Raw genomic sequence first — 57671 nt, 5'->3', positions numbered from 1 at the left:
AAACTAAGGTCAATTCAAAACAAAAAATCAAACCTGGAGAAGCTGTAGTTTTACAAGCAGTGAACGATTACGGCAGCGTCGTGGAATTCAAAACAGCCATTAATAAATAGAAAAAAAAGGAATAAAGAATGGGCTTACGTAAAAGGATCTTAACCATACCCGGCTGCGTAATTTTATATGGTTCGTTATTTTCAGCCATGCTTCATGCAGACAGCACTAGCCGATATGAATTTGATAATGCCATCTTAATGGGCAATGCTTCACTTAACGATTTGCAGTCCTTTAATGCCGCAGGCTTATTGCCCGGGACATATATCGTAGATATTTATATTAATGATAACTGGCGTGGACGTCGTGAACTATTATTCAAAAAAGATAATCACGGCGATTTAGTTAGCTGTTATTCAGAAGCATTTCTCAAAGGCGTGGGCATTAACCCAGAAAAAATGAATCAAACGCTGGCAGCTCACCCTTCACGCTGCGGCAGCATTGCCGATTGGGACACCAGCGGGAAAGCAACGGAGAGACTCAACACCAGCCAGCTTGAGCTGCGCATCACCATCCCGCAGGCTTATGTTGATAATATCGAAAACAATTATGTCCAACCTGAACTCTGGCAACCAGGGGCACCGGCGATTAATTTCAGCTATAACGCCGATTACTACAGCACCCAGCAACGTGGTAACGATCGTTCAAGTACGGACAGCGCCTGGGTGGGAATGGATATCCGAAGCTCTGCTGGAGGGTGGCTAATTGAACATTTTGGTAGCCAAAATTGGGACAGCAAAATAGGTAGCCATTACGCCAATAATCGCACGACGCTAAAACGGCCCATCACTCGTTGGAAATCCATGTTAAGCGCTGGCAAGTTCTATACTGACAGCCAGATGTTCGACAGTATGGCTATTCTCGGAGTGGGATTGGCTTCTGAGGATTTAATGCGCCCGGATAGCACGCTGAACTGGGCGCCGATTATTCGCGGCGTAGCTGAGACCAACGCCCGTATTACCGTCACCCAGGATGGTCAAACCATTCATCAGTCCTCGGTTCCGGCTGGGCCATTCTCGATTGATTCCGTGTTGCCCGCGAATACTGGCGGCGAGTTGCTGGTCACGATTCAGGAATCAGACGGGCGTATCCGCCGCTTTACCGTTCCATACTCTTCGGTACCACAGCTACTAAAACCCGGCATTTCGCGCTATGGCATCACTCTCGGCACCGTCGATGAAGATAATTATGATGAAGATCCGTTTTTAGCCCAGGCCTACTGGCAGTATGGCCTGAACAACTATTTAACGTTGTATACCGGGGCCTCTGGATTCGAGCGCTATCAGTCAGCCCTCATCGGTAGCGGTCTGAACACCCAACTCGGCGCATTCGCCCTTGATATCACCCAATCGCGCCTGAAGCTTGAGGACAATCGTCAACAAGGACAACAGTATCGTCTGACATGGAATAGCACCCTACCCTGGTCGGCAACCGCGCTCTGGCTGGAAGCAAAATACAGTTCACATCACTTTTACGGTCAACGCGATGCGCTGGATGCCCTGGATGCACAGGCATTCGTCAGCCAATATTTCTCGTCACGCGAGAAGCAGTCGTTTAGCGCCAGTATTAATCAGCCGTTATCCGATACCTGGGGCTCATTCTATTTATCCGGCTCTCTTAAGAAGTTCTGGGATCAGCAGGATAATTATCGCCAGTATGCCGTGGGATACACCAATGCCTGGGGCAACCTGACCTGGAGTATATCCGCCCAGCGTTTCTGGAATGAGGATCAACAGGGTTCGGTCACCAAAGATGACCAAATCATGCTCTCATTCAGCTATTTCCTGCCCCGGGATAACGCCGGTTTTACGCAGATCTCCTCTGATAGCTACAGCAATAACGGCAAAGCCAACAATACACGCCTCGGCTTCACGACCTCGACTGATGAGGAAAACAATATCGTTTGGGGAGCCAATACCAGCTATCTCCGCGGCGGTAGTGTGGAATGGGGAGCAAACGGCATGGTGCGTACGCCTTATACCTCGCTGAACGGGACGTGGAGTCAGAGTAACTCATGGCACCAGGTAAGCGGTGGAATGAGTGGCATGCTGGTTGGGCACGCGGGGGGAATAACCTTTTCACCAGAGCGCTCAGATACCGTCGCGCTGGTCTATGCGCCTGATGCGCATGGCGCTCATCTTGAAGGTGTACCTGGAACCCGCTTCGATAAAAATGGCTACGCCATTCTGCCTTGGCTTCGTCCGTGGCGCGTGAATGACGTTACTATCGATCCAAAAGGTTCAACTGAAGGTCTGAACTTTACTAAAACCCAGGCCAAGATTGCGCCTTACGAAGGTAATGTCATTCCAGTCACCTTTGAAACGACGCTCAGAAAACAGAACATTATTTATCCCCGCCTGCAGGGTCAGCAGAGAATGCCATTCGGTGCCATCATCCGCGACAATGCCAATAATCATGTCGGCTACGTCGGACAAGGCGGTGCGCTTTATATTGATGAAACCACCTCACCAGAAGTGTTCGTTTCACTGGAAACAGGGAAATGCACGATCGTGTTAAAAAACCAGGAGGCCACATGTCGGTAATACGTACCGCTTTAATTCTGGGCTGCGCCTTGAGCATTCATCAGACAGCCAGTGCTGCATGTACCCTGACCACACAAAAGTTTATTTTGTCGCCGGAAATCGTTAACGATAAGCAATCAATCCAGTCAGGGGGAGTTATTCAGACGCGCACGCTTTCGCTACAGAATATTCAGGCGTCAGGCTGTACTGACAACCAGCCTTTTTCCGCACAGATTATTGGCGATCGGTCCGCAATGAAACAACCCGGTATTATACGCAGCAATGTGAGTGGGATTGGCATTAAAGTCACCCTGGAAACCTCAACCGGACAAACGATCCAGTGGCCATCAACTTTCAGAGCGACGGCAGATGAATTCAGGAACAGCAAAATAAAGATTGAGTTGATCAAACTGGATGATCAGCTTGCGGCAGGAGCCGCTGCGGGTTCCATCAACCTGCAAATCAGAAGTGAGGCTCAATCGTTGCCCGTGGTGGATATCATTGTGCCGGCAAAATATATCACGATGCTCAACCGGTCATGCGCAATCAAAGGCAACCGCTCGATCAACGTCAAACTGCCCGATATAGCACTTGAGCAATTCAGAGGCTATGGAAGCACTGCGGGAAGAAAACCATTTACTATCGACCTTCTCTGTAAAAGTGATTTTACGACGCCTTCCCGGGTTATTCTAAGCTGGAGCGACACAGAGAATGGTCACCGCAGTATTATCGGTGTACTTAAGAATATCCACCCCAAAGGTGCTGCTGGCATCGGCATTCAGGTGTTAGATCAACAACAACAGCCTGTTAAATTCAATACACCTTCATATATCAATGTAGCACCTCAAGATAAAGGTAATCATTCCATCCCGTTTTATGCTCAGTATTTTCAAACAGCTAACAATGTCAGTCCCGGCATTGTACGTTCAGTTTTGTATTTCAATGCTGAGTACCAATAATTAATCCTAATTTAGGCGTACTGCGAGGTCTTTGCTCCACGCAAGTGGAGCTTTTTTACATTACGTATCTATCGGAATGTAATGATCACAGGTAATTATTTTGTTTTTAAGATCCTCTTGGTTATAATGGAATATTTCAATATCATAACCTGCCTTTCTTTTTAATTTACTCTCCGGCAACATTTTAAAATAAATATATCTTGAATAGAGTGGATAGTCCTCTTTCTTGAATCTGAATGAAAAACAGGCATACGTTCCCGAAGGACACTCATAACGATTATAGGCATTGGGCGAATGATGACTTTTATTACCAATGATGCTTTTAACTTTCAACCGCATCATTGAGTTTGGATTAGACGAGAAATCAGTTAATGCCCACACATTTTGTTTTGAACTGGTAAGTTGCTCAAATATTAGATTTAATCGATGCAGATGTGAGTCACTGGCAGGCGGGATTGGTGTGTCATAATTGTACTGAAATCCATGCACGGTATCAGCAGGTAAGGTACGTAGTTGCAATTCGCCGACAACAATACCACTGCGCAGTACAAACGACATTAACGGCGAAAGATCCCAACTGGGATTTTTACGGTATTCTGTGGGGGTATAACCTGTTAGTTTTTTAAATTCACGGCAGAAAGATTGCTGAGAATCGAATCCCACCCGCACTGAAATATCGATAATATCCATATGAGTAAGGCGTAACAAGCTTGCTGCTTTGGTTATCCGTCGCCTACGAATATAAAGCCCCACAGGCATATTTATTCGCTGCTTTAAAATATTCTGTATATGCCTGCGGCTGTATCCGGAAAACTGTGAAATGTCATCAATACCAATGCCTGAAACAAAATTATCTTCTATATAATACAATACATCATTTATAGTCTTTGACTTCAATGGCCCTCTCCTACCCCAATAAATAACGTAATAACAAAAAGCATCAATGCGTTTAACAATCAGGTAAAGAAATAGGCATGTATCGGGGCTATTATGTTTTATATCGTAGCGGAAGGTATCTCGTCAAATACCTTTTAATAAATATACAAGTCATTAAATCATCGACCAAAAAATTCTTAACACAAATATTATAAACACTGCATTAGTTTAAGAAACAATATTTATCGAAGAAACTATACTCAATGAAACAATTATCACTAACTGATCGGCTTTCCGATCAGATTAATGCCAGCAACAGAGATTAGCGGTGATGCTGCCAACTTACTGATTTAGTGTATGATGGTGTTTTTGAGGTGCTCCAGTGGCTTCTGTTTCTATCAGCTGTCCCTCCTGTTCAGCTACTGACGGGGTGGTGCGTAACGGCAAAAGCACTGCCGGACATCAGCGCTATCTCTGCTCTCACTGCCGTAAAACATGGCAACTGCAGTTCACTTACACCGCTTCTCAACCCGGTACGCACCAGAAAATCATTGATATGGCCATGAATGGCGTTGGATGCCGGGCAACCGCCCGCATTATGGGCGTTGGCCTCAACACGATTTTACGTCACTTAAAAAACTCAGGCCGCAGTCGGTAACCTCGCGCATACAGCCGGGCAGTGACGTCATCGTCTGCGCGGAAATGGACGAACAGTGGGGCTACGTCGGTGCTAAATCACGTCAGCGCTGGCTGTTTTACGCGTATGACAGGATACGGAGGACGGTTGTGGCGCACGTCTTCGGTGAACGCACTCTGGCCACACTGGAGCGTCTTCTGAGCCTGCTGTCGGCCTTTGAGGTCGTGGTATGGATGACGGATGGCTGGCCGCTGTATGAATCCCGCCTGAAGGGAAAGCTGCACGTAATCAGCAAGCGTTACACTCAGCGCATTGAGCGACATAACCTGAATCTGAGACAACATCTGGCAAGGCTGGGACGGAAGTCACTGTCGTTCTCAAAATCGGTGGAGCTGCATGACAAGGTCATCGGGCATTATCTGAACATAAAACACTATCAGTAAGTTGGAGTCATTACCGAGATTAGCTATTATTTATGCGTATGACTATCGAATAATATTCCTGCGATTGAACACCTCACGGGGAAATGCCCAACGTGTCACACCGCGCCTTCACGGCGTCATGCAGCAGACGGACAGCCGTTGAAAGCTGCTTACGATGTGGGCAAATCATATTCAGCGGGGCTTTCTCGCCCAGGTAATCAGGCATCAGTAGCTGCAATCGTCCATCACGCACATCCTCGCTGACATCCAGCCACGACTTGTACGCGATGCCTTCTCCGGCAATCGCCAGCCGTCGGATTACTTCAGCATCGTCGCTCATAATGGTGCCGTTAACCTGCACACTGCTAACCTCGCCGTTATGCGTAAACGTCCAGCGATCGTGCAGGCGTCCGCGTAAAACGAAGGTCATGGCGTTGAGCTGTGTTAAATCATCCGGAGTTTGCGGCGCGCCGTTTTGCACAACCCATTCCGGTGATGCCACCAGCACGCGTCGGTTACCCGATGCGACAGGCAGCGCAATGTAAGATGCGTCTTCGGTGTTGCCATAGCGAAACGCTACATCGACGGGGTCTTTAAAGACATCCGTCACCTGGTCGGAGAAAAAAATCCGCAGGCGCAGCGCGGGATAGCGGCGTCGAAACGACTGAAAGACCGGCAGCAGTAGGTTCCGACCGAGATCGGAAGGTACGGCGATTTGCAGCGTGCCTGAAACTTCATCTTCCGGGGTCTGAATTTTTTGCAGTCCGGCATGCATCACGTCCAGCATCTGGCGGGCATAAGGTAGCCAGACCTCACCTTCCGGCGTCAGGCGCAGACTGCGCGTGGAGCGGGCGAACAAGCGGATAGCCAGCGTAGACTCCAGGCGCTTAATAGCAGAACTGACCTGAGCAGGCTGAACGCCGACTTCGCGTGCGGCATCGCTAAAACTATTTAGCGCCGCGGCGCGGACAAACAACGTGAGATCTTCAAGCCGGAACATTTTCACTCCCCGAGTATAAGTCCTGTCGCCGAAGGGCTATTTTTCCCGTTCTGCTACCGGTTTACCATCGAATTATTCAACAGATAGAAGGTTTATTAACCGGAGAGATTATGAAAGCCATCGCTATTACCCGCGCCGCAACCGACGGCAGTAACATTGAATTTTTACAAGAGATTGACCTGCCCATGCCCGTCGCCTCCGGGCACGATCTGCTGGTTGAAGTGAAGGCCATTTCCGTCAATCCCGTTGACACCAAGGTCCGCGAAGGTTTTAACGCTGATGTGCCCCGCGTGCTGGGTTGGGACGCCGTTGGCGTAGTGAAGTCCGTGGGTGAAGCAGTCACCCTGTTCGCTCCTGGCGATGAAGTCTGGTATGCCGGTGCGCTGGGTCGTGCTGGCAGTAACAGTGAATTTCAGCTGGTTGATGAACGTATTACCGCGCTGAAGCCGCAATCGCTGGACAATGCTTCTGCCGCGGCACTGCCGCTGACCGCCATCACCGCCTGGGAAATGCTGTTCGACCGTCTGGGCGTTGAGGAAAATGGCAATGAAAATGATGTGTTATTGATTGTTGGCGCTGCTGGCGGCGTCGGTTCTATCCTGACGCAACTGGCCAGTAAGCTGACCAAAATGACTGTCATCGGTACCGCTTCACGTCCACAGAGCCAGAAATGGGTACGTGAAGCAGGCGCTCATCATGTGATTGACCACAGCAAGCCGCTGATGGAAGAGCTGGCTCGGATAGGCATTAAAGAGGTGACGCACGTTGCCAGCCTGAACAATACCGAGCAGCACTACCCGCAAATTATTGCCGCCCTGGCGCCGCAGGGCAAACTGGCGCTGATTGACGATCCGCAAACCCTCGATGCACGTCCACTGAAGGCCAAAAGCATTTCGCTGCACTGGGAATTTATGTTTACCCGTTCGATGTTTACCACCCACGACATCATTGCGCAGCATCAGCTATTAACCCGCGTGGCACAGTTGATCGATGACAACACCATTCGCACCACACTGGGTGAGCATTTTGGCGCAATCAACGCGGCGAATTTGCAAAAAGCGCACGCGCAAATTGAAACCGGTCGTTCAGTCGGCAAGATTGTGCTGGAGGGGTTTTAACATGTCTGATTCAGAGGTGATTTCAATTATTGCGGTACTGAAAGCCAGACCGGGGAAAATCGACGCACTGAAACAGGCGCTGCAGGCTCTGCTGCTGCCCACGCGCCAGGAGCCGGGCAATATTGAGTATGCCCTGTTCCAGTTGCGCGACACACCGGATGTCTTCTACGTTCGTGAATCCTGGCGCGGTCAGGCCGGTCTGGACGAGCATATCGCCCTGCCCCATTTCCAGGCGTTTATTCTGCAAATGAACGAGCTGCTGGCCGAACCGCTACGACTGGATTATCTGACGCCGATTGCGCCGTAAGATGACTGCCGAAGCCCCCTGCGATGTAGGGGGCTGTGCCCGTCATGTCTCACTCGCTTCGCTATCTCTGCTATGATGCCTGCACACAAATAAAACAAAACAACATGCAGAGGGAAAGATGAGTTCCACCAGAAGAGGGATGATGAACGTCCTGATTGCCGCCGTATTATGGGGAAGTTCAGGCGTTTGCGCGCAGTACATCATGGAACAAAGCCAGATGTCGTCGCAGTTTCTGACCATGACGCGCCTGATTTTCGCGGGGCTAATTCTGCTGATGCTCTCTTTCGTTCACGGCGACAACGTATTCTCCATTATCAAAAACCGCAAGGACGCCATCAGCCTGCTGATTTTTTCCGTGGTCGGGGCACTCACCGTACAGCTAACCTTCCTGCTGACCATCGAAAAATCCAACGCCGCCACCGCGACGGTGCTGCAATTTTTGTCACCGACCATTATCGTGGCGTGGTTCTCCGTGGTGCGCAAAGCGCGGCCGGGGGTTTTAGTGCTGACGGCGATCTTCACCTCGCTCATCGGTACTTTCTTACTGGTCACCCACGGTAACCCGACGTCGTTATCTATCTCAGCTGCCGCGCTGTTTTGGGGAATAGCCTCGGCGTTTGCTGCCGCGTTCTATACCACCTACCCCTCAACGCTCATCGCGCGCTACGGAACATTACCGGTCGTCGGCTGGAGTATGTTAATCGGTGGAATGATCCTACTGCCGTTCTATGCCGGGCAGGGAACTCATTTCGTGGTGAATGGCAGTTTAATTCTGGCGTTTTTCTATCTGGTGGTCATCGGCACGTCACTCACGTTTAGCCTGTACCTGAAAGGCGCGCAGATGATTGGCGGACCGAAAGCGAGCATTTTAAGCTGCGCGGAACCGTTGAGCAGTGCGTTGCTGTCCCTGCTGCTGTTAGGCATCACCTTTACCCTTCCAGACTGGCTGGGTACGCTTTTGATCCTCTCATCGGTAGTGCTTATCTCAATGGACTCACGTCGCCGCGCCAGAGCGGTTTAACCCCAACTGGCGCGACAACGGGTGACGATTACCAGCCCGGAACTGCGCCGCCGTTAAAGATAGTTTCTGCCGCCTTCGCCACTTCCGGTGACTGATAAGATTGCAGGAATTCTTTCACATTCTCGGCATCTTTATTGTCTTCTCTCGCCACGAGAATGTTCACGTACGGTGAATTTTTGTCTTCGATAAATACGCTGTCATGTACCGGAGAAAGCCCGGTTTGCTGGATGTAGGTGGTACTGATAATCGCCACATCCACTTTTTGATCGTCCAGCACGCGCGGTAGCTGCGCCCCTTCCAGTTCCATAATTTTCAGATGTCGCGGATTATCCGTAATATCCAGCGCCGTTGGCAGCAGGCCGGTATCCGCTTTCAGAGTGATTAACTTCTCTTTTTGTAGCAGCAACAGCGCCCGCCCAAGGTTGGTCGGATCGTTAGGTATCGCAATCGTCGCACCGTCTTTTAGTTCAGCAACGGTTTTGATTTTCTTCGAATAACCCGCCATCGGGAACACAAAGGTATTGCCCACCGCTACTAGCTTATAGCCGTGCGCTTTATTATCTTGTTCAAGGAACGGACGATGCTGGAAGACGTTGGCATCCAGCTCACCATGATTAGTGGCATCGTTGGGCAGCAGAGAACCGCTAAACCCCACCAATTCCACCTCCAGGCCATATTTTTCTTTAGCGACTTTCTTCGCGACTTCCGCCACATCCTGCTCTGCGCCGTTAATCACGCCCACTTTAATATGCTTTGCATCATTGTTCTGCTGATCGCATCCTGCCAGCAATAATCCCGCCAGTAATAACGCCGCCCCAGCCCCGAAATAAGGTATTTTCAGTTTCACGTTTTATCCTTTTGCAATAACCGCCTGATGAGTAATGAAATGACTATAGCGGGAAGGCCGCTGCGGTTTATAAAACGAAAAAGCATCAGCAAGAAGAAAAAAGCATAATGCGAAAAGGAAAATGAGTCGGAATGTGCCGTTAGGTCATCAAAGGAAAGCCCAGTAATAATTAGCACCAGTTCACGATCAATCCCCTTTTCAAGCATGGCTTGGGCTATCCGCAACGCTTCTTCCTGTTTGCCTTCAAGTCATCCCTTTTGCAGTCCTTCCGGTCATCAAAACGTTTTCGACAAATAATGGCGCGCGGAACCGGTTTCTGGAAAGTTATCGAGGGTCATTTGCAACTGATAGCCGTTTTTCTGATAAAACGGCAGCGCCTGGAAACTCATCGTGTCCACCAGCGCATGCAGGCATCCTCTCTCACGCGCCGTCTGTTCAGCGGCCTGCATCAACTTTGTGCCGTAACCGCCTTTACGCAGCGAGTCATGCATCCACAGGAAATCAATGCACAGCCATTCGCCTTTGATTTTACCGATCAGCCCGCCCAGTATTTTATTGTGCTCATCGCGCCAGTACACCGCCAGGTCGCCAAAATTGGTGGTCCTCAGGAACTGGCGATTGTAGGCGCGCAATCCAACAAGCAGAGCATTTTGATCGTCTTCAGTAATGGTATCTGTAATCTGTATTTGCATCCTATCCTCCTGAAAAACTAAAACTTCTGGCTGATTTTCTTTTTAGAAATTAACACAGGCTGATGAGTGAGGCGCATGCCGTCTACACTTACTCTTGAGATGATGCGCATCGACAACAAGGATTATTATCATGAAACAAGCCGTTTTTCCGCTTATTGCCATTCTTTTCATGCTGCCGGGTTTGGCGCAGGCCGATTCGGCTTATGGCTCTCTACAGTCCGTTCATGAAAAAAACACCGTATTGAAGGATTTACGCAAGATTTGTACCCCGCAGGGGTCGCCATCGGATGAGGTGTGGGAAAAAACGATTATGGCTGATACGCGTAATCAGCAACACATCCGCGAAGCCATTCTGGCAATACAAAGAAACAATCAGAACAACTACTGGGAAGCGCTGGGCAAAGTTGAATGCCCGGATTTGTAACTATCGCATTGAAAAACGAGTGCTGTAACCGGTTTCTGTTTTGCAAAATCGCCTATTGTGTAGGGAAATGAAACACATCAAGGAGCAAGATAATGCGATACCGTTTTCCCGAAAACTTTTGGTGGGGCAGTGCCTGCTCGGCGCTGCAAACCGAAGGGGATAGTCTGAACGGCGGCAAAAGCCAGACGACATGGGACGTGTGGTTCGACCGCCAGCCTGGGCGTTTCCATCAGGGGGTTGGCCCGGCGAACACCTCGACCTTTTATCAGCACTGGAAACAGGACATCGCACTGCTCAAACAGCTGAAGCACAACAGCTTCCGCACTTCAATCAGTTGGTCACGACTGATCCCGGACGGTACTGGCGACGTCAACCCGCAGGCAGTTGATTTCTATAACAACGTCATCGATGAGCTGCTGGCGCAAGGCATTACGCCATTTATCACCCTGTTCCACTTCGATATGCCGATGGTGATGCAGGAGAAAGGTGGCTGGGAAAACCGTGATGTGGTTGAGGCGTTTGGTCGCTACGCACAAACCTGTTTTACCTTGTTCGGCAATCGGGTGAAGCACTGGTTCACCTTTAACGAACCGATTGTCCCGGTAGAAGGCGGCTATCTGTATGACTTCCATTACCCTAATGTGGTGGATTTCAAACGCGCGGCCACCGTGGCGTATCACACCGTACTGGCGCATTCCACAGCAGTGCGCGCATATCACGCCGGTAGTTATGACGGTGAAATCGGTGTGATCCTGAATTTAACGCCCTCTTATCCGCGCTCACAACACCCAGCGGATGTAAAAGCTGCGCACCATGCGGATCTGCTGTTTAACCGCAGCTTCCTTGACCCGGTGCTAAAAGGTGAATATCCGGCGGATCTGATAGAGCTGCTAAAAGAGTACGATCAACTCCCAGCATGTCAGCCAGGCGACAGTCAGCTCATCGCCGATGGCAAAATCGACCTGCTCGGTATTAATTATTATCAGCCGCGCCGCGTGAAATGTCGTGATACTGCCGTCAATCCTGACGCGCCGTTTATGCCGGAGTGGCTGTTTGATTATTACGAAATGCCGGGGCGTAAAATGAACCCTTACCGTGGCTGGGAAATTTACGAGCCAGGTATTTACGATATTATTACTAATCTGCGTGATAACTACGGCAACCCGCGCTGTTTTATTTCTGAAAACGGCATGGGAGTCGAAAATGAGCAACGTTTTATTCAGCAGGACCAAATCAACGACAGCTACCGTATTGAATTTGTTTCTGCGCATCTTAAATGGCTACATAAAGGCATTAGCGAAGGGTGTAATTGTCTTGGCTACCATATGTGGACCTTTATTGATAACTGGTCCTGGCTCAACGGATATAAAAACCGCTACGGTTTTGTCCAGTTAGATTTAGATACGCAAAAACGTACGGTGAAGAAAAGCGGCGAATGGTTTGCCCATACCGCCGAAAACAATGGTTTTGATTGATTCAGTCGTCAGATAACGATGTTGCCTGAAAGCTGCGCGCCATCAGGCAACAATCTCACTGTATTCTGACCTTCATCGTGACCAGAAGCGCCGTCAGCAGCATCAGGCTGCCGGAAAGCATCAGGGGCGAAAGCAGTCCGAGGTTATCGAGCGCATAGCCTCCCACCGCTGCCCCGCAGGTATTGGCAAGCTGGATCACGGCGACCTGGACGGATCCAGCTTTTTCTGCCTGATCGGCAAGCGATCGGGTGATCCACGTCGACCAGCCGACCGGAACCAACGCAAACGCCAGGCCCCAGATAATCGCAATACCTGCCGCCACAACTTTGTCGCTACCCCACAGGATCAGGACCAGCGCGCTAAGCGCCAGCACCAGCGGCGCACCGGCTAAGGCCAGTTTGACCGAGCGCTTCAGAACTACCGAGGAGAGCGACGTCCCGACAAAGCTGGCGATACCAAAACTCAGCAGCACCAACGTCAGGCCATCAACTTCAAAGCCTGCCAGATTCATATAGATCGGGCGAATATAGGTAAAGAAGGCGAACTGTCCGGCAAAGGACATAAAGATGGCAATCATCCCGGCCATCACCCCCGGGCGCTGCAGCAGGATGAACATATTTTGTTTCTGATGCGAAGGTTCACCTGGCAACGACGGCAGCGCTCTCACCACCCAAATCGTGCACAGCACGCCCATTACCGCCGCCGCATTAAACACGTTGCGCCAGCCGATAATACCGCCCAAAAAACTCCCCAGCGGCGCGGCAATCACCAGCGCGACAGAGACCGCGCCAAAAATCACCGACAGCGCTTTCGGTACCGTACGGGCGGGAACCAGACGCATGGTCAGCGACGCCGACATCGCCCAGAATCCGCCAAGCGCCAGACCGAGACAGGCGCGGCCAATGAGCAGCAGTGAAAAAGAGTTGGCAAAGGAAACCAACAGGCAGGAGAGCGTCAGCAGCACCGAAAACACGATCACCACGTAGCGACGATCGGTCGCCTGGATAATTTGCGTCACAAACAGGCTGGCGAACATGGCAACAAATGCCGTCACAGTCACCGATTGTCCGGCAACACCTTCAGAAATCCCCAGATCCTGCGCCATCGGCGTTAACAGGCTAACGGGCAGAAACTCAACGGTTATCAGGCAGGCAACGCAGAACGCCACGGCGAATACCGCCGACCAGTTCGGTCGGGCATTTGCCTCAGCGCGGGATTTTTGTTCAACAGCTTCACTCATTTTGTTACCTGCGTGGGGTTATTGCAGAAAAGTTACGCAGTGTAACATTAAATTTGTGACGTATTTAACGTTTTGGCAACTACTTTCATCTAACACAAAATCCAGGCCACACGGATTTTTAAAGATGAAACGCGACTCTTTTACCTGTCGGTAACTTAACATCAATGCTCAGTTCGCCACCTAACGCCGTGACATAACGCTTAAGCGTCGACAGACGAGGATCGTTATCCGCCTGTTCCATTTTTGCGATTGTTGGCTGCTTAACGCCCATTGCCGAGGCAAGTTCCGCCTGAGAGAGATTCAGTTCTTCCCGTAACATATTTAACGCAATCACCTGACGTAGCACTTCTACTTTTTCAGCAATGCGCTCTTGGCTTTCCGGGCTTTGTTTCGCCATCAATTCTTTAAGCGTCGCCATAATTTTCCTTACTTATTAAGGTGATTTCGGTACTCAGCGTCAGCAAGCCTGATCATCTCTTTATAGAATTTCTTCTCGTTTAACCCTGTTTTGTCGCCAGCGCATAACACGATGCCATGGCGAGAAGGATCAAACACGAAGAACGCCCGAATCGGGTTGCCCTGATGCTGCACTCGCAACTCTTTCATATTTGAAAAAGCAGAAGCATTTACCGTATCAGCAAACGGCCTGCCTAACTGAGGACCATACTCGGATAAAATCATCATCGCTGCGAGCATATCTTCCTTGAGCGCCTCGGTCTGTACGTCAAACCATTTATCGAAAACATCCGTTGTTTCCACTTCCCACATCAACGATCCCTCATAGCTAATAAGCTATAGGTAAATTATAGCCCATTAGCTATTAAATCAATTTATATTTGCACAATTAATTCGCCAACAGGCATGACTGTCAGTGTAGCCAGTGCACGCCATCTTCGGGCTGGAAAAAGGCGTTATAGCGCATCTGAAACGCATTAAACTCCTGCATATCCGGCTCTATCTCGCGCAGAAAACCGAGCGCCAGACGCACCTGTGCGTCAGTAATCGGCGTGGCCAATCGGGCTTTTTGCAGCCAACGGTGCCATTGCAGCAGATTCGACTCACTGCCGTCGACAATAACGATTTGCCAGATCAACAACACCTGGGCAGCATTTTGCAGATGCGATTCATCTGGGCGGTGGAGGTACTGTAAAAAAGCCTCACCCTGTACTTTTCCCATCTGATCGATCATCGACTCTACCGGCACAACATCAATATTCAGTCGCTCGCTCAGACGGCGAATTGCCCGTCGAGATCCGGATGTCAACACCCGAAAACCCACTACAAAAACAACGACCAATGTGGCCAGCATTATCCAAATCATGCGCACATCCATTACCAGACAGGATGCCCATCATAACGGCAAATTCCTCTCTGTCGACGACTGAACGTATCAACACGATTCAGGATGGATCCGCGACATAAAAAAGCCCGCCATTCAGGCGGGCAAAAGTTACCAATGCACACTTAACTTAAGCGACTTTCAATTGTTGAATTTTTTTCTCGCGGCGAATTTTACGTTCTTCAAACACGGCCACGATGGCCATCAGACAGATACAACCGATGGCGGCGGTATCCAGCGCGGCGAACGTGCCCGCCCAGCCGGTCAGACCGAAAATCGGCGTGCCGTCGGCAATCATCCCCAGACCCAGCTTGGCGAAGCTGTCACCAATCAGATATGCGAAGGTGCCTTTAATCCCATCGGCTGCGCCGATCGCTTTTTTCGGTACGAATCCGACGGCTGCAACGCCGATTAACAGCTGAGGACCAAACACCAGGAAGCCCAGCGCAAACAGCGAAGCCAGATAGACATACTGGTTGCTGGCGTGCTGATAAACGCCCAGAGTTGCGATAATCAACGCCAGCGCCACGCAGGCTACCAGCGCACGACGACCGTTAGCCAGGTCAGAGAGCCAACCCCACAATAGCGTGCCGACCAACGCGCCCACTTCAAACAGGGTAAAGCCCTGAATCGCCACCTCTTTGGAGAGCTTCAGCTCCTGGAAAGCGTAGACAGTGGACCACTGGTCGATACCGATGCGCACCACGTACAGGAAAATGTTGGAGAAGCACAGCAGCCAGATCACTTTGTTTTTCAGCACGTACTCAACAAAGATCTGCCATTTGGTCATCTCATTTTCTTCAGTCTCTTTGTCCTCTTCGCTTATCTCCTCGCCGAACAGCTCTTCAGCTTTACCGAGGCCATAAGACTCCGGGGAGTCGCTGCCGTAGCGCAGGCCGATAAAGCCGACAATCAGGGCGATAATCGACGGGAAGATAAACATACCAATGACGTGACCGTCGAACAGATAGTTGGCGCCAAACAGCGCCACGCCAGCTGCACCCGCACCACCGAGGTTATGGGAGATATTCCACATACCGAGGTAAGAACCCCGCTTGCGACGCGGCGTCCATTTGGTGATGGTGGAATAGCTACACGAGCCGCCGGTACTCTGGAAAAAACCGCTCAGCGCGTAGAAGGCGATCATCAGGAACAGGCTGGTTGAACCCGCCCCCATGCTGGCGCTGAAGCCGAGCATACAGATGGCGGAGAGGATCAGCATAAACGGCAGGAACTGCTTGGTATTTTTGCCGTCTGCGTAGTAGGAAACCAGCGTTTTACCCACGCCGTAGGTGATGGAGAAGCCCAGGCCAATCATTCCCAGCTGCGTCATGCTCAGCCCGTAGGTGGAGATCATGTCGTTCTGCGCGATGTTGAAGTTTTTGCGGATCAGATACATGGTCAGGTAGCCAATAAAGACCACCAGATAGGACTGCATGAACGGTTTGAACCACATTTTACGCCGCACATCGAGCGGCAGATCCAGGGTCGGCTTGCGTACCTGGTTTAGAAAGGCCAGCATTTGACACTCCCGAGCTAATTTTTATACCTGCGAATGGCAGGCATTGTAAAAATCAGCCGGGAGACGCGCCTGAGACAGCGTCCAGGTGAAACCGGGAAAATTTCTTAGTTTTGCCCTACTCGGGGCAAAAAGGTGAGGTGCATCACGCTTCGTTGAGTTCGCGTGGAGCCTGGGCGTTCAAAAACGGCAGCAGCAGCAGCGCGGAAATCCCCGCCGCAATGGCGATCACCACAAAGAATCCGGTCCAGTGCCAGACCTCCATCACCTTCGCCAGCGGCCAGCCGGAAAGCGATGCCCCCAGATAGGCAAACAGCCCGACAAATCCGGTTGCCGCGCCCGCTGCCTCTTTGTGCGAGCACTCCGCCGCCGCCATGCCGATCAGCATTTGCGGGCCGAAGACGAAGAATCCGGTGGTGAAGAAGCACGCCGCCTGCATCACGTAACTGGCGAACGGCATCAGCCACAACGAGCCCACGGAGAGCAAAATTCCGGCAGCGAAAATCAGGTTCATTGGACCGCGGTTGCCGTTAAACAGTTTGTCCGAGCCCCAGCCTGCGACCAGCGCGCCGATAAATCCGCCCAATTCGAACATGGTCACGGCGGTATTGGCGGTCACCAGATCCACGCCGAGCGTCTCCGACATATACAGATTGCCCCAGTCGTTGATGGCGGCGCGGACGACGTACACCAGCACGTAACACAGCGACAGCAACCAGATATAGGGATTCAGCAATACATAGCGGGTGAGGATCTCTTTACGGCTCAGCCCTGCGCCTTCCTGCTGCTGGGCGATTTCCAGCTCATCATGGCGCCAGTCGCCAATCGGCGGCAGACCAATCGCCTGCGGCCTGTCGCGCAGCCGCCAGCAGAGAAAAACCCCCACCACAATCGCCAGCAGCCCGGCGATCATCATCCCGGCACGCCAGCCGTAGTGCAGCGCCGTCGCCGCCATCACGATAGGGATTAGCGCCCCGCCAACATTGTGCGCAGTATTCCACAGCGCCCACCAGCCGCCGCGTTCGGTACGCGAATACCACGCAGTCAATAAACGCGCGCAGACCGGCGACCCCCAGCCCTGGAAAAAGGCGTTCAGCGCCCAGAGCACCGCAAAAGCCCAGAGCGAGGTGGAGAAGCCAAACAGAATGTTCACCACGCCGGTGGCGATAAGCCCAAACCCCATAAAATAACGGGCGTTGGAACGGTCACTGACGATACCGGAAACAAACTTCGACAGGCCGTAGGTGATGTAAAACAGCGTCGCCAGCAGACCAATGTCGCTGCGGGTCAGCACGCCGCTGGTGAGGATATCCGGTACGGCGGCGTTGAAGCTCTTGCGTGTGAAATAGAACAGCGCGTAGCCGAGCCAGATAGTGGTCAGAATATGCCGCCGCCAGTAGCGGTAGAGGGCATCCACTTCACGCTTATCGGTGATGAGCGGCGCGCTGACTGGGGATTTTAAAAACGAAAACATGACCGCTCCTTACACATAACGCTGGGGTAACGACACGCTGACCCGCGTGCCGTGCGTACAGGAAATCGAGAGCGATCCCCCGAGGGCGGTAATACGTTCACGCATCCCGGTGAGGCCAAATCCCTGCTGATTCGACCCCGGCGGCAGGCCGCTGCCGTCGTCCTCAATCACCAGCATCAGCCGTTCATCCTGCTGCCAGCCCTGAAGCGTCACCGCGCTGGCGTTGGCGTGCTTAACGATGTTGTTCAGCCCTTCCTGACAGACGCGAAACAGCGTCACCCGCTGACTTTCGCTGAGTGCAAATTCGTCAATTCGCCAGTCAAGGTGGCTGACGATGCCACGGCTTTCCAGCTCCATTTCACGCATCAATGAGCGGATCGCTTGTTCCAGCGTGAGATCATCCAACTGGCGCGGACGCAGACGACCCAACAGACGACGCACCGAATCGTACACGCCAAGAGAAAGTTGTTCGATATGCGCCCCGCTGCGCTTCACCCCTGCGTTTTCCGGCGCCAGCCGCTGGACAATGCCCGCCTGGGTGCGAATGGCGGTGATGGTCTGACCGATATCATCGTGCAGTTCGCGCGCCACATCCCGGCGCACGCTCTCTTCGGTCTCCAGCAGGCGTTCCGCCAGACGGTGGTTGCGCGCTAATTCGTTTTGCAGCGACTGGTTAAGCTCGCGCAGACGCTGGATCCCCGCGCCGAGCAGCAGCCCGGTCAGGCTTTGCACCAGCAGGGAGAGCAACAGGTCGACGGGATGATCGTGCCAGGTCTGGCTGGCAATCAGCGCAATGGCGTTCATTAACGTGGCAATCAGCGCCCCCTGCCAGCCGTAGTGCCAGGCGAGCGCAATGATCGGCAGCGCGAGGCAAAACGGCGTGAAGCGTGACAGTTCATCGGGCAGGCCAAGCTGCAACCACAGGCTGACGCTAAACAGCAGCAGATACCAGACCAGATGCCGCCCGCGCCAGTTCACCGGCTGAGACACCACCGCCGGACCCAGCGGCAACCAGGTGGTGCTGGTAAGATAGTGCCAGAAAACCAGACAGATCGGAGCCAGCGTTAATCCACCGGTGAGCGTCAGCAGTAGGGCATTCCACGCCTCTTCGCCTTGCCCAAGCCAGGGCAGCGATTGCAGCAACGCCGCCGCCGTCAGCGCCGCGCCCTGCAACAGCAGCGTGCGCCAGTCGCGCTGATGGCGGTAGCGCGAAATCAGCATCACCGGGAGTAACGTGAGGAAGCTCCCGATCATCAAAAGTGGCAAGTGAGCCAGCGCCACTTCCTGCGCCAGCCAGAAAAGAAGCAGCCATTCCGCACCCAGCAGCACCGGCCAGTAGCCGCGTGGACATTGCAGCATCAGCCCCAGACGCAGGCCAAACGGAAACAGCAGTACCGCCAGCTCCGGGCGCTCAACCAGGTGCAGGCTGATACTCCACAAGCAGAACCACGCGGCAGAGAAGATAAAGAAGCAGGCAACAACGGTGATTAACCGGGAACAGAGCGTGTTCATTGCCAGCCGTCAAACATCCGGCGGGCCAGTTCGACATCGTTGCTAACGCCCAGTTTTTCCATCAGGTTAGCGCGATGCACGTGCACCGTTTTCGGCGACAGGCCCAGTTCGGCGGCAATCTCTTTGACCGCCATGCCTTGCGCCAGTTTCTCCGCCACCTGACGTTCGCGTTTGGTCAACGGATCCTGACGACCAGCCGCCAGTTTGACGGCGATATCCGGCGTCAAATAGCAGCCGCCGGTCGCCACGGTATGCACCGCCGCGATCAGCTCATCAGGGCTACAGCGTTTAGAAAGGAAACCACGCGCGCCCGCGTTGAGCGCCTGCTCCACCAGCGCCGGGCTGTCGTGGACGGAGAGCATGATAATCGCCATCCCTTTTGGCAACTGGCTTAACAGTTCAAGACCGGAGATATCAGGCATCGAGATATCACAGATACATACCTGCACGCCACGTCCCGGTAATCCCGCCAGCGCCTCACTGCCTGAGCCGAACTCAGCCACAACCTGCAAATCAGGTTCCAGCCCCAGCAACTGGGCAAAGCCGGAGCGGACGATAGTGTGGTCGTCGATAAGGGCAACGGTGATCATGGGTTCTGTCCTGGGGGATAAAAAACGTGCTTACCTTAACGATATACACTTTATCCTTCAAGCAGCCTCTGCGTTGGCTTGGTCTGCTCACCCCAGTCACTGACTTGAGTAAGCTTCTGAGGTGAGCAGACTTGCCGCCTTATGCAGCTTGAAGGATTTTGTGTTCCGACGCGCTGCTGTTTAAGCCTTGAGCGATCAGGCGATGCCAGTTGTGACGGTAAATGTGCGGGTGTGCTGCGGTTCTAGCTGAATCAACGTGCCTTTTCGCTGCGCCGCCAGGAAGCCTTCAGGGCGACAGGTCGCAGGTAGGGCAAAGGCTGCCACCTGCTGATCGCCGTTATAGAGGATCCAACGGGTGACATAATTCAGCTCCGCGCTGGAGAAACGCGTCACGAACGTGGTGCCATCAGGTGCGATCATGCGAAATTCAGGCTTATCCGTGTATCGGTCCAGTTGGTCAGCGAAGAAAACGATTTCCGGATCGTAAAAATCGGGCTCGTTGAGGCGCCCCAGCGAGGTCTCGCCCTGAATGATCCGCTGATTAAACGCCAGCCACTGCTCGGTAGGCTTAACATGCGCGGGTACCGACTCACGCAGCTTCATGGCTTCATCCGGGATATTCTGGCTGAAGGTCGCTTCCGGTACGTAGGCATAGTTCATATGGCACATATACTGTAAAGGCATTGCCACTGAGGCGAGGTTGGTGACCGCCATCTGAATATCAAACAGCGCACTCGCTTTGCGCATAATCACCGCAGGATGCGCCTGATAATGATGACCGAATCCCATCACATACTCGTAGCGTCCGCTCACGCGCAAATTCTCTCCCTCCAGCTCCAGCCAGGCCTCATCCATCGCGGCACAGGCCATTTCGCCATGCAACGGGTGAGAATCTTCCGGCGAAGGGCAGCCATTAGCCAATATACCCGAGTGGAAAGCAAAGCAGCCGTAAGTCGCTACCACTTCCGCAGCCGGTTTCGGCTGACTGAACATGTTGCGCATGGTCAGTTCATGCCCGTCAAACTGAGCATCCCAGATCATCTGCCCCATCCAGGGCAGAATAACCAGATGTCCACGACTGTTTTCTACCTTCAGCCCTTCCACACCGCTGGCGTAACGAAATGCGGTAACCGTGAAGTCGCTATTCTTCAGTAAGATTCGCGGATGCTCTGCAAAGAGTTCCCGCCACAGCGTGATACGTGTTGTCATGATCGCTCTCCTCAGGAAACAGTCGCTTCAGCCAGGTTATTGCGCACTTTGCTTTCACGCCAGAAGTAGATACCGACGTACACGAAGCACAACATGGAGACCAGGAACGAGAGTTGTAGCGAGTGGAACATATCGGCCACATAGCCCTGAATTGCCGGAACCACCGCTGCACCAACAATCGCCATGACAATGACTGCTCCCGCCATTTCAGTATGTTCGTTATCCACGGTATCCAGCGTACCGGCATAGATTGTCGCCCAGCAGGGTCCAAACAGGACGCTCACCAGTACGGCAACGTACACGGCGCTGAAGCTTGGCGCCAGCGCAACATAGACCAGAAACAGTGCGCCAATGATGGAGTAGAGGATCAGCACTTTTTCCGGATTGAAGCGTGTCATCAATATGTTGGCGATAAACTTGCCGATAAAGAAGCAGGCAAAGCTATAGACCATGAAGGTTGAGGCGTCGCGCTCGTTGATATCACCCAATTCCAGCGCCAGACGGATGGTAAATGACCACACCGCGACCTGCATCCCCACGTACAGGAACTGCGCCACAATCCCACGGCGGAAACGGGCATTGCTGGCCAGATAACGCAGCGTATCCATCGCTGACGGACGTTTATGACTCGCCGTTTGCGCGACTTTACAGGTCGGGAAGCGGGTCAGCAGGAACAACACCATCACCACAACCAGCACCATAATCATGTACTTGTAAGGCTCAAGGGTATTTTCCAGCATCAACACTTTAAAGTTGTGGATCTGCTCCGCGTTCATCCCAGCCATCTGTTTTTCCAGACTCTCGCCTTCAGAGAAGACCAGATATTTACCCAGCAGAATACCGGCGGCTGCGCCAATGGGGTAAAAGGTCTGGCTGATGTTCAGGCGCAGGGTGGCATACGCTTTTGGGCCAATCATGGAGCTGTAGGTGTTGGCTGCAGTTTCCAGGAAGCTCAGGCCAATCGCAATCGCAAAAATTGCCGCGAGGAACATGGTGTAGGTGGCCATGTGCGATGCCGGGAAAAAGAGCGTACAGCCAACAATATAAAGGGTCAGTCCCATTAAGATGGCGATTTTATAACTGGTCTTTTTAATCACCAAAGATGCCGGAATCGCAATTAAAAAATAACCGCCATAAAAGGCACTCTGAACTAATGCCGAAGCAAAGTTGCTGAGTGAAAATACGCTTTTGAATTGCGTAATCAGAATATCATTTAATGCGGCTGCGCATCCCCATAAAGGGAATAAACAGGATAACAAAATAAACTGGAACAGAGGCGTCTTATTCAGATAGCCGTCGGGCATCTGAATGATGTTTTTATCGTTCATAGTGCTACCTTTTACAATGCAGGAGTATTATTCGTTTAAGGTAAGAAACTCATTAAATTGTTCGATGCTTGGATAAGATGATTGAGTGCCTTTCCCGGTAACGCTGAATGCAGCGAAGAGAGCGGCTTTTTTCATGGCGGCTTCGACATCACCGCTTTGAACGTAATAGTGGGCAAAACAACCGATGAAAGCGTCACCTGCGCCACTGGTATCGACAGCGTTCACTTTAAACGCCGGGACATGGACTTCCTGGTCACGCGTCATCCACAGAGCGCCTTTCTCCCCCATGGTGACGATAATATTGTTCAGACCTTTATCGACCAAAGAACGTGCCGCGGCGCGAATATGGTCATAGGTATCCACCGGCATACCGGTTAATATTTCGAGCTCGGTTTCATTTGGCACGAAGAAATCGCATTTACAGGCATAAGACATATCTAATTCCCGTAATGCAGGGGCGGGATTTAATAACACTTCAATACCGTGTTTTTTACCGAATTCAATCGCGTGATAAACCGTTTCCAACTGTACTTCCAGCTGCAGGACAATAAGTTGACACTTTTTCAGATCTTCCGCCGCGCGATCGATATCTTCCGGGGAGAGAAACTTGTTGGCACCTTTAATAATCAGAATGCTGTTGCTGGAGTTTGCATTAACAAAGATCGGTGCAACGCCGCTGCTGGTGCAGGGTACCTTTTCGACATAGGTCGTATTAATCCCCCAGGATTCGAGATTACGAATGGTGTTATCCGCAAAAATATCATCACCGACTTTCGTCAGCATCAGCACTTTGGAGTTGAGCTTAGCAGCCGCAACGGCCTGATTTGCCCCTTTACCGCCACAACCAATTTTAAAGGCGGGTGCTTCCAGCGTTTCCCCTTCTTTGGGCATCTGGTTGATGTAGGTGATGAGATCCACCATGTTGGAGCCAATAACCGCGATATCCATTTTACTACCTCTCAGAAACAATCACACAACAATGATATTAAAATAACATTATCATGTTACTTCCGTATCATTTGTGACTAGGATCGCGATTGGAGGATCATTTTATTGTTTATTTATTATGCTAAATGTTGCGTCTCTATCACACTCAAAATGATTAACTTGCTTACAATTGACTGAAAACTCGCTGCTTATAATCAATAAAACGTGTAAAAACACGCTTTTATTTCCCAATGGTCAGACGTATAGTAATGCAGCAATGTCATGTTCCCAGAAACACATAAATGTTACTGAAGGAACATGAAAACATGATTCGTGGAGAGTGTGCATGGAAACCAAGCAAAAAGAACGTATTCGACGTCTGATGGAATTGTTGAAGAAGACCGACAGAATCCATCTGAAAGAGGCGGCGCGCATGCTGGAGGTTTCCGTGATGACCATCCGTCGGGATCTCAGCCAGGATGACGAACCATTGCCGCTTACGCTACTCGGTGGTTACATCGTGATGGTGAACAAGCCCGCCACCCTCGTTAACGCTCCGCTCCCCGTGCAAAAGCAGTATCATCGCGACGATTTACCGGTTGCCATTCTGGCCGCGGGACTGGTCAGTGAAAACGATCTGGTCTTTTTTGATAATGGTGCGGAAATGCCATTAGTCGTCAGCATGATCCCGGACGATATTACCTTTACCGGAATTTGCTACTCACACCGGGTATTCGTGGCGCTAAATGAAAAACCCAACGCCACGGTGATTCTTTGCGGGGGCACCTATCGGGCGAAAAGTGATGCCTTTTACGACACCAGCAATCCCTCTCCGCTGGATGCGCTCAACCCACGAAAAGTGTTTATCTCTGCCAGCGGAGTCCATGAGCATTTCGGCGTTAGCTGGTTCAATCCGGACGATCTGGCCACCAAACGCAAAGCGATGGAACGCGGATTGCGCAAAATTCTGCTAACCCGCCACGCCCTGTTTGATGAGGTTGCTCCCGCCAGCATTGGTCCGCTTTCCACTTTTGACGTACTGATAAGCGATCGCCCGTTGCCGGCAGATTACGCAACCCACTGCCGGAACGGCTCTGTCAAAGTCATCACCCCGGATTCAGACGGCGACTAACTCACTCAAAGAAAACCGTGATTTTGTTAAACATCGACGGGTCGGACTGGTTGCGGGCCACTTTCACCACATCTTCCAGCTTGTCGATCTGGCTTATCATCTGCTCAAGACGCTGATCGTCGTTGACCAGTAGCCAGATGCGGCTCTTGTCGCTGTCCTGAATCGGTAGACAGAGAATGCCTTCCACGTTGAACGCGCGGCGGGCAAACAGCCCGCAGACGTGGGTCATTACGCCCGGATGGTTGCGTACGGTGAGTTCCAGGATTACGTTGTCATGAGTCTGCTGTTGCATGGCTTATTCCCCCACCATTTCTGTGTTTGCCGCACCCGGCGGCACCATCGGGTACACTTTTTCTTCGGCATCGATGCGCACGTGGATCAGCGCAGGTCCAGGGCGATTAATAATCTCCTGCAACGCTGCCTGTGGATCCGCTTCGTTATTCAAATCGCAGGTTTCGAGGCCAAACCCGGCGGCTATCTGCATAAAGTTAATCATCCCCGGATATGTCGCCGCAAAAACGCCCTGCTTATAGAACAAACTCTGCTGCTGATACACCAGACCCAACGCTTCGTTATTCATCAGGATGATTTTAATATCCAGCTGATTTTCGCTGGCCGTTGCCATTTCCTGAATATTCATCATCAGGCTACCGTCGCCGGAGAAGCACAGCACCTTTTTGTCCGGGTTGACCAGCGCTGCGCCAATTGCCGCCGGCAGGCCAAAGCCCATGGTTCCCAGACCGCCGGAGGTCAGCCACTGACGAGGACGGTTCAGCGGGTAAGCCTGTGCGGCCCACATCTGATGCTGGCCTACGTCGGTGGTGATAATGGCATTGTCATCCACGCAGGCCGCTACGGCGTTGATCAGCCCATAGTGGCTGAGCGGGTCGCTTTCCTGCGGAATGCTGCAGGGGAATTCGCGTTGTAAATCGGCCACCATTTGATGCCACGACTCTCGCGGCTGCGCGTCAATTAATGGGATCAGTTGCGCCAGAACCTCATCGACATCCGCCTGAATCGCCACATGCGGCTGTTTGATTTTACCCAGCTCCGCGCGGTCGATGTCCACGTGGATGATTTTGGCGTTCGGACAGAACTGCTCGGTTTTACCAATCGCCCGGTCATCAAAACGTGCGCCCAGAACAATCAATAAGTCCGCTTCTTGCAGAATAAAATTAGTGCTGCGCGCGCCGTGCATACCCAGCATGCCTAACGACAGCGGATGCGCTTTCGGCAACATACCGAGCGCCATTAAGGTCATGGTGGTGGGCAGCATGGCTTTTTCTGCCAGTTCACGAACCCGCTCAGGCGCGTTAATCACGCCGCCGCCGAGATACAGCACCGGACGCTGTGCGGCGTTAATCATAGCTGCGGCATCGCGAATGCTGTCCTGGCTGAACGCCGGTGCCGCCATTTTCTGCGCGGGCTCCAGCATCTCTTCAATCTCAAAAACGGCGGTTTGAATATCCTTAGGAATGTCTATCCACACCGGGCCCGGACGGCCGGACTGCGCAATGCGGAACGCATCGCTCATGACCTGCGGTAATTCACTGATATGGCGGACCAGATAGTTGTGCTTGGTGATGGGGATAGAGATGCCGTAGGTGTCGACTTCCTGGAAGGCGTCGGTCCCGATCATTGAGGCCGGAACCTGCCCGGTGATACACACCAGCGGGATGGAATCCAGCCGCGCGTCGGCAATGGCGGTCACCAGGTTGGTCGCGCCCGGTCCGCTACAGGCCATACAGACGGCGGGTTTACCATCGGTTCTCGCCATCCCCTGCGCGATAAACCCCGCGCCCTGCTCGTGGCGCGCCAGGATATGACGGATTTGCGTGCTTTGGCTTAAAGCGTCATAGACGGGAAGAATCGATCCGCCAGGAATACCGGTGACCACCTGAATCCCCTGGCGTTCCATGAAATGAACGATGAATTCTGCGCCCGTAAAACGCGTACGCTTGGATGTTATGCCCGAACTTGCCATGCTCCAGTCCTTTTATTCTGGGCCTTTGCTTCGGGCAGGTCTCTTAAACGAAAAACCCCGCCCGGTTTGCGCCGGCGGGGTTTTGGAATCGTGTGTTGATCCGGACCCTACGGCGCATTGCCGACGACCACCACCACACGCACGACGACCGCTGCGCGAGATGGCGCAGTTTTTAGTAGGGTCGCAGTCAGCATGGAAGGGTTCATTAGGGACCTGTCTGTTTGTTGATTAACTGGATTTATACAAACACAGGTTTTTCAGCGTGACAATGGAAAAATTTTCATCTGCATAAAAATGCGTCAACGATCACATTTCGCTGTGCAGAGTCGGAAAACAAAAAACCCCGCCGGAGCGAGGTTTTTTTCAGCGCTGTGCGGTTGGTAGCCGCCGAACACACTGTGTTATGTCAACGGAAAAAGTATACGCGTTCTGCGAAGAACACGCAATTTCGGCACGAATTTTGATGGTTTTGAGTATGGAACATGAATGGCACAATGTCCACAAAATACTGTTAATTTATACAGTGTTTATCTATAATGTCTCGGTACGCAATGTGTTATGCGGGGGCCGCATCGTAAACCGGCGCATCAAAGTCCTGGCTGAAACGGGTGGTGCCGTCAGCGCCTTAACCCCCGTGTGAGCACACTGTGTTATGTCAACAAAGGTGCTGGCAACAGGCAGCGGCGAGGTACGTCAGCACCGTGCTCCTTGTACCAAAAGGAGAGCGTATGAGCCTCGTGGATATCGCTATTCTTATCCTCAAACTCATTGTTGCAGCACTGCAACTACTTGATGCCGTTCTGAAATACGTTAAGTAATTCGGATTCAAGTCGCACCTAAGGGGAGCGGGTAACACTCCGCTCCCCTTTCACCTTCTCCCTGGTGCTTGTCTCGCGCCAATATGTTACGTTTTTATGACATTCTCAGGGAAGAACGCCACCATGACGCTTTCTGTTTTCTGCATTTTGCTGTTTGCCGCGCTGCTGCATGCCAGTTGGAATGCCATTGTTAAAGCTGGAAACGATAAACTGTACTCGGCGATTGGCGTCAGCGGCTCCGCGGCGATTATGGCACTGATCTGCTTACCCTTCGCGCCTCAGCCTTCCGCCGCCAGCCTGCCGTTTTTGGCCGTCTCAACCGCGTTGCAAGTGGTGTATACGGTCCTGGTCGCCAAAACCTATCAGGTTTCGGATATGAGTCAGACCTATCCTCTGATGCGTGGGACAGCACCGCTGCTGGTTGCGATTATCAGCGTCTTGTTCCTTGGCGATAGCCTGTCTGTGTTTGCCTGGGTGGGGATTGCTACGATCTGTCTGGCCATTCTCGGCATGGCATTTAACGGACGCAGCAGCTCACAACGCGGGATCGTACTGGCGCTCATTAACGCCTGCTTTATCGCCGGTTACACGCTGGTTGATGGCACCGGCGTACGCTTATCAGAAACCGCGCTCGGTTATACGCTGTGGACCTTCTTTCTGAACGGTTCCTGTCTGCTGGGCTGGGCGATGATCGCCCGGCGCCGGGAAGCGTCACGCTATCTGGTACAGCAGTGGAAGAAAGGTATTCTGGGCGGGATTGGCACGATGGGTTCTTACGGTCTGGCGCTGTGGGCCATGACCCAGGCTCCGTTGGCGGTGGTCGCAGCGCTGCGTGAAACCTCCATTCTGTTTGGCGCTCTGCTCGCCTGGCTACTGCTGAAAGAAAAGGTTGCCGGAATACGCCTTGTCGCGGCCGCCGGTATTGCCGTAGGCGCTGTCTTACTTCGCTTGTCATGATCGCGCCGTAAAGCCGATGCAATCCGGCAACATTTGTTGCCGCTTTTTGTTTACATTTCCTGCCGTTCATCGCGTAAACATTCCAGCCCACTATCTGGCCTTCTTTTTCTGTTGTGGTAGATTCCACGCGCATTTACGGGAAAGTACAGCACCTTATTCTTCTTTTTTCTCTTTTTTAAAAGTAATCAGCGAAATGAAAAGGCATAGAAGCGTCAATTTGTTGTTGATGTTGGTATTACTGGTGGCGGTAGGTCAGATGGCGCAAACCATTTATATCCCCGCGATTGCTGATATGGCGCGTGAACTGAACGTTCGCGAAGGAGCGGTGCAAAGCGTAATGGCCGCCTACCTGCTGACCTACGGCCTGTCACAACTGTTTTACGGCCCACTTTCCGATCGCGTTGGCCGCCGTCCGGTGATCCTCACCGGAATGTCTATTTTTATGCTGGCCACGCTGGTCGCGATTACCACCCACAGCCTGACGGTACTGATTATCGCCAGTGCAATCCAGGGCATGGGAACAGGCGTCGGCGGTGTAATGGCGCGAACCTTACCGCGCGATCTGTACGAAGGCACGCAGCTGCGCCACGCGAATAGTTTGTTAAACATGGGGATTCTGGTGAGTCCGCTGCTGGCCCCGCTGATTGGCGGCATGCTGGATACCCTGTGGAACTGGCGCGCCTGTTACATCTTCCTGCTGGTTCTGTGCGCGGGCGTCACGTTTAGCATGGCGCGCTGGATGCCGGAAACGCGTCCTGCGGGCGCACCGCGTCCACGCCTTATCGCCAGCTATAAAACGCTGTTTGGTAACAGTTCTTTCACCTGTTACGTGCTAATGCTGATCGGCGGCCTGGCGGGCGTTGCGGTCTTCGAGGCCTGCTCCGGGGTATTGTTGGGCGCAAGGCTCGGTTTAAGCAGCATGGTGGTCAGTATCCTGTTTATTCTGCCCATCCCGGCGGCATTTTTCGGCGCCTGGTTCGCCGGTCGCCCGAATAAGCGTTTCTCGACGCTGATGTGGCAGTCGGTTATCTGCTGTCTGGTAGCCGGTTTAATGATGTGGATCCCGGGCCTGTTTGACGTGATGAACGTCTGGACGCTGCTGGTTCCCGCCGTACTATTTTTCTTCGGTGCCGGGATGCTGTTTCCGCTGGCAACCAGTGGCGCAATGGAGCCTTTCCCATTCCTGGCAGGCACTGCCGGTGCGCTGGTTGGGGGATTACAGAACATTGGTTCCGGCGTGCTAGCGTGGTTCTCTGCAATGCTGCCGCAGACCGGGCAAGCCAGTCTGGGCCTGCTGATGACCCTTATGGGACTGTTGATTTTTGTTTGCTGGCTTCCGCTGGCGTCACGCGTGTCGCATCAGGGGCAGGCGGTTTAAGCGTATGATGGCCCGGCTTATCGCCGGGCTTTTCGCATTCAGGCGCGATCATCGTCGTCAGTAACGGTTCCAGCGCCGGACGCCAGGCGCCTTCCTCGCCATCATAAAACTGCGTATCCGCATTGATAGCATAGGGAATTTTCGCTTTTTTCAGTTCGCATGCCATAAAGCGGGCAAACGCCATTTGCGAGGCAGAAGGCGCGTTCCTGATGGTTTCTCCTGGCGACCAGCCTCCCACCCAACTGACATGACCCGTTTTCTGCTGCCAGTGAATGGCGGTATTGATACGGGCGCGAATAGCGGCCTTTTCTGCCGCTGTGCCTGAGGTCCACGGATATTTACCGTTATTTTTCAGCGGCCCCCACGGAAAAATATGCCATTGAGCCAGCACGGTATTCTGACTTTGCGGCGGCAGTTTCAGGTCAGGCAAATCTTCCGGCGCGGCGCGTAGTCGCGGCGCGATAAAAATCATCCGCTGCGGGTCGATGGCATGGACAGTACGAATGGTTTTGTCATACACCCGATTGAGCGATACCTGATTATGGTTGAGCTTATCAGAGGGTTCGTATATCAGGTCGAAACCCAGCAACGGCGAGCTTTGACCAAAGTAATGCGCCACCGCCACCCACCAGTTAACCACCTCTTTTTCGTTACCGGTACTGGGATCTTTTTTATATTCGTCAGCCTGATAGGCAATTATCGGGATCACGCCATACTGCTCGCAGGCTTCCACCAGCTTGCGCAGATGTATAAGCCGCGCCTCCGTAGGCTCTCCCGCCACGCGAATGCGCACGTGGGTTAACCCTTTCGCCCTGTAATCCCGCACCACCAGCGGATCGAATTCACGGATACCCCGATCGGTACGCGCCCAGTCTACGTCCATCCCAACGCCAAGCTGCTGCGCATACTGCGCCGCGGTCAGCACAGGTTGCGCGGCACACACGGTGGCGCTGGCTAACAGTAAAAGGGAAACAATCGGCTTTAACACGGTCGTCCTTACGCAAATCATCAGGAGTGATATCACGTATTTAGCATGCTTTTTCACTTTGCGTGTAGCGAGAAAGCGTAAAAAATATTCGCGACCCGCTTATTTAACCTGTTCCTGAAGCCAGCGAATAAACGCCTCGATTTTCGGCCATTGTCTGCCAGGCAGGGTAGTGATGTAGTAGTGCTGATGGCATTTCAGCGCCATATCGCCAAAAGGCGCAACCAGCTCTCCACTGTCGAGGCGTTTTTGCACCAGCCGCTTTCGGCCCATCGCCACGCCGATATGATTCATCGCCGCAATCACCGCCAAATCAGAACGATCGAAACCAATTCCCGACGATGTCGGCAGATTCACCGAAAAATGCTGCGCCCAACTGTGCCATTCATCGGTCCCGGAGTCGTTACTCCACGCCTGTCTGTCATGCAGCAACGTACAGTGCGGTAAATTCACCAGCGAACCGGTAAGGTCATGGCGGTGAGCGTAGTCCGGGCTGCATACCGGCAGGATCTCTTCATCCATCAGGAAGTGGTGCGTGAGCTGCGCGGAGGGTGCGTCGTCAAAATAGATGGCCAGATCGACCCCGGCACGCTGCAGATTGACGTTGTCGTTCCCGGTCAGCATGGTCAGCGAAATCGACGGATAGCGACGGGTAAAGTCGCCGAGCGCCGGAACCAGCCAGCACTGAGCGATAGAAGGCCGTGAGTAGACGGTGAGGGTCCCGGACAACTCCTGATTTTTAATATCAAGGATTTCCTGATTCAGCGTATCCAGCGATGATTTCAGCGCCCAGAACACCCGCTTGCCCTCGTGGGTGAGTTCCACTTTACGATGCGAACGAACAAACAGCTGAATACCCAGCTCATCTTCCAGCTGATTAATGCGATGGCTGACAGCGCTGGGGCTTAATGACAGCTCATCTGCCGCCAGCGCAAACGACTGGTGCCGGGCCGCCACTTCAAAGGTATACAGCTTTGACAACTGCCAGCCGTTGAGCAGCCGATTTCTGACCTCGCGTAAGGGATCCATGTTCACCTCCTGTCCTCCTGATTCATTCGCCGGAGTGTAAAAAAGTTCGCTGCAAAAATCAGCACAAAGATGAATCAAGGTGAACCATATCGCATAAACAAAGCGTAATTAGACGTAAATCACCTACTTGATGCAATCTGGCTCATGTGAAAGGGGATTTATATCGTTTGTCAGACCATGCCTTATTTTTGTCCAATAACCCTATATTAATCACAGGGCAAGGTGAGTTATGCACTCTCAAATCTGGGTTGTGAGCACGCTGCTGATAAGCATCGTGTTAATCGTTTTGACCATCGTGAAGTTCAAATTCCACCCGTTTCTGGCGCTGCTGTTAGCCAGCTTCTTCGTGGGTACGATGATGGGTATGGGGCCGCTGGATATGGTCAATGCCATTGAGAGTGGCATCGGCGGTACGCTGGGCTTCCTCGCCGCGGTTATCGGTCTTGGGACCATTCTTGGCAAAATGATGGAAGTGTCCGGCGCGGCCGAACGTATCGGCCTGACGCTACAGCGCTGTCGCTGGCTTTCCGCTGACGTCATTATGGTACTGGTCGGGCTGATTTGCGGGATCACACTGTTTGTTGAAGTCGGCGTAGTGCTGTTGATTCCTCTGGCCTTTTCAATTGCCAAAAAAACCAATACCTCGCTACTGAAGCTGGCGATTCCGTTATGTACAGCGCTGATGGCAGTACACTGCGTCGTGCCGCCGCATCCAGCCGCCCTGTTCGTGGCGAACAAGCTGGGCGCGGACATTGGCACCGTGATTGTCTACGGCTTACTGGTGGGCTTAATGGCCTCGCTGATCGGCGGTCCGCTGTATCTGAAATTCCTCGGTAACCGTCTGCCGTTTAAACCGGTTCCGGCTGAGTTTTCCGACCTCAAGGTGCGCGACGAAAGTACGCTGCCATCGCTGGGCGCTACGCTGTTTACCGTACTGCTGCCGATTGGCCTGATGCTGGTAAAAACCGTCGCTGAGCTGAACATGGCGAAAGGCAGCACGGTTTATACGCTGTTGGAGTTTATTGGTAACCCGATCACCGCGATGTTTATTGCCGTTTTCGTGGCCTATTACATTCTCGGCCTGCGTCAGCACATTGGCATGGGTGCGCTGCTGACCCACACCGAAAACGGTTTTGGCTCCATTGCTAACATTTTGCTGATTATCGGCGCAGGCGGCGCATTCAACGCTATCCTCAAGAGCAGCGGACTGGCGGATACCCTCGCGCTGATCCTCTCGAACATGCATATGCACCCGATTCTGCTGGCTTGGCTGGTGGCGTTAATCCTGCATGCTGCGGTGGGCTCTGCCACGGTGGCGATGATGGGTGCGACGGCAATCGTGGCCCCGATGCTGCCGCTCTACCCCAACGTTAGCCCGGAGATCATCGCCATTGCCATCGGTTCCGGCGCGATTGGCTGCACGATCGTCACCGATTCCCTCTTCTGGCTGGTGAAGCAGTACTGCGGCGCCACCCTAAATGAGACGTTCAAATATTATACGACCGCGACATTTATCGCGTCCGTTATTGCACTGGTTTGCACATTCCTGCTTTCCTTTATTATCTAAGCGCAAAGAGACTGACTATGGAAAACATTCAAACACTTATCGCCCAGCATCCTTTAGTGGAAGATCTGGTCGCTCTCAAGGAGACGACCTGGTTTAACCCTGGCACTACCTCTCTTGCGGAAGGTTTACCGTATGTTGGCCTGACAGAGCACGATGTTCAGGATGCCCACGCTCGTCTGACGCGCTTCGCGCCGTATCTGGCGCAGGCATTCCCGGAAACCGCAGCCACCGGCGGCATTATCGAATCTGAACTGGCCGCGATCCCAACGATGCAAAAGCGGCTGGAAAAAGAGTATGGGCAGCGCATCAACGGCGAAATTCTGCTGAAGAAAGACAGCCATCTACCGATTTCCGGCTCAATTAAAGCGCGTGGCGGTATTTATGAAGTGCTAACCCACGCGGAAAAACTGGCGCTGGAAGCCGGTCTGCTGACCACACAAGACGATTACAGCATTCTGCTTTCGCCTGAGTTTAAACAGTTCTTCAGTCAGTACAGCATCGCCGTAGGCTCCACTGGCAACCTTGGGATGTCGATCGGCATTATGAGCGCCCGTATCGGTTTTAAGGTGACGGTTCATATGTCTGCCGACGCTCGCGCATGGAAAAAAGCCAAACTGCGCAGCCACGGCGTGACGGTCGTGGAGTATGAAGAAGATTATGGCGTGGCGGTTGAGCAGGGCCGTAAGGCGGCACAATCCGATCCGAACTGTTTCTTTATCGATGATGAAAATTCCCGCACGTTGTTTTTAGGTTATGCGGTAGCCGGCGAGCGTCTGAAGGCGCAGTTCGCGCAGCAGGGGCGCGTGGTGGATGCCGACCATCCGCTGTTTGTTTACCTGCCGTGCGGCGTCGGCGGTGGGCCTGGCGGGGTGGCGTTTGGCCTGAAGCTGGCATTCGGCGATAACGTGCACTGCTTCTTCGCAGAACCTACCCATTCACCGTGCATGCTGCTGGGGATTTATACCGGGCTGCACGATACGATTTCTGTGCAGGACATTGGTATCGATAACCTGACAGCGGCTGATGGGCTGGCGGTGGGCCGCGCGTCCGGCTTTGTTGGCCGAGCAATGGAACGTCTGCTCGACGGTCTGTACACCCTGGACGATCAGACTATGTACGACATGCTGGACTGGCTGGCGCAGGAAGAAGGCATTCGCCTTGAGCCATCGGCGCTGGCCGGGATGGCCGGTCCGCAGCACGTTTGCGCTTCTGCTGACTATCAGCAAATGCACGGCTTCAGCGCGGAGCAGCTCAATAACGCCACCCACCTGGTGTGGGCGACCGGCGGCGGCATGGTGCCGGAAGCCGAAATGGCGCAGTATCTGGCCAAAGGACGTTAAACGCCGCTGAAATTAACGCAGCATCGCCATCAGTTCCATCGGTGAGCGATGTTGCTTCAGAAGGTCACGCATCACGCGCATATGCGGCGCGGTATGATTGAAGAAAGCGCTGTATCCGCCGCAAATCGCACTCTTTCCACTGCTGTCGCGATGCTTTGGGCAATCACCATGGCAAAAGCGTAATAGCGAACACGCCTGGCATTCCGCGCTCAGCGTGGTTCTCTTGGACTGACCAAACGCCGCTGCCCTCGGGCTGGCGTTGAGCTCACTCAACGACGTGCGATGAATATTACCCAGGCGAAAATCTGGGTGGACATAGTGATCGCACTGATACAAATCGCCATTCGCTTCCAGAGCAAAAGCATGTCCGCAGGTGGAGCTTAGCGAACACATCTGCGCCGGGTGTCCGCACCATACGCCCAGAGTTGAATCAAATAACTGGATGAATACGCGGCCAATATCCTCTCTGACCCAGATATCAAAGACGGAATTCAGGAAGGTTCCCCACGCCTGAGGCGGGACGGATTCGGCGGTAAGCTCGCCGTCTTCATCATATTCAACCAGCGGAATGAACTGCAAAAAAGGCGTGCCAAGCTGGCGAAGGTAGCGATACATCAACTCAGGTTGCTGGCTGTTCAGAGAATTAACCACTACCAGCAGATTGAACTCCACCTGATGCTTACGGAGCCTGGCAATGGCGTCCACCACCTTATGGTGAGTCGGTTTTCCGCTGCGGTTAACACGATAAGCATCGTGCAACTCGGCGGGGCCATCCAACGAAATCCCCACCAGCCAGCCGTTATCGTGCAAAAACTGACACCATTCGTCGTTGAGCAAAATCCCGTTGGTCTGGAACGCGTTATGGATTTTCTTCCCTTCCCCGTACTGTTTTTGCAACGTCACTACGCGGCGAAAAAAGTCGATGCCACAGAGGGTTGGCTCTCCGCCCTGCCAGGCGAACATCACGTCAGCCCCCGGCTGTGCGGTGATATGCTGACGAATAAACGTCTCTAAGGTGGCGTCATCCATTTCGGGTTGAGTGGGTTTATCGATGTAAAAACAGTAACGACAATCCAGGTTACAACGAGAGCTGGCTGGTTTGGCCATGACCTGACATCCTGTCATGCTAAATTCCCGATAAACGCAATAAGTTGGCGGACATGCGTTACAGCAAACAGTATTGCGAGGGATAACACCGCGAGGGAGATCATAAATTTGTCACGCACCGCGCGAGATTCAGAAAAATCGCTATGCGTAACATCCATCAGATTACGGCTGCGGGTATAGCGCCACAGAACGATCGCCACCATCGCCAGCACCACAATTGAAACCCAAAACAGGAAGCCCGCCTGATGCCAGTTGTGCTTCAGCGCCAACGCCATTAGCGCGCCATAACCCAGAAGCGTACGAAACCAGGCCAGCGATGTTCGCTCCGGTTGTAACCCCGGATCGGCGATACGTCGCGACTTACGGCTATCCGGCATACAGTACCAGTCCCATGACAATCACCGCGACAATAAACAAAATCAGACTGATGATTAACAGGCTATGGGTATAGGGCAAATCCTCTTTCAGGCGCATCGCCCTCTCATTACGCAGCCAGCGCAGGTAGCCATAAATCGCCAGACCACCGGCAAACAGGCACAGCAACAGCGCCAAAAGCTCACGAATTACCGGCGTGGCAAAATCCGGAGCCAGTTGGTCGAGACCAACCCCCGCCGCCAGAAACCCCAGCGCGGTACGGATCCACGCCAGAAAGGTACGCTCATTTGCCAGTGAGAAGCGGTAATCCGGGGCTTCTCCAAGGCGGGAAATTTTCATTCAAACTCCTCTGGCTGTCATTGCCGGATGGCGGCTAATGCCTTATCCGGCCGACAGGTAAGTGCAAATATGAGTATCTGCGCCAATTGGCATTGTAGTCAGAACTTCTGCTTTTTCTCCTCCACTTTTACGCCCTGGGTTGGTAAACCGGTGTCGTAATCGCGTACCACCGGAGAATAGCCGTCTTGCGGGCGCGGGCGAAAAGCGCCCATCCAGCGCGGTACGGCGTCAGGACGCCAGGGACGCAAACTCCACTGATAGGTGCGGAATGGATCGCGGATTTTATCCATATAGTCCAGCAGCGCGTCGTGCATCTGGCAGCGAACATCGGCTAATTGCGGCGAATCTATCTGGTTGTGTAGCTCATCGGGATCGTTTCGTCTGTCGTAAAACTCATCACTGGTAAACAGGTTCAGCACCAGCTTCCAGTCATCCGTCACCCAGCAACGTACCGGTATAAATCCGCCAAAACTGTCATGTTCAATCTCATAACGATTGAACTCCACCATCACACCGCGTGGTTTTTCAACGGTAAGGATGTTTTCACCCGGCAGGATTTGTGGCTTCTCAATACCCGCCAGCGCCATCATCGTCGGCAGCAGATCGATATGGCTTACCGGCGTGTCTACCTGCATGGATTCTCCCTGAGGCGAGCGCATAATCAGCGGAATTCGCGTGATGTCGTCATACATCGCTGCCCCCTTACTGATAAGCTTATGCGCCCCCATCATCTCGCCATGATCGGAGGTGTAAATGACCCAGGTGTTGTCCCGCTGCATGGGCGTTAAGCTATTAATAACCCGGCCAATCTGGTCATCGACAAAGTCGTTGCAGGCAAAATAGAGCGGATGGTGATAGCGCCCATCATCACCTACCGGCGAAGGCATCGCTTCAGACCAAAGACGATGATGTTCAGGTTTGTTACTCAAAGAGTCGTGCGCCTTCATCCCCAGGTCATAATAAAAATCCTGATATTTCTGCAGATACTCCACGGGACAGGTAAACGGGTGATGCGGCTCGTCGTAGGAAACTACCATCAGGAAGGGTTCTTCATCACGTGCAGGGTGGCGGAGGAAATCAATCGCCCGGTTACTGATGCGGTGCGCCCAGGTAAAGGTTTCATTGATATTGTTAGCCAGCAAATCCTCCACGCTGTTCAGACCGTTACGCCACAAACCGATCTCTTTGTCCGTCAGTTCCGCGAGGTAATTTGCCCCGTCATACCAGTAGTCAGCATCCCATTCGGGCGGGCACTCGCCGGTACCAAAGTAATCGTGCCCGTCGAGATGCCACTTGCCGATGTAGCAGGTGTGATAGCCCGCATCCTTAAAATAGCGTCCCATGGTGGAGATATTTTTCCCCGGCGCGACGTTATTGGTCCACGGGCCGGACTGGTTGGCATAAATCCCGGTAAACAGCCCAGCGCGGGCCGGAGTGCACACCGGTGAGCAGGTATAAGCAGAATTGAAGCGAATACCTTCCGCCGCCAGGCTATCAATGTTATTGGTATTCAGCGACTTACCACTATAACAGCCGACCATATTGGTCGCCTGAGTATCAGTCATAATGAACAGAAAATTAGGGCGGGTCATGCTTTATCCTTAGCGTCAGAGACAGAAAGTGCAGTGGCCAAACGACGCGTCTGCCAGGTGCTGTAAATTAAATACATCATCACTGCCGCCGTAATTGAGTAGCAGAGAATCGTCAGCCATTGGGTGTTGTACCCTCCAAACTGCGCCAGTCCAGCATAGACGCCGAGCATCGCGGTCAGGATACCGACAGAGGCAAGTTTGGCGTTTTTCCACGGTTTCATGTCTACCGCAAAAGCATCATGGAATTTAAACGGCGTCGCACGCGGCTTGATAATGCCGATAACCAGCATCACCACCACGTTGATGCAGAAGGTACAGGCCAGTACGTAAAGGAAGTGAAAGTCGAACTTCACCAGATAATTAATGGTGATGTAGCTGACGATACCGAGTCCCATAGCGACTTTCGCTGCCAGCGCAGGAATGCGCGGGAAAAAGAATCCCATGATGATGATGGTCACCAACGGCACGTTATAAATACCGTTGAGCTGTTTCATCCAGCTGTAGAGTCCTTCCGGTGCATTAGCGATCCACGGTGCTACCAGCACGGAAATTACCGCGATAAAGAATCCGAACTTACGCCCAACCCGAACCAGCTGTTCCGGTTGGGCGTATTGATTAATAATCCGCCGATATATTCCCATGCTAAATAAGGTACTGGCGCTGTTTAAAAATCCATTGAATGTACTGATTACCGCGCCGAATAAAACGGCACCGAAAAACCCCACCAAAGGGACAGGAAGCACGTTATTTACCAGTGTCGGATATGCCATATCCGCCTTTGGCAGATCCTGGTATAGATGAAAAGCAATTAAACCTGGTAATACCAGCACCAGTGGATCGAGCATTTTCAATACCGCTGTGAGCAATGCTCCTTTCTGCCCTTCGGCTAGGCTTTTGGAAGCCAGCGTACGTTGTACGATGCCCTGATTAGTACACCAGTAGAAGGTATTCACCAGAATCAAACCGGTAAAGGCTGCACCTATCGGCAGCGGATCGTTCGCTCCACCAATTGAGTTTAATTTCTCCGCATGTACGGTGGTCAGTTGCTCAACACCTTGTAAAAAACTGCCTTTTCCCATCGCAATCAGGCCGAACACGGGGACCATCAATCCACCAATCACCAGCCCTATACCATTGATAGAATCGGCCACCGCCATCGCACGTAAACCGCCGATCACCGCATAAATAATCCCGGCAAGGCCCAGCAAAATAACCAGTAACCAGATTGCTGTACCCTGAGAAATATTCAGCGATTCACCGATGTGAAAAAGGCTATTCAGCGCCAGCGCCCCTGAATAAAGCACAATCGGCAGGAAGCAGACGCCAGTGGCAATAAGAAAGCAAAAGTCGATAATGATTCGCGTGGTTTTATCGTAACGCTCTTCCAGAAAATCTGGGATCGTAGCGATACCACGTTGCAGATAGCGAGGTAGAAAAATCAGCGCCAGAAAGATAAGCGTCACCGCAGAGGTGACTTCCCAACCCATAACCGACATTCCGCTTTTGTAAGCCTGACCAGACAGACCAACCAACTGTTCGGTTGAAAGGTTAGTTAACATCAATGACGCGGCAATCACCGGCGCTTTCAATGAACGCCCGGCAAGAAAATACCCTTGTTGCGATCCGGTATCCGTTTTACGTACCTTCCACCAGGTGATTAGCGCCACCAGCAGCGTAAAGCCCACAAAGCTCAGAATTTGTAGCGTATTCATCTCATAGCCCTTATTTTTCATTATGTCCCGGCAGCTGTAGGGGGAATGCAAGGTAATGTGTGCCGGGTCAGGCAGTCAGATTTCTTAAAATAAAAACGTCATATCCCTGAACAGATTTTTTCTGTTAAGTTCAGGTTGTGGGCATAATTCTCCGGTGGGAAATTAAAATGAATGGAAAGATGCAAAGTTCGCATGTAAAAAACGAAACTACGTACAATATTCCCCTGTTGATTAATGAAAGTGTGATCTCCAGCGGGATTTCATTGATCTCGCTGTGGCACACCTATGCCGACGAACATTATCGGGTTATTTGGCCACGTGATAAGAAAAAACCGCTGATTGCTAATTCATGGGTTGCGGTCTACACCGTCCAGGGCTGTGGAAAAATCCTTCTTAAAGGCGGTGAACAAATCACGCTTACCGGAAACTGTATAATCTTTTTAAAACCAACCGATATACAGTCTTATCACTGTGAAGGGTTGGTATGGGAACAATACTGGATGGAATTCACACCAACCAGCGTAATGGATATTCCGCTACGACAACAAAGCATTATTTATAATGGTGATATTTATAATCAGGAGCTGACCGAAGTTTCGCGATTAATTACATCCCCAGACTCAATAAAAAATAATCTGGCAGTCGCCTTTCTCACAAAAATAATTTATCAATGGATTTGTCTTATTTACGCCGAAGGTAAAAAAGACCCACAGCGAATACAGATTGAAAAACTGATTGCCACTCTACATGCCAGTCTACAAAAACGGTGGAGCGTGGCGGATATGGCAGCCACTATCCCCTGTAGCGAAGCCTGGCTACGTCGTCTTTTTTTACGCTATACCGGAAAAACACCGAAAGAATACTATCTGGATGCGCGGCTGGAACTGGCGCTGTCGCTGCTAAAGCAGGAGGGAAATACGGTCGGGCAGGTCGCTGATATACTTAACTTCTTTGACTCGTTTCATTTCAGCAAGGCGTTTAAACACAAATTTGGCTATGCGCCGTCGGCGGTATTGAAACATGCGGACCGGCACCCAGAGGATGCCGGTCAACTGGGTTAGCGCAGTTCCGGCCAGTACTCTTTGTTAGCGTCGATCAAATCATCCAGAATCGCTTTAGCTACAGACGCACTCGGCACGGTTTTCGACAGGGTGATAGCCTGCCACAAACGCTGGTAAGAGCGGTGCTCCCAGGCATCGACCACCAGCTTCTCAACCGCCACCTGCTGGCTCATCAACCCTTTCTGGAACTGCGGGATATCCCCCACCGTCAGCGGCTCCGGGCCGTTATGCCCCACCAGGCATGGGATCTCGACCATCGCTTCATCATCAAAGTTATGAATCGCACCATTATTTGGCACAATCAGCAGCATCCGCTCCTGAGTGTTAAAGGCGATGGCCGCCGCCAGATCGACAATGTAGGAAGCATGTTCGTCAATCTCCAGTTCACCGGCCGCAGAATGGCCCGCCTCAATAATGGCCCGGCAGGAACCGAACACCTGTTTTTCGCGGTGATCCATAACCTCGTTGGCACGGGTACGCTGCGGATTGGAGTGCTGGACCACGTAATCCGGGAACAGATAGTATTTCAGGTAGGTATTTGGCATGGTGTCCGGATCCAGCGCCTGCACATCCTTCGCCTTAGCGAAGGTATCGTTCCAGCTCGCCTCCGTATGCGGGTCGTTCGATGGCGGCACATAACCATGCTTCGCCACGTATTCACGCAGCTTCGGCATCAAATCGTTACCCTGGAGATCTTCAATTGATGTCCACCAGCCAAAGTGGTTCAGCCCGTAGTAGCGCACGCGCATCTGTTTACGATCTTTAAGGCCGACGATCTGCGCCATCCGTCCTTCAATACCGATGGGCATATCGCAAATATTGAGGATTTTCGCATTTGGACGCAGTCTCCGCGTGGCTTCAGCCACAATTGCCGCCGGGTTAGAGTAGTTAAGCATCCAGGCGTTTGGTGAATATTTTTCCATATAATCCACCAGTTCCAGCACACCGCCAATAGATCGCATGCCGTAGGCAATCCCGCCCGGCCCACAGGTTTCCTGGCCTAACACCCCGTGACGTAATGGGATTTTCTCGTCTTGTTCACGCATTGGGTATTTACCCACGCGGATATGTGCCATCACGAAATCAACATCGGTAAACGCAGTTTTGGGATCGGTGGTGTAACTAAACTCTATCTCCGGCGCCTGCTCTTTGAGGATGATTTTACACGCCTCGGCAATCACCTCCTGACGCGCGCCATCGTTGTCATAAAATTTCAGCGCACGAAGCGGGAAACGCTCCTGATTTGCCAGCAACATCAGCACGATGCCCGGCGTAAAGGTACTACCACCACCTGCGATAACCACTGAGAATTTTTTCATGATACTGCCTCCGTCATGGGGATCTGTTCGTTTGATAAAGTAGATTTCATTAGCGTTTCGAGCTGGTCGCGTACCTGAGGGACGTGTAAACCAACAATGACCTGAATACCATTGCCGCGACGCACAACACCGTGTGCACCCAGCGCTTTGAAGACGTCATCGCTTTGCGTTTTCGCCATGTCGTGAAGCGCAATCCGCAGGCGAGTGGCGCAGTTATTAATACTTTCGATATTGCCTGCGCCGCCTAACGCTTGCAGAAAACCGGCCGCCTGCCCCAGTTTGGTGTCTGGCGCAGCAGCGGTGGTTTGCCCACGCGCGGCTTTATAGTCAGCTTTGGTGTAGAGTTTGATTTCGCTATCTTCCCGGCCCGGCGTTTTCAGGTTGAAGCGCAGGATCAGCGCGCGGAAGATGGTGAAATAGATCGTGGTAAAGGCCAGGCCAATCGCTATCTGGGTGAACATCATTCCGGCATGGTTGTGGAACATTGGGATCCAGTTTTGCGGTAAGAACTGGTCAAGCAGGCCGCCACCCATATTGCCTACCACGCCGCAGAGATACATTACCGTCGCCATGGAGGCCGCCAGCACGGCGTGTACAGCAAACAGCAAGGGTGAGATAAACAGGAAGGTGAACTCCAGCGGTTCGGTAATCCCAACCAACACAGCCGTTAGCGTAGCGGGGATCAATAATCCCGCCACCTTCACCCGGTTTTCCGGAGAGGCAGTGAAGTAAAGCGCCAGAGCAATACCTAATGAACCAAAGATTTTCGAATTGCCGTGCAGAGCAAAACCCCCTTCCGGGAACAGCGTTTTCAGCGACTCTGTGCTTTGGCTGAATTCCTGCAAGTGCTGCGCCCAGTAGACCTGGATGCCGCCTTCCACCGCCGCAGGGCCGAAGATAAATGGACCATAGACGAAGTGATGCAGCCCGGTCGGAATCAAAATACGCTCAAGGAAGGTATAAACCCATACCCCCAGCGCACCCGCAGAACGCAGAAAAGCTTGCAGAGATTCAATCCCCATCTGCACCTTTGGCCAACCCAGCAGCGTCAGCCAGGCACAGGGAATCATCACCAGGAAGGCAATGATCACCACAAACGATGTTCCCTGAAAAATACCGAGAAATACTGGCAAGGGTTTGTCGAAATAACGGTTATGCAAGGCAGTAACAATACCGGAAATGACAATGGCGCCGATGATGCTGGTATCTAGTGTTTTAATCCCGGCCATCATCGTTAAGCCGCTACCTGCCGTCGGGTCTGCGCTAAAATCCACGCCGAAGAAATCTCCCCAGGTCATGCCCATGGCATTGATGAAGTAATTCCACGTAAGAAAGCTGACCAGTACCGCCAGACAAGCGCGCCCCTGAGCCTGTTTCGCCAGACCGATCGGCAGACCAACGGCGAAAATCAGCGGCATATTGCGAAATACCGTCCAGCCACCTTCTTCGATGATATGAACGATTTGTGCGAACAAACTGTTGGGATCGGTAAGCGCTTCACCCACAAACAGCGGGTTGCGCAGCATAATAGCGATACCGACGACGATACCGGCAAAGGGAAACAGCAGCACCGGGGTGAACATCGCGCCGCCAAAGCGTTGTATTTGACTGAGCATTTTCACATCCTCATATAACAACCAGTAGGGGAGAGGCCTTTTTTGTAGTGATTGCTGGCCTGATACGAGAATAGAAAGTTGCGATCCTTCAGACATGGCATGCCGCTGCGATTCGTGATCGCTTTCATGGTTTTAATTTCGGCAATGAGGTCTACTTTTTACGTAAAAGTTAGACATTAAAAGGTTTATGGTGCGGTAATTAAAAGAAAAAAGAGGTCTGGTAGTGATCTACAAATCAATTGCGGAACGACTACGAATTCGCCTGAATTCGTCTGATTACAACATCGGTAGCCCGTTGCCTGGTGAAAAAAAGCTTGCCCAAGAGTTCGCGGTTTCACGAATGACGATCCGTAAAGCAATTGATATGTTGATTGGCTGGGGATTGGTCGTACGCCGTCATGGGAGTGGAACTTATGTGGCGCGCAAAGATGTCCATCATGAAACCACAAACCTGACCGGACTGGCGGAAGTACTGAAGCGACAAGGGAAAGAGGTCACCAGTGAAGTACTGGTATTTGAAGTGATGCCCGCACCACCAGCAATTGCCAGCCAACTGCGTATCCAGATTAATGAACGCATCTACTTCTCACGTCGCGTTCGCTATGTGGACGGCAAGCCGCTGATGCTTGAAGACAGCTACATGCCGGTAAAATTATTCCGTAATTTATCGCTGGCGCATCTGGAAGGGTCAAAATTCGATTACATCGAGAAAGAGTGCGGAATAACTATCAGCGGCAACTATGAAAGTCTGACTCCCGTTCTTGCCGATAAGCAGCTTTCCGCGCAGATGAACGTACCTGAACAGACGCCATTGCTGCGGATTACCTCACTGTCCTACAGCGATAGCGGGGAGTTTTTGAATTATTCGGTGATGTTCAGAAACGCCAGCGAGTACCAGGTGGACTACCACTTACGGCGCGTCCACCCAGACTCAGCCTGACTAACCCATCCCCCAGAAAATCACCGCCAGCAGTTGCGGCGTGATAATTCGCAGGAACATCACCAGCGGATAAACGGTCGCATACGACAGCGCCGCCGCCCCGCTGGTGGCATGCAGGTTGTTAGCAAATGCCAGTGCAGGCGGATCGGTCATTGAGCCAGCCAGCATGCCGCACAGCGTGAGGTAGTTCATTTTGACGAAAATCCTCGCCAGCAGCCCCACGGTAATCAGCGGAATCGCGGTGATGAAAATACCGTAACCCACCCAGCTCAGGCCATCCCCCTGCGTCAGGGTATGAACAAAATCACCGCCTGACTTCAGACCAACCACTGCGAGAAACAGCACGATACCCAACTCTCGCAGCGCCAGGTTAGCGCTGGGGGGCATAAACCAATACAGCTTACCAATGCTGCCAATACGCCCCAGGATCAACGCCATAATCAGCGGCCCACCGGCCAACCCCAGTTTTAGCGCCACCGGGAACCCAGGAATGAACAGCGGGATTGAACCCAGCAGAACACCCAGCCCGATCCCGATAAATACCGGCAGCATCTGCACCTGCTGCAGTTTTTGTTGGGCGTTACCCACCACATTGGCAACAGTATCAATCGAGGAAGGTCGGCCGACCAGATTGAGGATGTCGCCAAACTGCAGGCTGGCGTCGCTGCTGGCTACCAGCTCAACCCCCGCACGGTTCAGACGGGAGATAACCACGTCGTAACGTTCTTTGAAATGCAGGTCGCGGATTCGTTTCCCCAGCACCTGTTCGTTGGTCACCACCACGCGCTCAACGCGTAAATCGGTACCTCGCGTCGACAGCGATGTGTCCACCTCCTGCCCAATCACTACCTGCGCGTTGTGCAGATCAGCAGGCTGGCCAACCAGGTGTAGCAGGTCACCCATCTGAATAATCGTCCCCGGCGACGGCACCATCAATGTTTCTTCACGTTTCAAACGTGAGCAGATGATTTTGTCGCTGTTCAGGATTGGGACATCCTGAATCGCCATATTGTTAAGGTTCGGGTTTTCCACACGGATATTCATCGTCTGAATCAGCGCGTGCCCGTTGGTCAGCGTGGATTCATGCTGATGGGCTTCGGCATCGACGTTAACGCGAAAAATTAGGCGCATCAGCCACATAGTGAGCAAAATACCGCAGATACCAAAAGGATAAGCCATGGCATAGCTCATCCCCATCTGATCCACCACATCAACAGGAGTGCCCAGATCGCGCAGAATCTGCTGCCCCGCGCCTAACGCCGGAGTATTAGTGACCGCACCGGAAAAAATGCCCAGCACCACGGGAAGGGGAATGGCAAAAATCTTATGCAGGATCGCGGTGACCAGGCCACCCATGATAACAATCAGCACGGCAAACAGATTCAGCCGTAGGCCCGAAACGCGCAGTGACGCAAAAAAGCCCGGCCCCACCTGAATACCGATGGTGTAGACGAAAAGAATCAGGCCAAATTCCTGAATAAAATGCAGCATGTCGCCGCTCAGGGTCATCCCTGCCTGATCGACAAAATGCCCGACAATAATACCGCCGAACAGCACGCCTCCGATGCCAAAACCAACACCACGTATTTTTATGTTGCCGATCCATAATCCGACAACTGCCACCATTGCCAGAACGCTGACCGTCAATGCTATATCACTCATTTTCCTGTTCCCTGTGAATAACATTTTATTTAACGAAGATTATGACTGAACCGTTCAGGCATGAATGCAGAGTGGCGCACATTATCATGCTACAAAGCGCCCAGGAGCGCTTGAGAAGGGCGTTCTTTACTGTTTTTCTTCACGTCGATTTGAAATTGCTGAATGCTTTTTTCTGGCAATGGCAGCGCTTCCGGCATCCTGCCCTCCCAGATAATAGTTTCATGTGGGCTGAGGCACAAAAAAGCCCCGTCATTTCTGGCGGGGCAAAGGCATGGAGCTATTTAACTGTCTAATGCGGGACGTTCGCTGATGGCGATACGTTGTGGAGCGATGGTTTCAGGTTCATTCCGGGTCAAATCGATATGCAGCAAGCCGTTAGTGAAGCTTGCGCCGGAGACTTCCATATTTTCAGCCAGCGTAAAGCTCAGGCTGAACGGCTGAGTGACCAGCCCCTGATGCAACCATTTGGTCTCTTTTTCCGGCTGCTGCGGCGTACCTTTCACGGTCAGGCGTGTGCCTTCCAGTTGAATATCCAGATCTTCCTGGCGGAAACCGGCTAACGCAAGGGTAATGCGGTAGTGGTTATCATCGCTCTTTTCGATGTTATAAGGCGGGAAGCTCTGGCTTTCGCCCGTGTTTTGCAAGGCATTGGCCAGTTTGTCAAAACCGATCCATTGACGCAGCAGTGGGGATAAATCGTAGTTACGCATAATAATCTCCTTCTAAGAAGCGAGTAAGTACCTTTTGGCTCCCTGACGGCAAGCCGATTGCTTAGCAGGGCCGCCTGAAGCGGCCCACAGAATTAGTTGATTTCGATGCGGCGCGGCTTATTCGCCTCGGGAATCACGCGTTCGAGATCGATATACAGCAGACCATTCACCAGGTTCGCGCCGCGAACATGAATGTTCTCCGCTAACTGGAACTTACGTTCGAAGTTGCGCTCGGCAATCCCCTGATACAGGTAAGTACGTTCTTTTTGATCGTCCGCATGGGCACCTTTCACCACCAGCAGATTGTCCTGGGCAGTAATTTCCAGTTCGCTTTCAGCAAAACCAGCAACGGCAATCGCAATTCGGTAATGGTTTTCGTCTACCAGCTCAACGTTATACGGAGGGTAGCCGCCATTGCTCTGGCCCTGATTGTTTTCCAGCAGGTTAAACAGGCGATCAAAACCAATAGCAGAACGGTACAGTGGGGATAAATCAAAGTTACGCATAATCAATAGCTCCTGAAATCAGCGAGAATAATAGACCTTCCATCATGGACAGGTCAGGTAGCCAGGACACCCATCAGGCATGCCCTTCATTTGTCTACACTCTAAAAATGGGTCTTAATACAAACTTTTCAAGCGTATTCATCTGACTTTTTTTGCAGTTTGTTGTCTATTGCATACACTGGTGGGAGCAGTTGTTATCGTTAAATCGCGATAGCCGCCACAGTGTGACGAAATGGTGATGTTATTTTCGCAACGGATCGCTTTAACTCACCATGCAAACACAATAAATACAGATGAAAAAAATGATGATAAAAAAAATGTTGGTAACACTGACAATGTGCAGCGGGATGGCGTTTGTGAGCGGCTGTTCCAGCATTATGTCGCATACCGGAGGCAAAGAAGGGACGTATCCTGGCACGCGCGCCAGCGCCACAATGATTAGCGAAAGTGATACAAACTGGGGAACCAAGTCACTGGCGATTCTGGATATGCCGTTTACCGCAGTACTGGATACAGTATTACTTCCGTGGGATCTCTTTCGCAAAGATAACTCGGTGAGATCCCGTGTAGAAAAAAGCGAGGAGAGAACGCAGGCCGCGAACGCCGTTATCCCTCCGGCTGAAATGCCTGCTCCTTAAGCTAACGCCCAGTCTCTGTTACCCACAACTGGCGGAAACCCTCGACGTCTTCCATCCACGCAACCTGTCGACCATCAGGAGAGAAGATGATCGCATCGCCCGATGGTGGGTTGCCGTGACGGTCCGTTAAAAAATCTACCTCTCCCGTCTGAGCATCACAACAAGCAATTTTGTTATCCAGTACAAACCCCAGCCATTTCCCCGACGGATGCCAGTTGAATGCTGACTGAATATCCGTGGCGCAGCGGGTAAGCTGACGCGGTTCCCCTCCTTGTGGGGAAATCAGCCACAGTTGCACAATGCCGACGTCATCACGCATTAAAAACGCAATCTCAGATGCCTTTGGATTACTGCGCACCCAATGGCGCGGCTGATTTAGCAGACCGGGAAAGGCGCGCGCATGAGTAAACGTCAGGCGGCGTTGATTAATACCGAATGGCGGCGCAGGCATTGTTGCCTCAGTGCCCTCCAGCGGAGCGTCGCCCGGCTGTTTCCAGCCGCTTTCATCCTGTGGTAAATCAACAATAAATAACTCCGGCACTTTCTCGCCCGTGACTGATAACGTATCACCGATAAACGCCAGTCTGTTTTCCCCTACCCAGCCCTCTTCATAGGCGCGGTTAATCTCATCGCTACCCGGTTTAGGCGTGGGTGTCGTCTGGGTTACCAGCACGCACCAATGGCTCCCGCTGTACTCACGGGGATGCTGCGCGGAGACCGTCACCGGACCATAGGGCGCAGCCACACCGACATTGCGTAGATCCAGCGCCGGTGAGCGCTCATGCAACACATGGTCGTTATAGGTGAAACTGACAAACTCGCCGCTCGGGCTAAATACATGCACATGGCTACCACCGCGCAGCGCACCCGGCGTATATGGGGCGGTAATATCCATCGCATCCAGATTCTCCACTTTTGCCTGCGTAGCTATCACCCCACGCCGATGATGGAAGTCGTAATGCCATGTTTCATCAGGATTTTCAGGCCCATGAATAAACACATATTTTTCCAACTTTGGATGAACGGTCACTACGCCAACGTGCGATCCCTGCATGGCCCGATAAATCACCTCCAGCTCGCCAGTATGAATATTGACGCGCTCAATTGTGTCGCCGGTAAAAGAGGCACCGGAAGGGCGCACATCAAAGACCAGCCACTGGCTGTCCGGTGTCCAGGTATTGATATTGGTAAGCTGATGATTACGCGGCGTAAAGGTGATTTGCTTCATGGAATGCCCTGATACAAGACGATTTCAGCAATCATACTTCACAAGCACTTCACTTTCAGGCTTTAGCGTATCGCCATCTTCATTTTTGCGGACAGAAAGATGGAACATTTTGACGTAGCCATTATCGGGTTAGGCCCGGCAGGCGCAGCGCTGGCGCGGCAGTTGAGTGGAAAAATGCGCGTGATCGCGTTGGATAAAAAACACCAGTGCGGCAACGAAGGTTTCACCAAACCCTGCGGCGGTCTGTTGGCCCCGGATGCCCAGCGTTCGTTTATCCGCGACGGGATAACCTTACCCGTTGATGTCATCGCTAACCCACAGATATTTAGCGTTAAAACGGTTGATGTTGCAGCCTCTTTGACGCGTAACTACCAGCGCAGCTACATTAATATCAACCGCCATGCTTTTGATTTATGGCTTAAATCTCTCATTCCTGATGATGTACAGGTGTACCACGACAGCCTGTGTCGGAAAATCTGGCGCGAGGGCGATAAATGGCATGTTATCTTCCGCGCCGACGGTTGGGAGCAGCAGATCACCGCGCGTTATCTGGTGGGAGCCGACGGCGCGAACTCACTGGTACGCCGTCATCTCTATCCCCGGCACCAGATCCGTAAATATGTTGCTATTCAACAATGGTTTGCGGAAAAACATCCCGTCCCGTTCTATTCCTGAATTTTTGATAACGACTCAACCGACTGTTATTCCTGGAGTATCAGCAAAGATGGCTATTTTATCTTTGGCGGCGCCTACCCGATGAAGGACGGCCAGGCGCGCTTTGACGCGCTGAAAGCGAAAATGGAAGCGTTCCAATTTCAGTTCGGCAAACCGGTGAAAAGTGAAAAATGTACGGTGCTGTTTCCTTCACGCTGGAAAGACTTCGTCTGTGGCAAGGACAACGCATTTTTGATTGGCGAAGCGGCCGGTTTTATCAGCGCCAGCTCACTGGAGGGGATTAGCTATGCGCTGGACAGCGCGGAGGCGCTCAAATCTGTATTGTTGCGGGATGCACCAGATATGAATCACGCTTACCGCAAAGCCACCCGCAAGTTACGTCTCAAACTGTTTGGCAAGATCCTGAAAAGTCGGGCCCTGACGTCGGCGTTTTCCCGTAAATGGATAATGCGCAGCAGCGTGGCGCATATTCCTCAAGGTGACCACTCAGTATCACAACTAATTGCTGAAACAGGGCAAATGCGCCAAGGCATTTGCCCATAACATCTTATTTCAGCGCAAACTTCTCAATGGCATACGCGACGCCATCTTCAAGGTTAGATTTCGTCACAAAGTTGGCGATTTCTTTGACTGATCCAATAGCGTTGTCCATGGCAACGCCCACGCCTGCGTATTCAATCATCGCGATGTCGTTTTCCTGATCGCCAATCGCCATCACCTCTTCGGCTTTTATACCCAACGCATCGGCCAGCGATTTCACGCCAGTCCCTTTATTGACGCGTTTATCGAGGATTTCGAGGAAATACGGTGCACTTTTCAGCACGGTGTACTTCTCTTTTACTTCCGCAGGTATGCGCGAGATAGCTTTATCGAGGATCTCCGGCTCGTCAATCATCATCACTTTCAGGAACTGGGTTGCGGGATCCATTTTCTCGGCTTCACAGAACACCAGCGGAATCGTCGCAACAAACGATTCATGCACCGTGTAGTAGCTGATATCACGGTTCGCGGTATACAGGGTGTTGCGATCGAGAGCGTGGAAATGCGAGCCAACGTCCCGGGAGAGCTGCTCCAGATAACGATAATCATCATAGCTCAGCGCGGTTTGCGCGACAGTACTGCCATCCCCTGCTTTCTGCACTAGCGCGCCATTGTAGGTAATGCAGTAGTCACCGGGTTCTTCCATATGCAATTCTTTCAGATAGCTGTGGACGCCGGCATACGGGCGCCCCGTGGTCAGCACCACATTTACGCCACGCGCGCGCGCTGCGGCAATCGCCGTTTTGACCGCGGGTGAAATGGTGTGATCGGGCAGCAGAAGTGTGCCATCCATGTCGATAGCAATAAGTTTGATAGCCATGAGTTCCCCGGATTAAATGAGTCCGTCCTCATGCTAACGCGATTCCGCTCAAAAAACAGCTACGAAAAGGGGGATAGAAAGGGGAATCGAGATTCCCCTTTTGCAGGACGGTTGTAGACCTGGGTGCAAGTTAGATATCGATGTTCGCCGCTTTCAGGGCGTTTTCTTCGATAAACGCGCGACGCGGTTCAACGGCATCGCCCATCAGCGTAGTGAACAGCTGGTCGGCGGCAATCGCATCCTTCACGGTAACGCGCAGCATACGACGGCTTTCCGGATCCATGGTGGTTTCCCACAGCTGATCCGGGTTCATCTCGCCCAGACCTTTATAACGCTGGATAGCGAGGCCGCGACGTGACTCTTTCTGCAGCCATTCCAGCGCCTGCTCAAAGCTGGCAACCGGCTGGCGGCGCTCGCCACGTTCGATAAACGCATCGTCTTCGATCAGCCCGCGCAGCTTCTCACCGAGCGTACAAATACGACGGTATTCGCCACCGGTCACAAACTCGTGATCCAGAATATAGTCGGTATCCACACCGTGAGTACGGACGCGCACAATCGGCTCAAACAGGTTCTGCTCTGCGTTGTGGTGGATATCAAACTTCCACAGGCTGCCGTGCTGTTCTTTTTCGTTCAGCTCGGTAATCAGCGTATTAACCCAGCGGGTAACGGTCTGCTCGTTCGCCAAATCAGCTTCCGGCAGCGTCGGTTGATAAACCAGTTCTTTCAGCAGCGCTTTCGGGTAACGACGTTCCATACGGCCAATCATTTTCTGCGTCGCGTTGTATTCAGAAACCAGTTTTTCTAACGACTCACCTGAAAGAGCAGGTGCGCTGGCATTAGTGTGTAGCGTTGCGCCATCCAGAGCGATAGAAATTTGGTACTGATCCATCGCTTCGTCATCTTTAATGTACTGTTCCTGCTTGCCTTTTTTCACTTTGTACAGCGGTGGCTGTGCAATGTAAACGTGGCCGCGTTCCACGATTTCCGGCATCTGACGATAGAAGAAGGTCAACAGCAGAGTACGAATATGCGAGCCGTCGACGTCCGCATCGGTCATGATGATGATGCTGTGATAACGCAGTTTGTCCGGGTTGTACTCGTCACGACCAATGCCACAGCCGAGCGCGGTGATCAGCGTCGCCACTTCCTGAGAAGAGAGCATTTTATCAAAGCGCGCTTTCTCGACGTTGAGGATTTTACCCTTCAGCGGCAGAATCGCCTGGTTTTTACGGTTACGGCCCTGCTTCGCAGAACCGCCCGCGGAGTCCCCTTCCACAAGGTACAGTTCGGACAGCGCCGGGTCGCGTTCCTGACAGTCCGCCAGCTTGCCCGGCAGACCCGCTAAGTCCAGCGCGCCTTTACGACGGGTCATTTCACGCGCGCGACGTGCCGCTTCACGGGCACGTGCAGCATCAATAATTTTGCCAACGACGATTTTCGCGTCAGACGGGTTTTCCAGCAGGTATTCGCTCAGCAGTTCGTTCATCTGCTGTTCTACCGCCGATTTCACCTCAGAGGAGACCAGCTTGTCTTTGGTCTGTGAGGAGAACTTCGGATCCGGTACTTTCACGGAAACAACGGCAATCAAGCCTTCACGGGCATCATCACCGGTGGCGCTGACTTTGGCTTTTTTGCTGTAGCCTTCTTTGTCCATGTAGGCGTTCAGGGTACGGGTCATCGCCGCACGGAAGCCTGCAAGGTGAGTACCGCCGTCACGCTGCGGAATGTTGTTGGTGAAGCAGTAGATGTTTTCCTGGAAACCATCGTTCCACTGCAGCGCAACTTCAACGCCGATACCGTCTTTTTCGGTGGAGAAGTAGAAGATATTCGGGTGGATCGGCGTTTTGTTTTTGTTGAGGTATTCAACAAACGCCTTGATGCCGCCTTCGTAGTGGAAATGGTCTTCTTTACCATCGCGCTTGTCGCGCAGACGGATAGAGACGCCGGAGTTCAGGAACGACAGCTCGCGCAGACGCTTAGCCAGAATCTCGTATTCAAACTCAACGACGTTGGTAAAGGTTTCGTGGCTTGGCCAGAAACGTACCTGAGTACCCGTCGCTTCTGTTTCGCCGGTTACCGCCAGCGGCGCCTGCGGCACACCGTGCACGTAAGTTTGCTGATGCACTTTGCCTTCACGACGAATCACCAGCTCCAGTTTCTGTGACAGGGCGTTTACTACGGACACACCTACGCCGTGCAGACCACCGGAAACTTTATAGGAGTTATCATCGAATTTACCGCCTGCGTGCAGAACGGTCATGATAACTTCCGCCGCCGAAACGCCCTCTTCCGGGTGAATACCGGTTGGGATACCACGGCCATCATCGGTAACGGACACGGAGTTGTCAGCGTGAATCGTTACAACGATATCTTTACAGTGACCCGCGAGCGCTTCGTCGATAGCGTTATCTACCACCTCGAATACCATGTGGTGCAGACCGGTGCCGTCATCCGTGTCGCCGATATACATACCCGGGCGCTTACGCACCGCATCCAGTCCTTTCAGGACTTTGATACTGGAGGAGTCATAAGAATTCGACATCAACGTTTCTCGCTCATTTAAACTTGGGTTAATCCGTTATTTTACCCTTTTCCACGGTGAACATCTTCGAATTTTTGTCCGACATGTCCAGAACGTGTTCAGCGCTGATTGCGCTGACAAAGACCTGAGATTGCGTCGCTTTTAAGCGGCTGGCTAACAGCCCACGACGGGCATCATCAAGTTCAGAGGCAAAATCATCTATCAGGTAGAGACACCGCCGCCCACTTTCGCGGGTGAGGAACTCCCCTTGCGCCAGACGTAAGGCGCACATCAGCAGCTTTAGCTGCCCACGCGACAACGTGTCTTCCACCGGCGCACCGTCAGCGCGAATGCGAAAATCCGCTTTGTGCGGACCGTGCGCGGTGTAGGTCAACATGCGATCGCGTTCAAAACTGCGTTCCAGCACTTCGGCATAATCGGTCTCTTTCTCCCAGCCGCGCTGGAATGAGAAGGAGAGAGAAAATTCGGGTAGAAACTGCTGACAGGTATCCGCCATATCCTGCGCGATACCGGCGCTGTACTCCGCGCGCCAGGTGCTGATTTGTTCCGCCAGCGGGATCAGTTCTTTATCCCACGGACGCAGTTGCTCATAACGACTCACCTGGCGCAGGGCTGCGTTGCGCTGCTTGAGCAGTCGCTTCAGATTGCTCCAGGCGGTGAAAAATCCGGCTTCATTGTGAAAGCATCCCCAGTCAAGGAATGCTCTTCTGTATTTGGGGCCGCCATTGAGTAAAGTAAACCCCTCTGGCGTGATCAGCTGCATCGGCATCAGGTGCGCCAGTTCCGCGACCTTGTGCCCGTCAGTGCCATCAATGCGCACTTTGCTGTCGCCCAGTTTGTCTTTCGTCAGGCCAATCGATGTCTCACGCTCTTCCCCCTGCAAACGCCCGTGTAAAACAAACGACTCCTGCTCGTGGCGAATTACGCGGCCAATCTGCAAACTGCGAAACGCCCGGCCGTGGCCGAGCGTATAGATGGCTTCCAGCACGCTGGTTTTGCCGCTGCCGTTCGCGCCAACCAGGAAGTTAAAGCCAGGGGATAAAGCGAGATCCGCGCTTTCGATATTGCGAAAGTCGCGGATCAACAGACGGGTGAGCGACATTACAGTCTCATTGGCATAACAACATAAGCCGCGCTCTGGCTGGCAGCATCTTCAATCTGTACGCTCGATACGGAATCGGTCAGCAGAATACGAACGTTCTCGCACTTCAGCGCGTTCAGTACGTCCAGTACGTAGCTAACGTTAAAACCGATTTCCAGTTCGGTACCAGGATAGGAGACATCCAGAATTTCTTCCGCTTCTTCCTGCTCCGGGTTGTTGGCGGTGATTTTCAGCTGGTTTTCACTGACATACAGACGCACGCCGCGGAATTTCTCGTTAGAGAGGATCGCCGCACGAGCAAATGCCTGTTTGAGGATATCGCAACCGGCTTCCAGATGTTTGTCCGGATTCTTCGGCAATACGCGGCGATAATCCGGGAAACGGCCATCAACCAGCTTGGAGGTAAAGATGAAGTCACCCACGTGCGCACGAATGTTGTTGCTGCCAATCTGCACGCGCAGCGGGTTGTCGCCGCCGTCGAGCATACGCATCAGTTCAATCACGCCTTTACGCGGAACGATCACCGAATGGCTGGGTAACTGCTGACCGACTGGCATTGAACAGACCGCCAGGCGGTGACCGTCGGTCGCCACGGTACGCAGCTCTTCCCCTTCGGTTTCAAACAGCATGCCGTTTAAGTAGTAACGCACGTCCTGATGCGCCATCGAAAACTGCGTGGCTTCAATCAGGCGCTTCATCGTGGCCTGCGGCAGAGTGAATTCGACTTCGCTCTGCCAGTCGTCCAGATTCGGGAAGTCGGCGGCAGGCAGCGTAGACAGCGAGAAACGGCTGCGGCCAGACCGCACCAGCATGCGATCGCCTTCCAGTTGAACGGCAATTTCCGCGCCTTCCGGCAACCCACGGCAAATATCGAAGAATTTACGCGCCGGAACGGTGGTCGCACCAGGTTCATGAGGCTGGATCAGCGCCACGCGCGCCACCATCTCCATTTCGAGATCGGTACCGGTCAGAGAAAGCGCACCGTCAGCAACCTGCAGCAGCAGATTTCCGAGAATAGGCAGTGTAGGACGTCCACCCAGCGGGCCGCTGACCTGCTGAAGCGGTTTTAATAAATGTTCACGTTCAACGGTAAATTTCATAGCGTCACGAAGATAATGTTCTGATTAAATTGGAGAAATCTTCTTTAATATCATGGCTTTCTTCACGCAACTGCTCAATCTTGCGACAGGCATGAAGCACGGTAGTATGGTCACGCCCACCAAACGCGTCGCCAATTTCCGGCAGACTGTGGTTAGTGAGCTCTTTTGCCAGCGCCATCGCCATCTGGCGCGGACGAGCTACCGAGCGAGATCGACGCTTAGAAAGCAGATCCGCAATTTTGATTTTGTAATACTCCGCCACCGTCTTCTGAATATTGTCGATGGTGACCAGCTTTTCCTGCAAAGCCAGCAGATCGCGCAACGCTTCGCGCACGAAATCGATGGTAATCGCCCGGCCGGTAAAATTAGCGTTGGCGATCACACGGTTCAGCGCGCCTTCCAACTCACGTACGTTAGAGCGTAGACGCTTGGCAATAAAGAACGCCACTTCACCCGGCAGACGAATGTCGTTTTCGTCGGCTTTTTTCATCAGGATCGCGACGCGCGTTTCCAGCTCAGGCGGCTCGATCGCAACAGTCAGTCCCCAGCCGAAGCGGGATTTCAGACGATCTTCAACGCCGTTGATCTCTTTCGGATAGCGATCCGAAGTCAGGATGATCTGCTGATTGCCTTCCAGCAGGGCGTTAAAGGTGTGGAAAAACTCTTCCTGCGATCGTTCTTTATTCGCGAAGAATTGGATATCGTCAATCAGCAGCGCATCCACGGAACGGTAGTAGCGTTTAAACTCTTCGATCGCGTTGTTTTGCAGGGCCTTAACCATGTCCTGCACAAAACGTTCGGAGTGCATATACACCACTTTCGCGTTTGGCTTACGCGCCATAATACCGTTACCGACAGCGTGCAGCAGGTGGGTTTTACCCAGACCCGTACCGCCATAAAGGAATAACGGATTGTAGGCGCCGCCAGGATTGTCCGCCACCTGACGTGCCGCCGCGCGCGCCAGTTGGTTAGATTTACCTTCAACGAAGTTATCAAACGTGTGTTTGACGTTGACGTTAGAACGATAGGTAGGTTCTGCCGGTGCCGGGACGTTATCCCAGCCTGAGCGCGCCGACGGAGCGGCACGTTGCGGTTGCACTTGCTGAGCCACGTAGGCGGGCGCAACAACGTTGTTTACCGGCGTTTTCAGCGTTTGCGTGACGGGTTTAGTACCGACTTCAAAGCGCAGCTGCGGGGCATCCGCTCCACAGAAGTTATTGAGTAATCCATTAATATTATTAAGGTATTTATCCCTTACCCAATCAAGCACGAAACGGTTTGGCGCATACAAAGCCAGCGTGTTATCGCTCAGTTCCGCCTGCAACGGGCGTATCCACATACTGAACTCTGTGGCTGGTAACTCATCCTGCAATCGGGCAAGACACTGCTGCCAAAGCGAAAGTGACAC

The 57671-nt window shown here is 52.5% G+C and carries 55 protein-coding genes, 2 pseudogenes and 1 other annotated feature (1 of these 58 running past the window's edge); of the genes and pseudogenes, 20 read left to right on the top strand and 37 right to left on the bottom strand.

Annotation, left to right across the window (positions count from 1 at the left end; translation table 11 throughout):
- The 3 genes in view from HV302_RS00280 to HV302_RS00270 are tightly spaced (at most 18 nt apart) and all read left to right on the top strand, a layout consistent with a single transcriptional unit that may run on beyond the window.
- A protein-coding gene (locus HV302_RS00280) for a fimbrial biogenesis chaperone (RefSeq protein ID WP_326928742.1) crosses the window boundary here: on the top strand, positions 1-110 show its end. It extends 367 nt beyond the left edge of the window; only the last 110 of its 477 coding nucleotides appear in the window; its start codon lies off the left edge, out of view; its stop codon occupies positions 108-110.
- 18 nt (positions 111-128) lie between these two features.
- On the top strand, positions 129-2591 hold the full coding sequence (locus HV302_RS00275) for a fimbria/pilus outer membrane usher protein (protein ID WP_181626767.1): 2463 nt from the start codon (positions 129-131) through the stop codon (positions 2589-2591).
- Positions 2582-3529: a fimbrial protein gene (locus HV302_RS00270; protein WP_181626766.1), complete on the top strand. Its 948-nt coding sequence runs from the start codon at positions 2582-2584 to the stop codon at positions 3527-3529. The genes HV302_RS00275 and HV302_RS00270 overlap by 10 nt, the downstream gene beginning before the upstream one ends.
- 60 nt (positions 3530-3589) lie before the next feature.
- Here the strand turns inward: HV302_RS00270 and HV302_RS00265 are convergent, their stop codons facing one another.
- The gene (locus HV302_RS00265; RefSeq protein ID WP_181626765.1) at positions 3590-4426 is read right to left on the bottom strand and encodes a helix-turn-helix domain-containing protein; all 837 of its coding nucleotides are present in this window, start codon (positions 4424-4426) and stop codon (positions 3590-3592) included.
- A gap of 361 nt (positions 4427-4787) precedes the next feature.
- On the opposite strand from HV302_RS00265, the gene HV302_RS00260 reads away from it, so the two are divergent.
- Positions 4788-5485 (top strand): IS1 family transposase gene (locus HV302_RS00260; protein WP_223429336.1). Its coding sequence is split into 2 segments (ribosomal slippage): positions 4788-5037 and positions 5037-5485, totalling 699 coding nucleotides; the frame shifts between segments, so codons are not numbered across the junction.
- A gap of 73 nt (positions 5486-5558) precedes the next feature.
- Here the strand turns inward: HV302_RS00260 and HV302_RS00255 are convergent.
- Positions 5559-6464, bottom strand: coding sequence for a LysR family transcriptional regulator (locus HV302_RS00255; protein ID WP_016155032.1), 906 nt, complete (start codon positions 6462-6464; stop codon positions 5559-5561).
- A gap of 110 nt (positions 6465-6574) precedes the next feature.
- Here HV302_RS00255 and HV302_RS00250 point away from each other — a divergent pair, with 110 nt between their 5' ends.
- From HV302_RS00250 to HV302_RS00240, 3 genes are all read left to right on the top strand, one after another.
- On the top strand, positions 6575-7582 hold the full coding sequence (locus HV302_RS00250; protein WP_016155033.1) for a zinc-binding alcohol dehydrogenase family protein: 1008 nt from the start codon (positions 6575-6577) through the stop codon (positions 7580-7582).
- A gap of 1 nt (position 7583) precedes the next feature.
- On the top strand, positions 7584-7889 hold the full coding sequence (locus tag HV302_RS00245) for a putative quinol monooxygenase (RefSeq protein ID WP_046276186.1): 306 nt from the start codon (positions 7584-7586) through the stop codon (positions 7887-7889).
- Between the two features lie 118 nt (positions 7890-8007).
- Entirely contained in the window at positions 8008-8910 is a 903-nt protein-coding gene (locus HV302_RS00240; RefSeq protein WP_016155035.1) for a carboxylate/amino acid/amine transporter, read from the top strand.
- A 28-nt stretch (positions 8911-8938) separates the two neighbouring features.
- Here the strand turns inward: HV302_RS00240 and nlpA are convergent, their stop codons facing one another.
- From nlpA to HV302_RS00230, 3 genes and pseudogenes are all read right to left on the bottom strand, one after another.
- Positions 8939-9757 (bottom strand): lipoprotein NlpA, encoded by an 819-nt coding sequence (nlpA, locus tag HV302_RS00235; protein ID WP_016157795.1) that lies wholly within the window; start codon positions 9755-9757, stop codon positions 8939-8941.
- A gap of 128 nt (positions 9758-9885) precedes the next feature.
- Positions 9886-10002, bottom strand: a pseudogene (locus HV302_RS28100) (ISNCY family transposase); the annotation flags it as partial.
- Between the two features lie 30 nt (positions 10003-10032).
- Positions 10033-10449 carry a GNAT family N-acetyltransferase gene (locus HV302_RS00230; RefSeq protein WP_016157796.1) on the bottom strand — a complete coding sequence of 139 codons (417 nt, stop codon included), beginning with the start codon at positions 10447-10449 and terminating at the stop codon, positions 10033-10035.
- 130 nt (positions 10450-10579) lie between these two features.
- Here HV302_RS00230 and HV302_RS00225 point away from each other — a divergent pair, with 130 nt between their 5' ends.
- Positions 10580-10873: a YicS family protein gene (locus HV302_RS00225; protein ID WP_016155038.1), complete on the top strand. Its 294-nt coding sequence runs from the start codon at positions 10580-10582 to the stop codon at positions 10871-10873.
- Positions 10874-10965: 92 nt separating this feature from the next.
- The gene (locus HV302_RS00220; RefSeq protein WP_016157797.1) at positions 10966-12348 is read left to right on the top strand and encodes a glycoside hydrolase family 1 protein; all 1383 of its coding nucleotides are present in this window, start codon (positions 10966-10968) and stop codon (positions 12346-12348) included.
- Positions 12349-12403: 55 nt separating this feature from the next.
- Here HV302_RS00220 and nepI read toward each other — a convergent pair whose 3' ends face one another.
- The 11 genes from nepI to rbsK form a co-directional block, all read right to left on the bottom strand.
- A complete protein-coding gene (nepI, locus tag HV302_RS00215) occupies positions 12404-13588 on the bottom strand; it encodes a purine ribonucleoside efflux pump NepI (RefSeq protein ID WP_094169436.1) in 1185 nt (394 codons plus the stop codon).
- Positions 13589-13706: 118 nt separating this feature from the next.
- The gene (locus tag HV302_RS00210) at positions 13707-14006 is read right to left on the bottom strand and encodes a helix-turn-helix domain-containing protein (protein ID WP_016157799.1); all 300 of its coding nucleotides are present in this window, start codon (positions 14004-14006) and stop codon (positions 13707-13709) included.
- Between the two features lie 8 nt (positions 14007-14014).
- Complete coding sequence (locus tag HV302_RS00205; protein WP_016157800.1) at positions 14015-14356, bottom strand: type II toxin-antitoxin system RelE/ParE family toxin; 342 nt, start codon at positions 14354-14356, stop codon at positions 14015-14017.
- A 100-nt stretch (positions 14357-14456) separates the two neighbouring features.
- Positions 14457-14909 carry a DUF1198 family protein gene (locus HV302_RS00200; RefSeq protein ID WP_016157801.1) on the bottom strand — a complete coding sequence of 151 codons (453 nt, stop codon included), beginning with the start codon at positions 14907-14909 and terminating at the stop codon, positions 14457-14459.
- Between the two features lie 148 nt (positions 14910-15057).
- Positions 15058-16449, bottom strand: coding sequence for a hexose-6-phosphate:phosphate antiporter (gene uhpT / locus HV302_RS00195; RefSeq protein WP_003023929.1), 1392 nt, complete (start codon positions 16447-16449; stop codon positions 15058-15060).
- 142 nt (positions 16450-16591) lie between these two features.
- Positions 16592-17920, bottom strand: coding sequence for an MFS transporter (locus tag HV302_RS00190; protein ID WP_094168875.1), 1329 nt, complete (start codon positions 17918-17920; stop codon positions 16592-16594).
- Between the two features lie 9 nt (positions 17921-17929).
- The gene (gene uhpB / locus HV302_RS00185; protein WP_046276192.1) at positions 17930-19432 is read right to left on the bottom strand and encodes a signal transduction histidine-protein kinase/phosphatase UhpB; all 1503 of its coding nucleotides are present in this window, start codon (positions 19430-19432) and stop codon (positions 17930-17932) included.
- The gene (uhpA, locus tag HV302_RS00180; RefSeq protein WP_016155044.1) at positions 19429-20022 is read right to left on the bottom strand and encodes a transcriptional regulator UhpA; all 594 of its coding nucleotides are present in this window, start codon (positions 20020-20022) and stop codon (positions 19429-19431) included. The genes uhpB and uhpA overlap by 4 nt, the downstream gene beginning before the upstream one ends.
- Before the next feature lie 195 nt (positions 20023-20217).
- Complete coding sequence (locus HV302_RS00175; RefSeq protein WP_137379365.1) at positions 20218-21231, bottom strand: aldose 1-epimerase family protein; 1014 nt, start codon at positions 21229-21231, stop codon at positions 20218-20220.
- 11 nt (positions 21232-21242) lie between these two features.
- Positions 21243-22559, bottom strand: a complete 1317-nt coding sequence (fucP, locus tag HV302_RS00170) for an L-fucose:H+ symporter permease (protein WP_003023919.1) — start codon at positions 22557-22559, stop codon at positions 21243-21245.
- Between the two features lie 27 nt (positions 22560-22586).
- Entirely contained in the window at positions 22587-23507 is a 921-nt protein-coding gene (gene rbsK, locus HV302_RS00165) for a ribokinase (protein WP_003827124.1), read from the bottom strand.
- Positions 23508-23832: 325 nt separating this feature from the next.
- Between rbsK and HV302_RS00160 the strand changes: the two genes are divergently transcribed.
- A complete protein-coding gene (locus HV302_RS00160; protein ID WP_016157805.1) occupies positions 23833-24618 on the top strand; it encodes a DeoR family transcriptional regulator in 786 nt (261 codons plus the stop codon).
- A 1-nt stretch (position 24619) separates the two neighbouring features.
- Here the strand turns inward: HV302_RS00160 and ilvN are convergent, their stop codons facing one another.
- The 3 genes from ilvN to ivbL form a co-directional block, all read right to left on the bottom strand.
- Positions 24620-24910 (bottom strand): acetolactate synthase small subunit, encoded by a 291-nt coding sequence (gene ilvN / locus HV302_RS00155; RefSeq protein ID WP_003023914.1) that lies wholly within the window; start codon positions 24908-24910, stop codon positions 24620-24622.
- A 3-nt stretch (positions 24911-24913) separates the two neighbouring features.
- Entirely contained in the window at positions 24914-26602 is a 1689-nt protein-coding gene (gene ilvB / locus HV302_RS00150; protein ID WP_181626764.1) for an acetolactate synthase large subunit, read from the bottom strand.
- A gap of 107 nt (positions 26603-26709) precedes the next feature.
- The gene (gene ivbL, locus HV302_RS00145) at positions 26710-26808 is read right to left on the bottom strand and encodes an ilvB operon leader peptide IvbL (protein ID WP_003827118.1); all 99 of its coding nucleotides are present in this window, start codon (positions 26806-26808) and stop codon (positions 26710-26712) included.
- Positions 26809-27330: 522 nt separating this feature from the next.
- Here ivbL and tisB point away from each other — a divergent pair.
- From tisB to emrD, 3 genes are all read left to right on the top strand, one after another.
- On the top strand, positions 27331-27420 hold the full coding sequence (gene tisB / locus HV302_RS00140) for a type I toxin-antitoxin system toxin TisB (RefSeq protein WP_003023909.1): 90 nt from the start codon (positions 27331-27333) through the stop codon (positions 27418-27420).
- Positions 27421-27543: 123 nt separating this feature from the next.
- On the top strand, positions 27544-28377 hold the full coding sequence (locus tag HV302_RS00135) for a DMT family transporter (RefSeq protein WP_016157806.1): 834 nt from the start codon (positions 27544-27546) through the stop codon (positions 28375-28377).
- Between the two features lie 193 nt (positions 28378-28570).
- A complete protein-coding gene (gene emrD / locus HV302_RS00130; RefSeq protein ID WP_181626763.1) occupies positions 28571-29755 on the top strand; it encodes a multidrug efflux MFS transporter EmrD in 1185 nt (394 codons plus the stop codon).
- On the opposite strand, the gene HV302_RS00125 is transcribed toward emrD, so the two are convergent.
- Entirely contained in the window at positions 29682-30764 is a 1083-nt protein-coding gene (locus tag HV302_RS00125) for a cellulase family glycosylhydrolase (protein WP_047358470.1), read from the bottom strand. The genes emrD and HV302_RS00125 overlap by 74 nt on opposite strands.
- A gap of 78 nt (positions 30765-30842) precedes the next feature.
- Entirely contained in the window at positions 30843-31769 is a 927-nt protein-coding gene (gene dsdC / locus HV302_RS00120; protein WP_049042665.1) for a DNA-binding transcriptional regulator DsdC, read from the bottom strand.
- A gap of 229 nt (positions 31770-31998) precedes the next feature.
- On the opposite strand from dsdC, the gene dsdX reads away from it, so the two are divergent.
- Both dsdX and dsdA read left to right on the top strand, forming a co-directional pair.
- Positions 31999-33336, top strand: a complete 1338-nt coding sequence (gene dsdX / locus HV302_RS00115; protein WP_016157809.1) for a D-serine transporter DsdX — start codon at positions 31999-32001, stop codon at positions 33334-33336.
- Between the two features lie 17 nt (positions 33337-33353).
- Positions 33354-34676 carry a D-serine ammonia-lyase gene (gene dsdA, locus HV302_RS00110; RefSeq protein WP_181626762.1) on the top strand — a complete coding sequence of 441 codons (1323 nt, stop codon included), beginning with the start codon at positions 33354-33356 and terminating at the stop codon, positions 34674-34676.
- Between the two features lie 12 nt (positions 34677-34688).
- Here the strand turns inward: dsdA and HV302_RS00105 are convergent, their stop codons facing one another.
- The 5 genes from HV302_RS00105 to HV302_RS00085 all read right to left on the bottom strand — a co-directional run bounded on the left by HV302_RS00105 (position 34689) and on the right by HV302_RS00085 (position 39801).
- Positions 34689-35801, bottom strand: coding sequence for an anaerobic sulfatase maturase (locus HV302_RS00105; RefSeq protein WP_181626761.1), 1113 nt, complete (start codon positions 35799-35801; stop codon positions 34689-34691).
- Positions 35798-36160 (bottom strand): DUF202 domain-containing protein, encoded by a 363-nt coding sequence (locus tag HV302_RS00100; RefSeq protein WP_019078012.1) that lies wholly within the window; start codon positions 36158-36160, stop codon positions 35798-35800. The genes HV302_RS00105 and HV302_RS00100 overlap by 4 nt, the downstream gene beginning before the upstream one ends.
- The gene (locus HV302_RS00095) at positions 36150-36497 is read right to left on the bottom strand and encodes a YidH family protein (protein ID WP_016157812.1); all 348 of its coding nucleotides are present in this window, start codon (positions 36495-36497) and stop codon (positions 36150-36152) included. The genes HV302_RS00100 and HV302_RS00095 overlap by 11 nt, the downstream gene beginning before the upstream one ends.
- 98 nt (positions 36498-36595) lie before the next feature.
- Positions 36596-38089, bottom strand: coding sequence for a sulfatase-like hydrolase/transferase (locus HV302_RS00090; RefSeq protein WP_181626760.1), 1494 nt, complete (start codon positions 38087-38089; stop codon positions 36596-36598).
- A complete protein-coding gene (locus tag HV302_RS00085) occupies positions 38086-39801 on the bottom strand; it encodes a solute:sodium symporter family transporter (protein ID WP_181626759.1) in 1716 nt (571 codons plus the stop codon). Before HV302_RS00085 ends, HV302_RS00090 begins: the two co-directional genes overlap by 4 nt.
- A gap of 167 nt (positions 39802-39968) precedes the next feature.
- Here HV302_RS00085 and HV302_RS00080 point away from each other — a divergent pair, with 167 nt between their 5' ends.
- Complete coding sequence (locus HV302_RS00080; RefSeq protein ID WP_181221019.1) at positions 39969-40862, top strand: AraC family transcriptional regulator; 894 nt, start codon at positions 39969-39971, stop codon at positions 40860-40862.
- Here the strand turns inward: HV302_RS00080 and HV302_RS00075 are convergent.
- Positions 40859-42181 carry a 6-phospho-alpha-glucosidase gene (locus tag HV302_RS00075; protein ID WP_181626758.1) on the bottom strand — a complete coding sequence of 441 codons (1323 nt, stop codon included), beginning with the start codon at positions 42179-42181 and terminating at the stop codon, positions 40859-40861. The genes HV302_RS00080 and HV302_RS00075 overlap by 4 nt on opposite strands.
- Positions 42178-43797 carry an alpha-glucoside-specific PTS transporter subunit IIBC gene (locus HV302_RS00070; protein ID WP_181626757.1) on the bottom strand — a complete coding sequence of 540 codons (1620 nt, stop codon included), beginning with the start codon at positions 43795-43797 and terminating at the stop codon, positions 42178-42180. The genes HV302_RS00075 and HV302_RS00070 overlap by 4 nt, the downstream gene beginning before the upstream one ends.
- A 223-nt stretch (positions 43798-44020) precedes the next feature.
- On the opposite strand from HV302_RS00070, the gene HV302_RS00065 reads away from it, so the two are divergent.
- Positions 44021-44737 (top strand): GntR family transcriptional regulator, encoded by a 717-nt coding sequence (locus tag HV302_RS00065; protein ID WP_046276201.1) that lies wholly within the window; start codon positions 44021-44023, stop codon positions 44735-44737.
- Here HV302_RS00065 and HV302_RS00060 read toward each other — a convergent pair whose 3' ends face one another.
- Positions 44738-46399, bottom strand: coding sequence for a putative transporter (locus HV302_RS00060; RefSeq protein WP_046276202.1), 1662 nt, complete (start codon positions 46397-46399; stop codon positions 44738-44740).
- A gap of 41 nt (positions 46400-46440) precedes the next feature.
- On the opposite strand from HV302_RS00060, the gene HV302_RS00055 reads away from it, so the two are divergent.
- Entirely contained in the window at positions 46441-46692 is a 252-nt protein-coding gene (locus tag HV302_RS00055; protein ID WP_143367152.1) for a hypothetical protein, read from the top strand.
- On the opposite strand, the gene ibpB is transcribed toward HV302_RS00055, so the two are convergent.
- Entirely contained in the window at positions 46681-47109 is a 429-nt protein-coding gene (gene ibpB / locus HV302_RS00050) for a small heat shock chaperone IbpB (protein ID WP_003827096.1), read from the bottom strand. The genes HV302_RS00055 and ibpB overlap by 12 nt on opposite strands.
- 92 nt (positions 47110-47201) lie before the next feature.
- Positions 47202-47615 (bottom strand): small heat shock chaperone IbpA, encoded by a 414-nt coding sequence (gene ibpA / locus HV302_RS00045; RefSeq protein ID WP_003023882.1) that lies wholly within the window; start codon positions 47613-47615, stop codon positions 47202-47204.
- Positions 47609-47681, bottom strand: a sequence feature (ROSE (Repression Of Heat Shock gene Expression) occurs in the 5'-region of heat shock genes and acts as an RNA thermometer to modulate expression.). Its footprint overlaps the gene before it by 7 nt.
- 236 nt (positions 47682-47917) lie before the next feature.
- Between ibpA and HV302_RS00040 the strand changes: the two genes are divergently transcribed.
- Positions 47918-48253 (top strand): YceK/YidQ family lipoprotein, encoded by a 336-nt coding sequence (locus tag HV302_RS00040; RefSeq protein WP_016155062.1) that lies wholly within the window; start codon positions 47918-47920, stop codon positions 48251-48253.
- 1 nt (position 48254) lies between these two features.
- Here the strand turns inward: HV302_RS00040 and HV302_RS00035 are convergent, their stop codons facing one another.
- On the bottom strand, positions 48255-49481 hold the full coding sequence (locus HV302_RS00035) for a DUF3748 domain-containing protein (RefSeq protein ID WP_131405458.1): 1227 nt from the start codon (positions 49479-49481) through the stop codon (positions 48255-48257).
- A 99-nt stretch (positions 49482-49580) separates the two neighbouring features.
- Here HV302_RS00035 and cbrA point away from each other — a divergent pair.
- Positions 49581-50699: pseudogene (cbrA, locus tag HV302_RS00030) on the top strand (colicin M resistance lipid reductase CbrA).
- Positions 50700-50703: 4 nt separating this feature from the next.
- On the opposite strand, the gene yidA reads toward cbrA, so the two are convergent.
- From yidA to dnaA, 5 genes are all read right to left on the bottom strand, one after another.
- Positions 50704-51516, bottom strand: coding sequence for a sugar-phosphatase (gene yidA, locus HV302_RS00025; RefSeq protein WP_016155065.1), 813 nt, complete (start codon positions 51514-51516; stop codon positions 50704-50706).
- A 130-nt stretch (positions 51517-51646) separates the two neighbouring features.
- Positions 51647-54061: a DNA topoisomerase (ATP-hydrolyzing) subunit B gene (gene gyrB, locus HV302_RS00020; RefSeq protein ID WP_016155066.1), complete on the bottom strand. Its 2415-nt coding sequence runs from the start codon at positions 54059-54061 to the stop codon at positions 51647-51649.
- Between the two features lie 28 nt (positions 54062-54089).
- Positions 54090-55163 carry a DNA replication/repair protein RecF gene (gene recF, locus HV302_RS00015; protein ID WP_016155067.1) on the bottom strand — a complete coding sequence of 358 codons (1074 nt, stop codon included), beginning with the start codon at positions 55161-55163 and terminating at the stop codon, positions 54090-54092.
- Positions 55163-56263 (bottom strand): DNA polymerase III subunit beta, encoded by a 1101-nt coding sequence (gene dnaN / locus HV302_RS00010; RefSeq protein ID WP_016155068.1) that lies wholly within the window; start codon positions 56261-56263, stop codon positions 55163-55165. The genes recF and dnaN overlap by 1 nt, the downstream gene beginning before the upstream one ends.
- A 4-nt stretch (positions 56264-56267) precedes the next feature.
- On the bottom strand, positions 56268-57671 hold the full coding sequence (gene dnaA, locus HV302_RS00005; protein WP_047498800.1) for a chromosomal replication initiator protein DnaA: 1404 nt from the start codon (positions 57669-57671) through the stop codon (positions 56268-56270).

The organism is Citrobacter sp. RHBSTW-00859 (genome assembly GCF_013729795.1).
GTDB classification, from domain to species: Bacteria; Pseudomonadota; Gammaproteobacteria; order Enterobacterales; family Enterobacteriaceae; genus Citrobacter; species Citrobacter braakii.
The sequence above is the reverse complement of the archived record's forward strand: the minus strand, read 5'-3'. Positions and strand labels throughout refer to the sequence as shown.

Coding starts and splice junctions, on each gene's coding strand:
- HV302_RS00175 (WP_137379365.1), bottom strand. CDS start 21,231: ATGACAACACGTATCACGCTGTGGCGGGAACTCTTTGCAGAGCATCCG.
- uhpT (WP_003023929.1), bottom strand. CDS start 16,449: ATGCTGGCCTTTCTAAACCAGGTACGCAAGCCGACCCTGGATCTGCCG.
- dsdC (WP_049042665.1), bottom strand. CDS start 31,769: ATGGATCCCTTACGCGAGGTCAGAAATCGGCTGCTCAACGGCTGGCAG.
- ibpA (WP_003023882.1), bottom strand. CDS start 47,615: ATGCGTAACTTTGATTTATCCCCACTGTACCGTTCTGCTATTGGTTTT.
- HV302_RS00250 (WP_016155033.1), top strand. CDS start 6,575: ATGAAAGCCATCGCTATTACCCGCGCCGCAACCGACGGCAGTAACATT.
- HV302_RS00035 (WP_131405458.1), bottom strand. CDS start 49,481: ATGAAGCAAATCACCTTTACGCCGCGTAATCATCAGCTTACCAATATC.
- fucP (WP_003023919.1), bottom strand. CDS start 22,559: ATGAACGATAAAAACATCATTCAGATGCCCGACGGCTATCTGAATAAG.
- HV302_RS00220 (WP_016157797.1), top strand. CDS start 10,966: ATGCGATACCGTTTTCCCGAAAACTTTTGGTGGGGCAGTGCCTGCTCG.
- emrD (WP_181626763.1), top strand. CDS start 28,571: ATGAAAAGGCATAGAAGCGTCAATTTGTTGTTGATGTTGGTATTACTG.
- dnaN (WP_016155068.1), bottom strand. CDS start 56,263: ATGAAATTTACCGTTGAACGTGAACATTTATTAAAACCGCTTCAGCAG.
- HV302_RS00070 (WP_181626757.1), bottom strand. CDS start 43,797: ATGCTCAGTCAAATACAACGCTTTGGCGGCGCGATGTTCACCCCGGTG.
- dsdX (WP_016157809.1), top strand. CDS start 31,999: ATGCACTCTCAAATCTGGGTTGTGAGCACGCTGCTGATAAGCATCGTG.
- HV302_RS00075 (WP_181626758.1), bottom strand. CDS start 42,181: ATGAAAAAATTCTCAGTGGTTATCGCAGGTGGTGGTAGTACCTTTACG.
- HV302_RS00255 (WP_016155032.1), bottom strand. CDS start 6,464: ATGTTCCGGCTTGAAGATCTCACGTTGTTTGTCCGCGCCGCGGCGCTA.
- HV302_RS00090 (WP_181626760.1), bottom strand. CDS start 38,089: ATGACCCGCCCTAATTTTCTGTTCATTATGACTGATACTCAGGCGACC.
- recF (WP_016155067.1), bottom strand. CDS start 55,163: ATGTCGCTCACCCGTCTGTTGATCCGCGACTTTCGCAATATCGAAAGC.
- HV302_RS00055 (WP_143367152.1), top strand. CDS start 46,441: ATGACTGAACCGTTCAGGCATGAATGCAGAGTGGCGCACATTATCATG.
- HV302_RS00085 (WP_181626759.1), bottom strand. CDS start 39,801: ATGAATACGCTACAAATTCTGAGCTTTGTGGGCTTTACGCTGCTGGTG.
- HV302_RS00190 (WP_094168875.1), bottom strand. CDS start 17,920: ATGTTTTCGTTTTTAAAATCCCCAGTCAGCGCGCCGCTCATCACCGAT.
- HV302_RS00240 (WP_016155035.1), top strand. CDS start 8,008: ATGAGTTCCACCAGAAGAGGGATGATGAACGTCCTGATTGCCGCCGTA.
- HV302_RS00095 (WP_016157812.1), bottom strand. CDS start 36,497: ATGAAAATTTCCCGCCTTGGAGAAGCCCCGGATTACCGCTTCTCACTG.
- HV302_RS00225 (WP_016155038.1), top strand. CDS start 10,580: ATGAAACAAGCCGTTTTTCCGCTTATTGCCATTCTTTTCATGCTGCCG.
- uhpB (WP_046276192.1), bottom strand. CDS start 19,432: ATGAACACGCTCTGTTCCCGGTTAATCACCGTTGTTGCCTGCTTCTTT.
- ibpB (WP_003827096.1), bottom strand. CDS start 47,109: ATGCGTAACTACGATTTATCCCCACTGCTGCGTCAATGGATCGGTTTT.
- HV302_RS00105 (WP_181626761.1), bottom strand. CDS start 35,801: ATGACAGGATGTCAGGTCATGGCCAAACCAGCCAGCTCTCGTTGTAAC.
- HV302_RS00160 (WP_016157805.1), top strand. CDS start 23,833: ATGGAAACCAAGCAAAAAGAACGTATTCGACGTCTGATGGAATTGTTG.
- uhpA (WP_016155044.1), bottom strand. CDS start 20,022: ATGATCACCGTTGCCCTTATCGACGACCACACTATCGTCCGCTCCGGC.
- ilvB (WP_181626764.1), bottom strand. CDS start 26,602: ATGGCAAGTTCGGGCATAACATCCAAGCGTACGCGTTTTACGGGCGCA.
- HV302_RS00210 (WP_016157799.1), bottom strand. CDS start 14,006: ATGGCGACGCTTAAAGAATTGATGGCGAAACAAAGCCCGGAAAGCCAA.
- HV302_RS00200 (WP_016157801.1), bottom strand. CDS start 14,909: ATGATTTGGATAATGCTGGCCACATTGGTCGTTGTTTTTGTAGTGGGT.
- ilvN (WP_003023914.1), bottom strand. CDS start 24,910: ATGCAACAGCAGACTCATGACAACGTAATCCTGGAACTCACCGTACGC.
- HV302_RS00040 (WP_016155062.1), top strand. CDS start 47,918: ATGATGATAAAAAAAATGTTGGTAACACTGACAATGTGCAGCGGGATG.
- HV302_RS00100 (WP_019078012.1), bottom strand. CDS start 36,160: ATGCCGGATAGCCGTAAGTCGCGACGTATCGCCGATCCGGGGTTACAA.
- tisB (WP_003023909.1), top strand. CDS start 27,331: ATGAGCCTCGTGGATATCGCTATTCTTATCCTCAAACTCATTGTTGCA.
- dsdA (WP_181626762.1), top strand. CDS start 33,354: ATGGAAAACATTCAAACACTTATCGCCCAGCATCCTTTAGTGGAAGAT.
- yidA (WP_016155065.1), bottom strand. CDS start 51,516: ATGGCTATCAAACTTATTGCTATCGACATGGATGGCACACTTCTGCTG.
- HV302_RS00205 (WP_016157800.1), bottom strand. CDS start 14,356: ATGTGGGAAGTGGAAACAACGGATGTTTTCGATAAATGGTTTGACGTA.
- HV302_RS00125 (WP_047358470.1), bottom strand. CDS start 30,764: ATGATTTGCGTAAGGACGACCGTGTTAAAGCCGATTGTTTCCCTTTTA.
- HV302_RS00270 (WP_181626766.1), top strand. CDS start 2,582: ATGTCGGTAATACGTACCGCTTTAATTCTGGGCTGCGCCTTGAGCATT.
- ivbL (WP_003827118.1), bottom strand. CDS start 26,808: ATGAACCCTTCCATGCTGACTGCGACCCTACTAAAAACTGCGCCATCT.
- nepI (WP_094169436.1), bottom strand. CDS start 13,588: ATGAGTGAAGCTGTTGAACAAAAATCCCGCGCTGAGGCAAATGCCCGA.
- HV302_RS00080 (WP_181221019.1), top strand. CDS start 39,969: ATGAATGGAAAGATGCAAAGTTCGCATGTAAAAAACGAAACTACGTAC.
- HV302_RS00135 (WP_016157806.1), top strand. CDS start 27,544: ATGACGCTTTCTGTTTTCTGCATTTTGCTGTTTGCCGCGCTGCTGCAT.
- HV302_RS00245 (WP_046276186.1), top strand. CDS start 7,584: ATGTCTGATTCAGAGGTGATTTCAATTATTGCGGTACTGAAAGCCAGA.
- rbsK (WP_003827124.1), bottom strand. CDS start 23,507: ATGGATATCGCGGTTATTGGCTCCAACATGGTGGATCTCATCACCTAC.
- HV302_RS00060 (WP_046276202.1), bottom strand. CDS start 46,399: ATGAGTGATATAGCATTGACGGTCAGCGTTCTGGCAATGGTGGCAGTT.
- HV302_RS00275 (WP_181626767.1), top strand. CDS start 129: ATGGGCTTACGTAAAAGGATCTTAACCATACCCGGCTGCGTAATTTTA.
- HV302_RS00230 (WP_016157796.1), bottom strand. CDS start 10,449: ATGCAAATACAGATTACAGATACCATTACTGAAGACGATCAAAATGCT.
- gyrB (WP_016155066.1), bottom strand. CDS start 54,061: ATGTCGAATTCTTATGACTCCTCCAGTATCAAAGTCCTGAAAGGACTG.